Annotated in this window: 46 protein-coding genes (1 of these 46 running past the window's edge); 37 read left to right on the plus strand and 9 right to left on the minus strand. The window is 44.5% G+C overall.

Annotation, left to right across the window (positions count from 1 at the left end):
* Positions 1-366: 366 nt before the first annotated feature.
* Positions 367-1,752 (plus strand): MATE family efflux transporter, encoded by a 1,386-nt coding sequence (locus tag CA598_RS11535; protein ID WP_094876576.1) that lies wholly within the window; start codon positions 367-369, stop codon positions 1,750-1,752.
* A gap of 199 nt (positions 1,753-1,951) precedes the next feature.
* On the opposite strand, the gene CA598_RS33480 is transcribed toward CA598_RS11535, so the two are convergent.
* A complete protein-coding gene (locus CA598_RS33480; protein ID WP_094876577.1) occupies positions 1,952-2,275 on the minus strand; it encodes a CPBP family intramembrane glutamic endopeptidase in 324 nt (107 codons plus the stop codon).
* Positions 2,276-3,136: 861 nt separating this feature from the next.
* Here CA598_RS33480 and alaS point away from each other — a divergent pair.
* The 13 genes from alaS to CA598_RS11605 all read left to right on the plus strand — a co-directional run bounded on the left by alaS (position 3,137) and on the right by CA598_RS11605 (position 18,650).
* A complete protein-coding gene (gene alaS, locus CA598_RS11545; RefSeq protein WP_094876578.1) occupies positions 3,137-5,770 on the plus strand; it encodes an alanine--tRNA ligase in 2,634 nt (877 codons plus the stop codon).
* 316 nt (positions 5,771-6,086) lie between these two features.
* Complete coding sequence (locus tag CA598_RS11550; RefSeq protein WP_042125473.1) at positions 6,087-6,362, plus strand: IreB family regulatory phosphoprotein; 276 nt, start codon at positions 6,087-6,089, stop codon at positions 6,360-6,362.
* Positions 6,362-6,778: a Holliday junction resolvase RuvX gene (gene ruvX, locus CA598_RS11555; protein WP_094870613.1), complete on the plus strand. Its 417-nt coding sequence runs from the start codon at positions 6,362-6,364 to the stop codon at positions 6,776-6,778. The genes CA598_RS11550 and ruvX overlap by 1 nt, the downstream gene beginning before the upstream one ends.
* Before the next feature lie 13 nt (positions 6,779-6,791).
* Positions 6,792-7,100, plus strand: coding sequence for a DUF1292 domain-containing protein (locus CA598_RS11560; RefSeq protein ID WP_038569507.1), 309 nt, complete (start codon positions 6,792-6,794; stop codon positions 7,098-7,100).
* Complete coding sequence (locus CA598_RS11565; protein ID WP_094876579.1) at positions 7,093-7,401, plus strand: DUF1292 domain-containing protein; 309 nt, start codon at positions 7,093-7,095, stop codon at positions 7,399-7,401. Before CA598_RS11560 ends, CA598_RS11565 begins: the two co-directional genes overlap by 8 nt.
* 176 nt (positions 7,402-7,577) lie before the next feature.
* Complete coding sequence (gene mltG / locus CA598_RS11570; RefSeq protein ID WP_256990468.1) at positions 7,578-8,627, plus strand: endolytic transglycosylase MltG; 1,050 nt, start codon at positions 7,578-7,580, stop codon at positions 8,625-8,627.
* Positions 8,628-8,683: 56 nt separating this feature from the next.
* Positions 8,684-9,616 (plus strand): peptidase U32 family protein, encoded by a 933-nt coding sequence (locus tag CA598_RS11575; RefSeq protein ID WP_094876580.1) that lies wholly within the window; start codon positions 8,684-8,686, stop codon positions 9,614-9,616.
* 97 nt (positions 9,617-9,713) lie between these two features.
* The gene (locus tag CA598_RS11580) at positions 9,714-11,045 is read left to right on the plus strand and encodes a peptidase U32 family protein (protein WP_094876581.1); all 1,332 of its coding nucleotides are present in this window, start codon (positions 9,714-9,716) and stop codon (positions 11,043-11,045) included.
* 318 nt (positions 11,046-11,363) lie between these two features.
* Positions 11,364-13,541 carry a methyl-accepting chemotaxis protein gene (locus CA598_RS11585; protein ID WP_094876582.1) on the plus strand — a complete coding sequence of 726 codons (2,178 nt, stop codon included), beginning with the start codon at positions 11,364-11,366 and terminating at the stop codon, positions 13,539-13,541.
* 162 nt (positions 13,542-13,703) lie between these two features.
* The gene (locus CA598_RS11590) at positions 13,704-15,584 is read left to right on the plus strand and encodes a cache domain-containing sensor histidine kinase (protein ID WP_094876583.1); all 1,881 of its coding nucleotides are present in this window, start codon (positions 13,704-13,706) and stop codon (positions 15,582-15,584) included.
* 22 nt (positions 15,585-15,606) lie between these two features.
* The gene (locus CA598_RS11595) at positions 15,607-16,914 is read left to right on the plus strand and encodes an ABC transporter substrate-binding protein (protein ID WP_094870571.1); all 1,308 of its coding nucleotides are present in this window, start codon (positions 15,607-15,609) and stop codon (positions 16,912-16,914) included.
* 45 nt (positions 16,915-16,959) lie between these two features.
* Positions 16,960-18,024, plus strand: coding sequence for a LacI family DNA-binding transcriptional regulator (locus tag CA598_RS11600; protein ID WP_094876584.1), 1,065 nt, complete (start codon positions 16,960-16,962; stop codon positions 18,022-18,024).
* Positions 18,025-18,089: 65 nt separating this feature from the next.
* Positions 18,090-18,650 (plus strand): GNAT family N-acetyltransferase, encoded by a 561-nt coding sequence (locus tag CA598_RS11605; RefSeq protein ID WP_094870573.1) that lies wholly within the window; start codon positions 18,090-18,092, stop codon positions 18,648-18,650.
* Here the strand turns inward: CA598_RS11605 and CA598_RS33485 are convergent.
* The 4 genes from CA598_RS33485 to CA598_RS11625 all read right to left on the minus strand — a co-directional run bounded on the left by CA598_RS33485 (position 18,537) and on the right by CA598_RS11625 (position 22,343).
* A complete protein-coding gene (locus CA598_RS33485; protein ID WP_373455820.1) occupies positions 18,537-18,776 on the minus strand; it encodes a manganese catalase family protein in 240 nt (79 codons plus the stop codon). The genes CA598_RS11605 and CA598_RS33485 overlap by 114 nt on opposite strands.
* 207 nt (positions 18,777-18,983) lie before the next feature.
* Complete coding sequence (locus CA598_RS11615; protein WP_094870574.1) at positions 18,984-20,156, minus strand: glycoside hydrolase family 130 protein; 1,173 nt, start codon at positions 20,154-20,156, stop codon at positions 18,984-18,986.
* The gene (locus CA598_RS11620) at positions 20,156-21,370 is read right to left on the minus strand and encodes an AGE family epimerase/isomerase (RefSeq protein ID WP_094870575.1); all 1,215 of its coding nucleotides are present in this window, start codon (positions 21,368-21,370) and stop codon (positions 20,156-20,158) included. The genes CA598_RS11615 and CA598_RS11620 overlap by 1 nt, the downstream gene beginning before the upstream one ends.
* Before the next feature lie 22 nt (positions 21,371-21,392).
* Complete coding sequence (locus CA598_RS11625; RefSeq protein ID WP_094876585.1) at positions 21,393-22,343, minus strand: glycoside hydrolase family 113; 951 nt, start codon at positions 22,341-22,343, stop codon at positions 21,393-21,395.
* 296 nt (positions 22,344-22,639) lie between these two features.
* Between CA598_RS11625 and CA598_RS11630 the strand changes: the two genes are divergently transcribed.
* The 8 genes from CA598_RS11630 (at position 22,640) to CA598_RS11665 (ending at position 33,835) form a co-directional block, all read left to right on the plus strand.
* Positions 22,640-23,419, plus strand: a complete 780-nt coding sequence (locus tag CA598_RS11630) for a response regulator transcription factor (RefSeq protein WP_094870577.1) — start codon at positions 22,640-22,642, stop codon at positions 23,417-23,419.
* Positions 23,420-23,738: 319 nt separating this feature from the next.
* Positions 23,739-25,109 (plus strand): ABC transporter substrate-binding protein, encoded by a 1,371-nt coding sequence (locus tag CA598_RS11635; RefSeq protein WP_094876586.1) that lies wholly within the window; start codon positions 23,739-23,741, stop codon positions 25,107-25,109.
* Positions 25,110-25,237: 128 nt separating this feature from the next.
* Positions 25,238-26,119, plus strand: coding sequence for a carbohydrate ABC transporter permease (locus tag CA598_RS11640; protein WP_042186108.1), 882 nt, complete (start codon positions 25,238-25,240; stop codon positions 26,117-26,119).
* 3 nt (positions 26,120-26,122) lie between these two features.
* Positions 26,123-26,956, plus strand: a complete 834-nt coding sequence (locus CA598_RS11645; protein ID WP_042186110.1) for a carbohydrate ABC transporter permease — start codon at positions 26,123-26,125, stop codon at positions 26,954-26,956.
* Between the two features lie 76 nt (positions 26,957-27,032).
* Positions 27,033-28,064, plus strand: a complete 1,032-nt coding sequence (locus CA598_RS11650) for a glycoside hydrolase family 130 protein (protein ID WP_094870579.1) — start codon at positions 27,033-27,035, stop codon at positions 28,062-28,064.
* A gap of 705 nt (positions 28,065-28,769) precedes the next feature.
* The gene (locus tag CA598_RS11655) at positions 28,770-29,732 is read left to right on the plus strand and encodes an acetylxylan esterase (RefSeq protein ID WP_094876587.1); all 963 of its coding nucleotides are present in this window, start codon (positions 28,770-28,772) and stop codon (positions 29,730-29,732) included.
* A 48-nt stretch (positions 29,733-29,780) separates the two neighbouring features.
* Entirely contained in the window at positions 29,781-31,853 is a 2,073-nt protein-coding gene (locus CA598_RS11660; RefSeq protein WP_094876588.1) for a methyl-accepting chemotaxis protein, read from the plus strand.
* Positions 31,854-32,035: 182 nt separating this feature from the next.
* The gene (locus CA598_RS11665) at positions 32,036-33,835 is read left to right on the plus strand and encodes a peptidoglycan D,D-transpeptidase FtsI family protein (protein ID WP_094876589.1); all 1,800 of its coding nucleotides are present in this window, start codon (positions 32,036-32,038) and stop codon (positions 33,833-33,835) included.
* Here the strand turns inward: CA598_RS11665 and CA598_RS11670 are convergent.
* On the minus strand, positions 33,796-34,986 hold the full coding sequence (locus CA598_RS11670; protein WP_094870583.1) for an AI-2E family transporter: 1,191 nt from the start codon (positions 34,984-34,986) through the stop codon (positions 33,796-33,798). The two genes, CA598_RS11665 and CA598_RS11670, sit on opposite strands and share 40 nt — an antisense overlap.
* A gap of 209 nt (positions 34,987-35,195) precedes the next feature.
* On the opposite strand from CA598_RS11670, the gene CA598_RS11675 reads away from it, so the two are divergent.
* A complete protein-coding gene (locus CA598_RS11675) occupies positions 35,196-36,596 on the plus strand; it encodes a polysaccharide deacetylase family protein (protein WP_094870584.1) in 1,401 nt (466 codons plus the stop codon).
* A gap of 172 nt (positions 36,597-36,768) precedes the next feature.
* Here the strand turns inward: CA598_RS11675 and ilvD are convergent, their stop codons facing one another.
* Positions 36,769-38,454 carry a dihydroxy-acid dehydratase gene (gene ilvD / locus CA598_RS11680; protein ID WP_094870585.1) on the minus strand — a complete coding sequence of 562 codons (1,686 nt, stop codon included), beginning with the start codon at positions 38,452-38,454 and terminating at the stop codon, positions 36,769-36,771.
* Positions 38,455-38,947: 493 nt separating this feature from the next.
* On the opposite strand from ilvD, the gene CA598_RS11685 reads away from it, so the two are divergent.
* The 8 genes from CA598_RS11685 (at position 38,948) to CA598_RS11720 (ending at position 50,129) form a co-directional block, all read left to right on the plus strand.
* On the plus strand, positions 38,948-39,901 hold the full coding sequence (locus CA598_RS11685) for a glycoside hydrolase family 43 protein (protein ID WP_094876590.1): 954 nt from the start codon (positions 38,948-38,950) through the stop codon (positions 39,899-39,901).
* 404 nt (positions 39,902-40,305) lie between these two features.
* Positions 40,306-42,051, plus strand: a complete 1,746-nt coding sequence (locus tag CA598_RS11690) for an extracellular solute-binding protein (RefSeq protein ID WP_094876591.1) — start codon at positions 40,306-40,308, stop codon at positions 42,049-42,051.
* A gap of 11 nt (positions 42,052-42,062) precedes the next feature.
* Positions 42,063-43,034 (plus strand): ABC transporter permease, encoded by a 972-nt coding sequence (locus CA598_RS11695; protein ID WP_094870588.1) that lies wholly within the window; start codon positions 42,063-42,065, stop codon positions 43,032-43,034.
* A gap of 15 nt (positions 43,035-43,049) precedes the next feature.
* Positions 43,050-43,985 (plus strand): carbohydrate ABC transporter permease, encoded by a 936-nt coding sequence (locus CA598_RS11700; RefSeq protein WP_094870589.1) that lies wholly within the window; start codon positions 43,050-43,052, stop codon positions 43,983-43,985.
* A gap of 57 nt (positions 43,986-44,042) precedes the next feature.
* Positions 44,043-45,824, plus strand: coding sequence for a glycoside hydrolase family 2 protein (locus CA598_RS11705; RefSeq protein WP_094870590.1), 1,782 nt, complete (start codon positions 44,043-44,045; stop codon positions 45,822-45,824).
* A 27-nt stretch (positions 45,825-45,851) separates the two neighbouring features.
* Positions 45,852-47,600, plus strand: coding sequence for a glycoside hydrolase family 2 protein (locus tag CA598_RS11710; protein ID WP_094870591.1), 1,749 nt, complete (start codon positions 45,852-45,854; stop codon positions 47,598-47,600).
* Positions 47,601-47,642: 42 nt separating this feature from the next.
* Complete coding sequence (locus CA598_RS11715) at positions 47,643-49,037, plus strand: family 43 glycosylhydrolase (protein ID WP_094876592.1); 1,395 nt, start codon at positions 47,643-47,645, stop codon at positions 49,035-49,037.
* Positions 49,038-49,181: 144 nt separating this feature from the next.
* Positions 49,182-50,129: an ArsR/SmtB family transcription factor gene (locus tag CA598_RS11720; RefSeq protein ID WP_094870592.1), complete on the plus strand. Its 948-nt coding sequence runs from the start codon at positions 49,182-49,184 to the stop codon at positions 50,127-50,129.
* 88 nt (positions 50,130-50,217) lie between these two features.
* On the opposite strand, the gene CA598_RS11725 is transcribed toward CA598_RS11720, so the two are convergent.
* Positions 50,218-51,258 (minus strand): acyltransferase family protein, encoded by a 1,041-nt coding sequence (locus CA598_RS11725; protein WP_094876593.1) that lies wholly within the window; start codon positions 51,256-51,258, stop codon positions 50,218-50,220.
* 199 nt (positions 51,259-51,457) lie between these two features.
* On the opposite strand from CA598_RS11725, the gene CA598_RS11730 reads away from it, so the two are divergent.
* The 5 genes from CA598_RS11730 (at position 51,458) to CA598_RS11750 (ending at position 55,910) form a co-directional block, all read left to right on the plus strand.
* A complete protein-coding gene (locus tag CA598_RS11730) occupies positions 51,458-52,201 on the plus strand; it encodes an alpha/beta hydrolase (RefSeq protein ID WP_094870594.1) in 744 nt (247 codons plus the stop codon).
* A gap of 34 nt (positions 52,202-52,235) precedes the next feature.
* On the plus strand, positions 52,236-53,000 hold the full coding sequence (locus CA598_RS11735) for an HAD family hydrolase (RefSeq protein ID WP_094870595.1): 765 nt from the start codon (positions 52,236-52,238) through the stop codon (positions 52,998-53,000).
* Between the two features lie 34 nt (positions 53,001-53,034).
* The gene (locus tag CA598_RS11740; RefSeq protein WP_094870596.1) at positions 53,035-53,775 is read left to right on the plus strand and encodes an NAD-dependent protein deacylase; all 741 of its coding nucleotides are present in this window, start codon (positions 53,035-53,037) and stop codon (positions 53,773-53,775) included.
* 99 nt (positions 53,776-53,874) lie between these two features.
* Positions 53,875-54,879 carry an L-glyceraldehyde 3-phosphate reductase gene (mgrA, locus tag CA598_RS11745; RefSeq protein ID WP_094876594.1) on the plus strand — a complete coding sequence of 335 codons (1,005 nt, stop codon included), beginning with the start codon at positions 53,875-53,877 and terminating at the stop codon, positions 54,877-54,879.
* 32 nt (positions 54,880-54,911) lie between these two features.
* Entirely contained in the window at positions 54,912-55,910 is a 999-nt protein-coding gene (locus CA598_RS11750; protein WP_094870598.1) for an aminoglycoside phosphotransferase family protein, read from the plus strand.
* An 86-nt stretch (positions 55,911-55,996) separates the two neighbouring features.
* On the opposite strand, the gene CA598_RS11755 is transcribed toward CA598_RS11750, so the two are convergent.
* Positions 55,997-56,863, minus strand: a complete 867-nt coding sequence (locus CA598_RS11755) for an AraC family transcriptional regulator (RefSeq protein WP_094870599.1) — start codon at positions 56,861-56,863, stop codon at positions 55,997-55,999.
* A gap of 218 nt (positions 56,864-57,081) precedes the next feature.
* Between CA598_RS11755 and CA598_RS11760 the strand changes: the two genes are divergently transcribed.
* A protein-coding gene (locus CA598_RS11760) for a galactokinase (RefSeq protein ID WP_094876595.1) crosses the window boundary here: on the plus strand, positions 57,082-57,671 show its 5' portion. 586 nt of this gene lie beyond the right edge of the window; only the first 590 of its 1,176 coding nucleotides appear in the window; its start codon is at positions 57,082-57,084; the stop codon falls past the right edge of the window.

Genomic DNA, 57,671 nt, shown 5'->3' on the forward strand with positions numbered 1-57,671 from the left:
AATGTATGCGAAAAACCAAATACAATGTGCGTAACTCTACCTCCAAGAAAGCCGTCAGGCGTTTTTCTTGCGTAAATGCAAAGATCGATCATAATCATCAAGCATAACGCAATCCGCTTAAAGACTTTTACAACTACTTTTGATGAACGAATGATTCTATGGTCTGAAGCTATATAATTCTGATGAAGTTTATGTTCTCCAAATATGTGAAGGACAGTTGCTGTTTTTTGACTCCCGCTTAAAGACTTAAAAGTGTATCTATAGTAAACTGAATGTAAAGTGCCCACGGTATAATGGGTATAATTTGTTGAAAAGCTCTTCGGATGAAGAGTTTTTTCCATTTTACAGAAAAGAATGTGATAAGTTATGCAGCTTCGGGCTAGTCTTCAGAAGAAAAGATTGCTGGAGAAATATCTTTCTGGGGAGGGGATGGATTATCGGCAAATTATAGCTTTATTTATTCCAATTCTGATTGACCAGGCCTTCATTATTGGACTTAATCTGGTAAATACCGCAATGATCAGCTCGTCCGGGATGGCGGCGGTCAGTGCAGTGAATATGGTGGATTCGCTGAATATTTTTCTGATCAATGTGTTCGTGGCGGTTGCAACCGGGGGGACAGTGGTAGTCGCGCAGTATAAAGGGAGCGGAAATGACCGGATGGTGTCCCAGGCTACGGCGGCTTCGGTCGCCTCGGTGTCGCTGATCGCTTTGGGAATTGGTCTGCTGCTGATGGGCTTACATACTCCTATATTGAACCTTTTATTCGGAACCGCCTCACCCGAAGTGCTGGACAATGCCCGCATCTACCTGATCGGCAGCAGCATCTCATATCTGGGCATCGCGGTGGTTCAGGCGGTATGCGGGGCTCTGCGAGGAGTGGGCAAGACTCGGGCTTCTTTGATGCTGTCGCTCATCATGAACCTGCTGTATGTTATCCTGAACGTGGTCTTCATTAACCTGTTGCACATGGGTGTGCTGGGGATGACGCTTGCGATTAATATCGCGCGGTATGCAGGTATGGTTTGTGCCTTGGTGTATCTGTTCAAAGTGGATACGGCCCTGCGGGTGCGTTTTCGTGACCTATTCAGAATCCCTCTGACCATGCTGCGGAGAATCATGTTTATCGGCGTGCCGTTCGCGGCGGAGCAGATGTTCTTCAACGGGGGTAAACTGCTCACCCAGGTGTTTATTGTCAGCCTAGGCACTTATGCCATTGCGACCAATGCGATTGCCGGCTCGCTGGCTCTGGTGTTTCAAATTCCAGCCAGCGCGCTGTCGCTAACTATTGTAACGGTGGTCGGCCAATGTATCGGGCGAGGGAATGTCTCTGAAGCCAGAAAGTTCATCAAGTCCTTTCTCTGGATCGGGTCCGGCTCTTTGGCGTTGATCGCCTTGATTCTGATGCCGCTATTCCACCCGCTGGTATCGATCTTTTCCCCACCTTCCGAGATCATTGATGATCTGTTTGTGGTGCTGCTGGTGAATTCCATTGCCCAAGTTCCGCTGTGGGCCGTCAGCTTTATTTTGCCGTCCGCACTGCGGGCAGCGGGAGATTCCCGCTTCACCTCAATTACCTCGATGCTGACGATGTGGCTGTTTCGGGTGATTTTTGGATACATCCTTGGGATCCAGCTGGGCTACGGCGTCATGGGTGTCTGGCTGGCAATGAACTGCGAGTGGGCCGTTCGGGGGGGCATTTTTCTGTGGCGCTTCAAGGGCAAAAAGTGGTTTGCGCATAAGCTGATTTAGAATTGTTGATAAGGATACGTACTGCCAACGCCTGTTGCCGGAAACGTAGCTATTAAAAACGTGAAAATACAGCACAGGGCAGCGATTCTCATATTTACTTGAGAATCGCTGCCCTACGTTTTGGTTATCGACTGCTTGCATTAGCTGATTATGATTAGGACTGGGTCAGTCACCACTCTAGAAAATTCTCCGACTCCATCTATTCAGCTTGGCACTGCCCCTCTGATTTCTGCGCTCGGAATTCCTTTCTTTTGTAACAAATTAAAAGACAAGTCAGTAACAACACACAGATTAAAGTAGCTGTATAAGTGAAACTACTATCCCAAAACATAATCTGAACATTCATTAAGGCATGGACGCCTATCACGAAAAATAGATTCTTGGTTAGGACATAGAGTAATGAGAATATGACCCCTAGAATTAATAGTGCGATAAAATCATAAACAAAATCCTTTCTGACTAATCCTGAATAGATCCGATTTGGGATATGTATAGCGACATAGATAGATTGTGAGATAAGCATTTCTTATCCAATTCGTGAAGTATTGTTATCGCCTTTTTTATAAGAGATAGCATTTCCGAAAATCTGTCCCAGGAATTCACCAAAAACGACGTTTGAATTCGTAAAGATATCATTATTGAATGTTAAACTTGAGTGAGTCAGTAATGTCATACCTAAATCAACAATGTTTATAGCGAGCCAAAATAATAAACTACCGAAAAGTGCTGCTAATAAAAATGAGACTGACCATAAAGCGTATTGATGTAGGCTTAACTTTATCCATCGATAGCTCCTCAGTTACTTTATTGCGCAGCATGATTTGTAATCCTCCTTAGGTTTTACCCGAGAATTGAGTATTATAGAGCACTATTTATAATACATAATTTCCTAAGTAATATCTGAGATTTACTATGTTCTTTAAGTGCTTGAGTTCACCATTACAAAAATCATATATTCTCACGTATCCTTAACTCCTCCCCAGATTGACAGATGAAGGGGCACTGGCTATACTTGAAATGTTAAAATGCAAATCGGATAAAACGTTGATGAAAATGAAGTACACCGGAGGATGGCTTGATCAGAGAACAGGTTCCTTTACGAAAGCGTTTCGTAATGGCTGGGAGAACCTTGAAGACAGGCCGGTGGAAAGCTAATTTCGGAGTGTGAGATCACAAGCTCACCGGGGGCACCCGTTATCAGCCGCGACAAGGCGATCGCCCTTTAACTTTCCCGTAAATTGGGTCAAGGCGATAACCAGGGTGGTACCGCGATATTAATCGTCCCTGAATTATTCAGGGGCGTTTTTTTGTTTTTATTTTTTAGAAAATTTGTAAAATCTGGCGCATGCGCCGAATTAAAAAAATGAGACGGGAGCTGTAAACAATGAAAGCAAGTGAAATTCGTTCCAAATGGCTTAAGTTTTTTGAAAGTAAAGGTCACAAAATTGAACCTAGTGCATCTCTCGTACCGCATAACGATCCTTCGCTGTTGTGGATCAACGCAGGTATGGCGCCGCTGAAAGCATACTTCGATGGCCGTGAGATTCCTGAGAATCCGCGCCTGACGAACTCGCAGAAATGTATTCGTACCAATGATATCGAGAATGTAGGGAAGACACGCCGTCACCATACGTTCTTCGAAATGTTAGGTAACTTCTCTATCGGCGATTATTTTAAAGAAGAGGCGATCACATGGGCTTGGGAATTCTTGACCGGCAAGGAGTGGATCGGCTTCGATCCAGAACGTATCTCCGTAACTGTGTATGCTGAGGATGAGGAAGCTTTCAAGCTGTGGAATGAAAAAGTAGGCTTGCCAGCAGAACGCATCATTAAGCTGGGAGATGAGAACTTCTGGGATATCGGCGAAGGTCCCTGTGGTCCTTGCTCGGAAATCTTTTATGACCGCGGCGAAGCTTACGGCAGCGACATGAGTGATCCAGAAATGTATCCAGGTGGAGAAAACGAACGTTGGCTCGAAGTATGGAACCTTGTGTTCTCACAATTCAACCATAATAAGGATGGCAGCTATACGCCGCTTCCGAACAAGAACATTGATACCGGTGCTGGACTGGAGCGTTTTGCATCCATTCTTCAAGATGTAGATTCCAACTTCGATACCGATTTGTTCCAACCGATTATTCAAAAAACAGCTGAGCTTGCTGGTGTAACTTACAAGGATAATGTTGAACAGGATATCGCGCTAAAAGTTATCGCAGATCATGTGCGTACCGTTACTTTTGCCGTAGGGGATGGAGTACTTCCTTCTAATGAAGGTCGTGGTTATATTATCCGCCGTTTGCTGCGCCGTGCTGTTCGCTACGGAAAGACCCTGGGTCTGGATCGTCCGTTCCTGCATGAACTGACAGAAACAGTTGGTGAGATTATGGGTGTGTATTATCCATCCGTTGTCGAGAATCGGGAATATATCGCCAAGATTATCCGTACAGAAGAAGAACGTTTCCATGAGACATTGTCTGATGGATTGGCTATCTTGGGTGAGATCAGTGCTAAAGCAAAAGCAGATGGACTCAGCACAATTCCTGGATCCGATGCATTTAAGCTATATGACACTTACGGATTCCCATTTGACCTGACGGAAGATTTCGCAGCAGAGCAAGGATTAACTGTAGACCGTGAAGGCTTCGATGTCGCTATGCAAGAACAGCGTGATCGTGCAAGAGCTGCACGTCATGACGGTGGCAGCATGAAGATCCAAGGTGGCGCATTAGCGGACCTGACGGTTAAAAGTGAATTTGTTGGATATAATGACTCGGTAACAGAGTCGAAAATCACGGCTATTGTTGTGGGTGATGAATTGGTCGATACCGCTGGTGAAGGCGTAGAGTGCCAAGTAATTCTTGAGGCAACACCGTTCTATGCTGAAAGTGGTGGACAAGTGAGTGACACAGGACTGCTTACTGGCGGTTCAGTTACAGCTAAGGTAAAAGGATTGTTCAAGGCTCCACATGGTCAACATGTACATTTGGTAACTGTGGAAGCTGGAGAATTGAAAGTAGGCGAATCGGTTCGCGCTGAAGTAGATCGTGCACAGCGTGAAGATATCGTGAAGAACCATACAGCTACTCACCTACTGCATAAAGCGCTCAAAGAGGTTCTGGGCGGTCATGTCAACCAAGCAGGATCTTTAGTGGAAGGTGCACGTTTACGGTTTGACTTCTCCCATTTCGGAGCGATTACACCGGAAGAACTAAGCGACATCGAGCATCGCGTGAATGCACAAATCTGGCGTGGTCTTGATGTAGTCATTGAGAACAAGCCAATTGATGAAGCTAAGGCTATGGGAGCCATGGCACTATTTGGTGAAAAATATGGTAATATCGTCCGTGTCGTTCAAGTCGGCGATTACAGCCTTGAGCTTTGTGGTGGATGCCATGTATCCAACACATCTCAAATTGGAATTTTCAAGCTGCTTAGCGAAAGCGGCATTGGTTCCGGAGTGCGCCGTATCGAGGCAGTAACTGGACGTTTCGCTTACCAGTTCACTGAGAGCCAACTGGATCTGCTCAAGCAATCTGCGGGTCTGCTGAAGTCTTCTCTGAACGACGTTCCAAAACGGATTGAAGCATTGCATAACCAAGTGCGTGAGCTTTCGCGTGAGAATGAATCCTTGCAATCTAAGCTTAGCGCAACCTTTGCCGCTGAACTAACAAGCAGTGTGAAGACGGTTGGTGCAGGTACACAGCTTCTTGCTGTTGCTGTTCAAGCAGGAAATATGGACGCTCTGCGTTCTACTGCAGATGAATTGAAATCCAAGCTCCCGGATGCTGTGCTTGTTCTGGGTGCAGCCATGGACGACAAGGTGAACTTTGTTGTTGCTGTACCACAGGATCTGGTGAAGAAGGGCTTCCACGCTGGTAAGATTGTTAAAGAAGTCGCAGCAGTATGCGGTGGCGGCGGTGGAGGACGTCCAGATATGGCACAAGCTGGTGGTAAAGATGCCTCCAAGCTTGGCGAGGCACTGGCTAAAGCAGAAGAATTAGTGGCTTCCCTAGCATAAATAAAAATTACGAAACTATTTCTTAATTTAAACGTATTACGAAAAAACATAGCGGTACTGAGAGTTTGACATCAGTACCGCTACTCTTTATTAACAGGTGGTTAGATTTTCATGAATAGTTGTGCTTGACAATAGCTTAAAAGCCAAAAATATCATTATTTTTGTAGAGGAAATGCCAAAAAAAGCGTGATTCCACGCGCAGGATTTCCTCGTTGGGCTATGAATATGTTATGATAAAGGAAGCAAGTGAGCTGCACAGTAGCAACTTTGCGAAGCCGCCCTTTTAGGGTGATTTTGCAGAAGGAAGGTGTCACAAATGGACTCCATGGACAAAACGGTCAAATTCAATGTGAAGGGCGACGAAAAGGAAGCTTCTCCCCAGGAAATATTGCTCGCTGTATACGATGCACTGGTGGAGAAAGAGTATCATCCGATCAATCAGATCGTAGGGTATCTACTTTCCGGAGACCCAGCTTACATTCCGCGTCATAACAATGCGAGAAGTTTGGTCCGGAGAAAAGAACGTGATGAGCTGATTGAAGAGCTGGTTAGATTCTACCTCGTCAATCACAAGGTGGATAATCCCAGATGATGAAGAAGTTAGGATTGGATTACGGCGACCGTAGAATCGGTGTAGCCACAAGCGATGTTTTTGGATGGACGGCACAAGCTCTTGAAACGATTGAGCGCCGCGGTACTGGTAATGAGTTCGAACGTATTCGTGAACTTATTACGGAGCACGAAATTGGAGAGATTGTCGTTGGTCTACCGAAGAATATGAACGGCTCAGTAGGACCCCGGGGCGAAATCTGCATAGAGTTCGCTGACAAGCTACGGGAGCAATTTGCAATGCCCGTACACCTTTGGGATGAGCGTCTGACGACGGTATCCGCAGAGCGGGTGCTGATTGAAGGGGACGTCAGCCGGAAGAAACGCAAAGGGATTGTGGACAAAATGGCTGCAGCCCTGATTTTGCAAAATTTTTTGGATGCTAACAGTAAAAGGTGAGGGGTGCGAGGATATGACAAACGAACAGATTGGCCAAGAGGAAGAACCGGAAATTATCTATATTCCTGATGAGGAAGGTAATGAAGAGGAATTCGAGGTCATTATGAAGTTTGAGGTTGATGGCTCGGACGCTAAGTACATGATGGTGGTTCCGCTTGATTCCGAGGACGAGGAAACCGATGAGGTTTATGCGTTCCGTTATGTGGAAGAAGGCGATGATCTTCAATTGTTCATGATCGATAATGACGAGGAGTGGGCGATTGTCGAAGAGACTTTCAACACACTGGTTGACGAGTTGGACGGAGGATCAGAGAATGACTGATGTATCCGCTGATCAAGCGGTATGGACCTCGCGGCTTAAGGAAGCCTATGGAGAAACAGTAGAACTGGAAGATGAGCAGGGCAAGTCTTCCATTTACGATATTATCGCCGAATTTGAAGTCGGTGGTATTGGCTATGCGGTGCTGAAAGGCGCTGGTAAAGACGTGGAATATGAAATTCTGCGTATCGTTGTCTCTCCTAACGGACTTCCGGAACTAGAGAACATCGTGGACGATGAAGAGTGGGAAGACATCTCTGAGCTATATGATGAGATAACGTTTCCAGTGGACGATGCAGAATAAACTTTAAACATGTACGTTACATTTATGATGAGTACGGAAGAGGGCGGAGAATTCCGCGCTCTTTTTGCTTGGAATACGATCAATATAATTAAAACAACAATCATGATCATGAAATATGTATTGAATTTTAAGTAGTACACTTTTATACTTTATAGTCGGAAAGTGAGGAACCTGACTTGAAATCCGCAATCCGTACGGTGCTTATCGTTATTCTTTTGCTGGTAGCAGCAGGAGGCGGAGGCGCTTGGTACATTTGGAACGGGATGCAGCCGGTAGAACCTGCAGGTCCTGCCGTAACATTTACGATAGAAAAGGGCATGGGCAGCGCGGAAATTGCTGATCTGCTCGAACAAAACGGCATTATTCGGAACAGTCTTTTTTTTAAGGGATATTTGAAATGGACTAAAGAAGGCTCCAGCTTTAAAGCTGGTACTTATGTTGCTAGTCCAGGAGACACCTATGACGAGCTCATCGAGAGGTTAAATGCTGGTGATGTTGTTAAAGAAGAGACCGTGACTTTCACGATTCCGGAAGGATATACTGCTGAGCAGATTGCCAAGAAGCTTGCTGAGGCTTGGAATCAGGATGCTGCTATTTTTCTTGAAATCATGGATACCGGTACAGGCTTGAAGGGAATTGATGCTCTAGGTATCCCACAGGATAAGAACCTTCGTCATCGTCTTGAAGGATATTTGTTCCCTGAAACATATGAACTGGCCAAGGATAGTACGCCGCAGGAAGTTGTAGAAGCATTATTGGATCAGTTCCAGCAGAAACTGGATACGATCCCGAACTGGAAGCAAAAGCTTGAAGCACGTGGAATGACACTTCATGGGCTGTTGACAGTGGCCTCGTTAGTCGAACGTGAGGTTGTTGTAGATAGTGAACGACCACTAGTTGCTGGCGTGATTTATAACCGCTTAAAGAAAGAGCAGAAGCTTGAGATCGATGCTACGGTTCAATATTTGCTCGACAAACAGAAGGAAAGACTGTTATATAAAGATTTGGAAGTTGACAGTCCTTATAATACGTATAGAAATATTGGGCTTCCTCCGGGACCTATTAGTAATCCAGGGCTGGCTTCCATTCAGGCGGCACTCGAACCCGAGGCTTCTGAATACTACTTCTATGTGACTAAGAAAGATGGTACACAGGGCCATTTGTTTGCTAAGACCTACAAGGAACATTTAGCCAATATCGAAAAAAGTAAGCAAGAATCGAAATAAAATATTAAAATGAAGAGTGGTGCGGTTGAAATAACTGTACAAGTAGGAGGTACAACATGATTAACAAACCGGAATTGCTGGCGACAGCAGCATCTTTAGAGGAAGCTGCTGCTTTGCTGGATGCCGGAGCAGATGCATTGCTCATCGGGGATGACCGTTTCGGCATGCGTCTTGCCGGACATTTCTCTTTGGAGGATACAGCTGCTGTTGTAGAAATGGCACATGCGCGTGGCTGCAAAGTATATGCTGGACTAGGTGGACTCATGTCCAACCTTCTTCTGGAAGAGCTCCCTGCCTATGTGAAAGCTATAGGTGAACTTGGTGTTGACGGTGTTGAGTTCGGTGATCCTGCGGTGTTAACCACAGTGAAGAAGGAAGCACCGGGTATGAATCTGCATTGGAATGCGGAAATGACCTCTACCAATTACGCAACCGCGAATTATTGGGGGCGTAAAGGTGCTACTCGCGTCGTTCTTGCGCGTGAGCTGAATATGGATGAAATGACGGAAATGGTTCCGCTTTTAGAGGTAGAGGCACAGGTTCAGGTTCACGGCATGACCAATATATACCATTCCAAGCGTAAGCTTGTAGAAAGCTATATGTCACATCAAGGACGTCCAAGCGAGGGCGGCAGTCTTGGTAAGGAACGTGGTCTATTTTTGATCGAGGCAGAACGAGATGACCAAAAGTTCCCGATCTATGAAGACGAGAACGGTACACATATTATGAGTTCGGAAGATATTTGTATTTTGGAGGATCTTCATATTCTTATGGCTGCAGGCGTGCAGAGCTTTAAGATTGAAGGATTGTTGAAATCAACAGCGTATAATGTGGCGGTTGTTAAGACTTATCGCAAAGCTATTGATCTTTATGCAGCTGATCCAGAAGCTTATTCTTTCCAAGAGGATTGGATGGAAGCTATCAGAACGCTGCAGGATCCAGAACGGGAGCTAAGCTTCGGATTTTTCTATAAAGAGCAAGTATATTAAGTTTAATTTAATGAGAGTTTTTTAGATCCCCGCAAAGACTAGGTGCAGTAATCATGCATAGACATCACTTTGTGGGGCGATGGAGGGGAGAACAGGAATGGGAACCATGACAAAGCCGCAATACAAGGGCAAACGATACCGTCTGGATAAACCGGAGCTCCTAGCTCCGGCCGGTAATTTGGAAAAATTAAAATTCGCAGTACACTATGGTGCGGATGCTGTTTATATCGGAGGGCAGAAATACGGCTTGCGTTCAGGAGCAGACAATTTCAGCTTTGAGGAAATGCGTGAAGGTGTTGAATTCGCCAAGAAATACGGCGCTAAGGTATTTGTTGCAACGAACATCTATGCTCACAATGAAGATGTCGCAGGGATTGAAGAATATCTGCGTAACTTATATGAAGTTGGTATTGCTGCTATTATCGTTGCTGATCCGGTCATTGTAGATACAGCACGCCGTTTAGTACCTGGATTAGAGGTACATTTGAGTACTCAGCAGTCTACACTAAACTGGCAAGCGGTATCCTTCTGGAAAGAAGAGGGTCTGCCACGTGTCGTACTCGGACGTGAGACAAGCCTGGAAGAAATCGCTGAGATTAAGAAGCATGTTGATATTGAAATCGAAAGCTTCATCCATGGAGCGATGTGCTCTTCATACTCAGGAAGATGCGTATTATCCAATCACTTTACAGACCGTGACTCCAATCGGGGAGGCTGCTGCCAGTCTTGCCGCTGGAAATATGATCTGTTCGAGGATGCGCGGCCTGAGGACACTTGGGTGTCTGAAGAAGATCAAGCTGAAGCACAATCTCCGGCACCTATGCTTCCAGGTGTAACTCAGATTCCACTGCATCAGCAAGGAGATAATCCTTTCTCTATGGGATCTAAGGATTTGTGCATGCTGGAAAGTATCCCTGAACTTATTGAAGTAGGTATCGATAGCTTCAAGATCGAGGGACGGATGAAATCGATTCACTATGTAGCCACTGTCGTTAACGCTTATCGTAAAGCTATTGATGCCTACATGGCTGATCCTGAAGGATACGAGTTGAAGCAAGAGTGGTTGGATGAGCTGAACAAAGCGGCGAACCGTCCGCTTAACACAGGATTCTTCTACGATACTCCGGATCATGAAGATCATATCTATGAGCCTGAAGAAAAAGCGGCTCCTTATGATTTTGCCGGACTTGTACTGGAATACGATGATGAGAGTGGAATGGCGCTAATTCAACAACGTAATCACTTCAAGCCTGGTCAGGAAGTTGAATTCTTCGGACCCAATGATACATTCTTTAAGCAGACTGTAGCGGAATTGTGGGATGAAGCAGGCAACCCGCTTGACGCAGCCCGTCATCCTCTGCAGCGTGTTCGCATGAAGGTAGATCAGCCCGTAGCATACTTTGATATGATGCGTAAGAAAAAATCTTGATAAGATACAGGGATGTTCTTTGCAAAAAGGGCATCCCTGTTTTTCTTTTGACAAAGCTAACAATAAGTTATATATATTAGTAACTAACAAATAAATCCAAGCAGGAGGGTAGAACGAAGGGAGTTTTTTTGTCGAAACATACATAGGTTAAAAGTTATAAAAAAAGTATAGTAAAGCTAAGAAAAAAGGCCTAATAAACCGATATATAATATAGTTAGCGCTTTCATATGTCCTCTAATATTAGCGGGTAGATGATCATGATGGGGATCCTGATCAAGATAGTATTAGTGAATAGCATAAAGAGAGAAGGTTAGAGAGATGAAGAAGAACAATAAAAAATCTGTAAATGCACAGGGCAATGAAGTAGGCAAAGGAAAGACATCAAAGTTAGAGGCTAAGAAAATGATGTTGGGTTGGGGAAGCCAAATCAAGAGAGTTAATCCTATCCAATCCGTAGGAGTGAAGTTATTTCTAATATTCCTATGTTCCACTGTAATTGTAGTTATGTCACTTGGACTTATATCTTATTCGAAGGCGAAAACAACGATAAAGAATAATGTATCCGAAGCCTATCGTCAGACTATTATCCAGACTGCTGAGAAGCTGGATATTACCTTGAAACAGTATGAGAACTTGGCATTACAGCTTTATTTTGATGCGCAAATGCAAACAGATCTGAAGGCTTTGTCTACTGCACAAACAGCTTACGAGAAATTTGAAGCAACAAGTGCAATAAGTAAGAAATTGTCCAGTCAGACGACAACTGATTCTAATATTATCAGTGTCTCTTTGATTCCAGAGACACCTGAGCAGGATATCGTTACTAGTGGTAGTGCTGGCATTAGTCTTGACGGATTACGTGAACAAGAATGGTACAAGAAGATTGTAGCCGACACCAAAGAGTATAATTCATATTATTCGGACGGTGACAAAGGCGGCGCGAAGAATATTTGGTTCTCCACTTCTATTCAAGGAAATGAAGATACGGAGATTGCTATGGTAAGATCCCTTAAAAATTTGGGATCAGAAAAAGGATACATAATCATGCTTGTGTTGAAAAACACACTGCTGGAGGAATCTTTTGCAAGTGTAAAGCTGGGAGATGGCTCCCGTATTCAATTAGTATCTCCTGAAGGTACAGTTGTAGCTTCTTCTAATTCGGTAGACGATGGGAAGCCATCGGAGTTTTCTTTTATTAAAGAGAGTAAGAAAAATAACAGTAGCCTAGAAGCTAAAGATCCAAATGGAAAAGAAATTCTGGCAGTCTTTAATCCGATGATACGGGCGGATTGGAAGCTATCAGGCGTAGTGCCTACAGACGAGTTAGTGAAGGAAGCCCGTCCGATTCTGTTGACGACGTTCATTACGGCTGCTGGTGCGGCACTGCTTGCAATATTGATCGGGATTTGGATGGTTCGTATGATTGCTCAGCCTCTGGCACGATTGAAGAATCTTATGGTTCAAGGTGCAAGCGGGGATTTGAGTGTACGTACAGAATATGTGTCTAAGGATGAGATTGGACAACTTTCAGCCTCCTTTAACTTGATGATGGAGCGTATTACTGAGCTTGTATCGCAAACTAGAGAAACTGCTCGAGATGTGCTAGAGACCGCTGGCGAGCTTGGAGAAGCTTCGCGTAAGACGGCTATATCCGCGAAGGAGATAGCAGCCGCTACGGAAGAAATCGCTGGAGGAGCAGGCAGTCTGGCACTTGAAGCTGAACGTGGTAATGAGCTTACAGACGTGATAGCTACGCAAATGCAGACCGTGATTAATGCCAACAGTGAGATGGATGAGGCCGCACGCGGGGTTGGAGAAGCCAGCGCTCAAGGTGCCAAGCAATTAACGGATTTACTGGAACAGACTAGCCGTACTGGGGAAAAGACAGGTGCGCTTGTAGAACGTGTTAACAATTTGAAAGAAACAGTATTCTCTGTGATTAAGGTGCTGGATGTGATGAAGAGTATCACACAGCAGACGAATATTTTGTCATTAAATGCGACGATAGAAGCTGCACGTGCAGGCGAAGCTGGCAAGGGCTTTATGGTGGTAGCCGGTGAGGTAAGACAGCTTGCCGACCAATCGAAGCAGTCTATTGCTCTAGTAGCCGGAATCACCGACAAGATCATAACGGAAATGAACGAAACGGAAGCTGTATTATCTGAAGTGGCTCCTCTCTTTAAAGAGCAAATAAGCTCAGTGAAGAACACGAGCGATATCTTTGTATCGGTAAAAGGACAGATGGATGAGTTCATTACTAGTCTGGAATCGGTGACAACAGCGATCAGTAGCTTGAATCATTCACAGGTTGTATTGTCGGAAGCAATGGGTAACGTAAGTGCTGTAGCTGAGCAATCATCAGCGACTTCCGAAGAAGTGGCTTCACTCAGTAATGAACAGCAAAGTGTAAGTGATCAACTTGTTTCATTGTCAGGTAAGCTGGAAAGTGCTTCAGGACAGTTAAAGGATAAATTGTCATTATTCACGATAAAATAACTGGATCTAACTAATTTTTTTATGATTTACATAACAAAACCGCTTCTTCGTTATGAGGAAGCGGTTTTGTTATTGTGTAAAGAAGGACTTCCCCGTATAATAATTTTGTTAGGTAAATAATAATAACAAGTTAGGTAAAAAAGGGTTAAGGAGAAGGACCGTATGAAAGGTAAACGCATCTTTAGCTGGTGGTCCGTTATCGGGGACATGAGTATGGAACGCAAGCTGCTCCTCGTCTTTTTAATAATTATTACCCTTCCGCTTACCTTCATTAGTGTGTTTACTTATAAGAGTTATTCAGAATCTATACAGGGCAACACTATTGCTTATTCTGAGAAGTTAATCGATCAAATGATGGATGGAGTAGATGATTATATCGAAGATATGAAGCGTATTTCATCTATGCCAGCCTATGTGAACGATATTAAACAAAATTTAATTCGTTCAAACCAATACCATGAGCAGAAAGAGATCATGGGTGGCGAATCAGGCAGTGCTACATTGTTACCCGGAGATTTTGATTTACTTTTGTCCATTCAACGGGGCATAGAAGGCAACATTTCATTTATTAACAATATTAAACGAGGCGCGAACACGGTTTATATTTTTGACGCGTATGGAAATGGGTATTATTCTGCCAAAGATGGTGGAGTACGGCTCGACCTCGATCAAAGCTATAAGTATTGGAGTCAGCAGACGAAGGATTCCAGCGGAGAGGCACTTTTGTTTGGTACCCAATCATTTACGAGTAATTTGCAGAGCACTCGATATGCTTTTACCGTTGTTCGCAAAATCGTGGATGGTTTGTTAAATCCGATTGGGCTTATCGCGGTTGAAGCGAATATTAGCAATTTGGAGAATCGGGTTACGGAGCTGGATAAAGTAACGCATGGCAAATCTCTGATTGTTGATGAGATGGGGATGGTCGTGTACAACAGTGACAAAAAGCTTCTTGCCACGGATGTATCTGATTCAGAGCTATTCAAAAGGGCCGATGGGAAATCCGGAAGTTTCTATGATACAGTCAACGGAAAAGAATTTCTGAATATTTACTCAAGCTCTAGCAAGACCAATTGGAAGGCCATTATCTCTATTCCTGTGGATGTTCTGATGCGGGATGTGAAGGTAACCCGTAATGCAACGCTCGTTGCTACACTAAGTATCATTGTACTGGCGTTAATTATCTCCATTATCCTTTCCTTTGCACTCACTAAATCACTATCGCAGATGATTCAACTGATGAAAAAGGTTCAGGGCGGCGATCTAGAGGTGATGTTTAGGGTTAGACGGCGTGACGAGATTGGTCTGCTCGGGCATCAGTTTAATCGAATGCTGGCTCGGATCAGGCAGTTAATTCAGGATATCTACCGAATTGAAGAGCAGAAGAAGGAAGCGGAGCTTCATGCTCTGCAGAGTCAGATTAATCCTCATTTTATCTATAATACACTGGAGTCGATCCGAATGACCGCTGAGCTCAATGATGATATTGAAGCTGCGGATATGATCTCAATTTTAGGTAAACTGCTACGGTATAGTACAAGTGATTTGAGCGGCAAAACGACAATGAAGCAAGAGCTTGGATATGTACGGAATTATGTTGAGCTGCTGAACTGTCGTTACCCTAATCGTTTCGTACTCGAAATCGACGTGCCGAAGGAGCTAGATAATTACTCTATTATCAAGCTGGTCTTCCAGCCGATCATAGAGAATGCTGCTTATCATGGCTTGGATGATAATAAACCACAAATGAATTTAAGTATCCGTTGTGAGATGACTGAGCAAATGCTGTTCTTTCATATTAAAGACGATGGCTGTGGAATGGATAAGATCACTTTGGAGAGATTGAACGCTGGGCTGCAGAAAGAAAGTCCTCCTAAGAAAAGTATCAATGGGGGGATTGGTATGAAAAATATACAGCAGCGAGTGCGTCTTCATTATGGAGCGGCTTTTGGAATTGAGGTATTTAGTGAGCTTGGACAAGGGACGGATGTTATTTTGTCGCTGCCGTTGCTGGAACCGGAAATGATTAGATTATCTGACTGAAATAAGAGGAGGCTGTCCGTTGATGGGGATGAGATTACACTGGACTACGCGTACCATACTGCTGCTTCTCTTTTTGTTATCGATAAGTGGCTGTGAGAACAACACCAAGCAGACGGAATCAACAGTGCCTCCAGTTGGAGATGAGGGGAAGTCTGACTTATCCGGCACCATAGTCATGATGACCAATCGAATAGATCTGATTGAGAACGGAACCTTTCAAGGGTACGCGGATCAATTCAAGCAAAAGTACCCCGAAGCGAATGTTGAATTTGAAGGTTTATCCAATTACGCAACGGACATTCTGGTAAGACTATCCACCAAGGACGCCGGAGATGTACTTTTGCTTCCTGTGAATCTTCCATCAAAGGAACTGGATTATTTTTTTGAACCGTTGGATGAAGAAACTTCGGCTAGTGAGCGCTTCACTTCTTATGCTACTTATGATGGTAAGCGATATGGGCTATCTACGGGAACTACCACGGTAGGGATTGTCTATAATAAAAGATCCTTCGAAAAAGCAGGAATTACCGCGGTTCCACAGACACTGGATCAATTCTACGAAGCTTGCGCTAAATTAAAAGAGGCTGGAATTATCCCGCTGTATATGAATTATGGAGCCGTCTGGCCACTGCGTGAATGGGGAAATAGTCTGGTCAATTATATGACAGGTAACCCTGAGTATCTAAATAATATGGTAAATGAGGATAGTCCATGGCAGCTTGATAATGAGTGGGGGAAATCCATTTCCATTGCTCGAACCTTAATTGCTAAAGGTTATGTAGAGCATGAACTTTTCTCGAACAATTGGGAGATCTCTAAGACTAGACTCGCTAAAGGTCAAGCTGGCATGTATTTACTTGGAAATTGGGCGGTTGGTCAAGTGCTTGATATGGGGGCTTCACCAGATGATATCGGATTCTTCCCTTTTCCTTATGATAATAGTAGTACTCACTATGCGCCGATCAATCCAGACTGGTTCGTGGGTGTTAGCAAATACAGTAAGAATAAAGAGCTTGCTATGGCTTGGTTGAATTTTTTTGTAAAAGAGACTTCGTATTCAGATGATTGGGGATTCCTTCCTGCTGATGGTAGTCTGAACCCTTTTATGCCGCAGTACCGTGAATTTTTATCTTATGAACCAAAGCTGGTTTATGGCACGGTACAAAGTGATGCGTTCATCGATCTGGCGAATGGAGCTAAGCTATCCTTTTGGTCCGGGGATTATATTCAGGAGTTACTTGCTGCGCCTGATTTACAAAAGTCTTTTGACGAATTAAATGCAAAATGGACGGAAGCGCGGGCAGGTACACAGGTAACTTCTCAGCCTTAACTTTAGTTCAACATTAATTTTAATACAATCTCTGGAGGGTTTAATATGGCTAAAAAAGTCACCATGCAAAAAATAGCTGATCATCTCGGTGTATCCAAATTTGTTGTCTCTAAGTCACTTTCTGGTAAAGCTGGCGTTAATGAGATGACCAGAGAACGAGTGATTCAAGCGGCTTCGCAGTTAGGCTATTTTACGCAAAAGAATGCTTTTGTCCAAGGTGTCAAGCGTACTCCTCCGGTAGGGGCCAGTGATCGGAATAAGCAATCTGTGCTTGTATTAATGCCGAATATCCGCTCGCAAACTCAGGATTCTTTGTATTGGGGGAAAATTGTGGACGGTATTGCCCTTGCGCTGGATCAAGAAGGACTTGGAATGGTGATCATCTCTGAGAATCGTGCGGATAATTTCGTGAATATCTTGAACCCAAGCGGGATTCTTGGTTTGGTAGGTGTGGGCGAAATCTCCACTTCTTTACTACTTGAGGTGCATCGCATCGGTCTGCCGATGGTGTTGATTGACCATGAAGATCCATTAATTCCAAGTGATACTGTATTCGCGAACAATGTGGATTCCATGGCTCGACTTACTAATCATTTGATGGGGACAGGCCATACACAAATGCATTTTATCGGGAATATTGGATTTTCACGCAGTTTCCGGGATCGGTGGATCGGCTTTCGGAGTGCGCTGGAGGAGAGTGGGATAAGACTGCCTTTGGAAGATGATGCGAATCTCTTTTTGGAAGGGGTGGAGGAAGAGGTATTCCAAGAGGATTTTAAAAATTGGGTGATGAAACGGAAAAAAGCTAAGACACTCCCCACCGCCTTGGTCTGCGCCAATGACAAAACAGCACTTACGGTCAGTGATATCCTGAAGGCAGATGGTATTAATATTCCTGGGGATATCTCGGTCACGGGCTTTGATAATATTGAGGATGCCTCAAGAGGCGTTCCGCCGCTTACTACTGTGCATGTCCCTAAAGAAGCGATGGGCCGGGCGGCAGTGGAGAAACTGCTAAGTCGGATTGGGCACCCCTCTGCACCGCTGGAGAAAATCCTGATCGCAGCAGACATAGTGCATCGTGATTCTGTGGATATACCGCGAGATTAGAAATTAGCCGATTAAAAATAATTGAACGCCATGAAATTATGGTTATGGTTAGGGGGAATTCAGTTATGTCAGAAGCAGTTGCAATACCAAAGATTGAGGGCGAGAATATTCATCTGCGTGGTGTAGAAGAGTCCGATCTGGAGGCCTATTACAAATTTTTACTTGATGAAGAGATGGGACGTCTAACAGGGTCGCAAGGAGAAATCTCACGCGAGCAAACTGCAGCCTGGATTCGTAAGATTAGTGTTCCAGCTGAAGATCGTGTGGATCTTATGATTATCGTCAAGGAAACGGATGAGCTCATTGGAGAAGTGGTGCTGAACGAAATGGATCCAGACAACCGTAGCGCAAACATTCGAATTGGGATTCGTAGTCATAAACATAGAGGGAAGGGGTACGGTACTGAAGCTATGACTCTAATGCTGCGATATGGCTTTGAAGCCTTGAAGCTGCATCGTATCCATCTGGGTGTATATCCTTTTAATCCAAGAGCGATTCATGTCTATGAGAAGCTAGGTTTCAAGCGCGATGGTGTGGAGCGGGATGCTCTTTATGTAGACGGAGAATTTCATAACATGATTCTGATGTCTATACTGGAAGATGAATATCGGGCTTTGTACAATTAAAAATTTGCTCGTCGACATTTCTCCGAACTTTCCGCCTAGCAGTTCTTGTACAGCGGCAGCAGCATTGGGATCTGGCTTCTTTACTTCAGGAATTTCGATCATGATCTCATCCATACGTTTGAACATTTATATCTCATCCTCCTTCGAGTTAGGGGATTACTGAGCAATTTTGAGCTTCTTACCAAGCAATAGCGTCATCTGAGTCCGTAAGCTCCGGGGATGATGGATATACGATATAAGCAAGCCGCCAATGATCCCAAAAAACAGAACAGCGATCCTCCGATAACAGGAGAATCGCTGTTCTGTTGATTTTTATGGACTCTGAACTCTTACTTACAGCGCTAAATTACGATCAATGAGGGCGATGCGTTGCTGTACACAAGCATAAGAGCGAAGCGGGTCTTCTGGTGTGTTCAGTACATAATCTAACATTTGGTCAACGGTAGTTGTCGCTACATGGATGCGAGTGTCGGAGGAAGCGTAGTAGATATAAATCTCACCGTTATCGCGTGCAATCACACCATTACAGAATACGACGTTGGATACATCACCGACACGTTCCTCACCGTCTGGTGCGATGAAATGACCGCCTGGGGAATGGGTAACTTTGTTTGGCTCCTCCAAATCAGTTAAAAAGGCATAAAGCACGTATCTAAGCCCAGCAGCAGTGTTTCGCACACCATGAGCAATATGCAACCAGCCTTTTTCAGTTTTGATTGGAGCTGGACCTTGACCATTCTTAACTTCCTTGATGGTATGGTAATGGCGCTCATCCATGATGGTTTCACTCGTAATCACGGCAGCCTCAATTGAATCCGAGAGCCCCCAGCCAATTCCGCCACCGGAACCTGCATCAATAAAGCCATCCTGTGGGCGAGTGTAGAAGGCGTATTTTCCATCAACATATTCAGGATGGAGCACAACATTACGCTGCTGAGCTGACCCTGTTTGGAGATCGGCCAGACGTTCCCAGGTCTTCAGATCTTTTGTGCGAACAATACCACATTGGGCTACTGCGCTAGAAAGGTCACCGTGTGGGGCATCTGGATCTTTACGTTCTGTACAAAAAAGGCCATAAATCCAGCCATCTTCATGGCTTACAAGGCGCATGTCGTAAACGTTAATATCCGGAACATCTGTCTCGGGCAGCACGACTGGACGATCCCAGAAGCGGAAGCCATCCACACCATTATCACTTTCAGCTACAGCAAAAAAAGATTTACGGTCATTACCTTCCACGCGGGCAACAAGATAAAACTTACCGTTAAGTTCTATGGCACCAGGGTTGAAAACGCCGTTGACACCGATTCTTTCAGCGAAGTATGGATTGGTGTCAGGGTTGAAGTCGTAACGCCAGATTAGAGGAGCGTGCTCAGCGGTAAGCAGTGGATGAGTATAACGGTCATAAATACCGTTTCCATAAGGGAGCTTTTCATTGTTACGGGTGATCAGTGCCTCATAACGTTCTGTAAGTTGTTGTTTGCGTTCTTGAAATAATGATGACATTATACAGTCTCCTTTATAGTTGGTTTGATTCGTCCGATCATTTCAAAGCAGGCTCTGCTGTTATGATAAGGGCATTTCCAGGCACTAACCTTGGTTGCGTCAGGGAGAGGCAGATGCTTCTCGTCCACACCCCAGTACCATTCGCCTAATTTGTGATCCACCATATATTTATCAATAAAAGTCCAGGAGGCTTGGGCAGCCTCGTTAAATTTGCTGTTACCGGTCAGCTGATAAGCATTATAGAATCCGACAACCGCCTCCGCTTGCGGCCACCAATCTTTATCTTTGCTTAGCAATCCGCTCAGATCAGCTTCATTCCATATCCCGCCATCGGTATCTATACCTTCTGCAAGAACAGCTTCTGCCATGGAGATAGCGACAATTCGAACACGCTGTAGCAGCTTTTCTTCTCCAAGTATTTCTGCGGCTTCCACAAGCAGCCAGCTGCCTTCGATATCATGTCCATAGGAGATAATATCTGACTTAACATTCCAGGCCTCATCAAAGAAAAGATGAAAATGCTTGCCTTCGTTATCAATGATATGGTCCAGCATCGTTTCAATTAGCTCAGCCAGCGTGTTTTCCAGCTCCTCTGACTTCCATACTCGATAAAGTCCGGTATACGCTTCTAACACGTGTAGATGTGTGTTCATTGATTTTTTCTCATTCAAGTCCTTGCTGCTAAGGCTGAGGTTATCCGTGATTTGCCATTCCCGTGATAAAGCTTCAACATAACCTTTATAAATAGAATCATAGCCGTATTTCTCAACGAGCTGGAATATTTGAATGGCCTCATCTAATACCTCAGGCCGCCCAGTCGCGCGGTAGAATTCAGCCAATGCGTAGATAGCAAATGCTTGGCCATAGATCTGTTTTTTCTCCTGTGAAGGTCTGCCCTCAGCATCCACCATCCAGTATAAACCGCCATATTCTTTATCGATGAAATGATCCATTAGATAGATATAAGCACGTTCTGCCATAACCAGATATTCTGTCTTGCCGTAGATTCGGTAAGCGCTCGCAAAGGACCAAAGAATACGTGCATTAAGCACAAGACTTTTCTCCGCGTCAGGTGTTATGTTTAGCTGATTGTCGATTTCACCAACAAAACCGCCATTGATTTCGTCCTTCGTCTGTTTCATCCAAAAACTAAGAATATTACCCTGTAGCTCATCCTCAAGCTGGGTCAACCATAATTCTGGTGAATTAATCATTGGTAAGTAGTCACTCCTCACATTACTTATTGATTTTCGAGGTGAAGTATTCTTTAATGATCCCAGCGGCTTGTTTGCCATACATACAATAATCATCATTGTGTTCTGCTTCATGAATTGGATAAAGATGAGTAGGCCAATCCCAAAGCATAAAGCCCTGAACCCAATCTCTGCGCTCACAGCCTTGAAACATTGCCTGATAGAATTTGTTTTGTTCTGCTTGACTTGGTTCACCCTTTAAGGTCCAATCATTAGGAATTGCCGCGCTCCCACTTCGGCTTGGGCAACCCGCCTCCATAAAAAAGAATGGCTTATTCTGCGATCTAACCACACTTTCAATCCGGTCGAGCTGAGCTTCCCAATCATTAGCTGGATAATATCCACTTGAAGAAATCACATCGAGCGCATCCCACCAGGTCACGTTATCCTCCTGATATTTATCGCAATTATAAGTGAGAATTCCTGAGTAAACCTTCCGAACCTCGGCAATAAGCGTGCGCCATTCGGCATCGCGTCTATCCGCTTGGACAAGCTCGCAGCCGATACAGAACATCTCACAACCCGATTCTTCAGCGATAGCAGCATAATGCAGAATAAATTTAGTATAAGAGCGGAACCATTCCGACCATTTAGGCTCACAAGGGACATCCTTATCGAAAAAGTTAATGTGAGCACGCCAAGTTCCGTCCGCACAATTAACAATCGGCTTAAGGCATACCTTAAGCTGCAGTGACTTTGCTTTACTAATGGCCTGTTTCACTTCTTCGTCAGTAACGGTTGGAGCCTCCCAATAGGGGATTTCCGTAGAATGAGCGGTTGATTGAAGTGCACTAAGTGCAATGGCTGTCCAGTTCGCCCCGGTGACTGAAGACATGAGTTCCATCGAACGTTCCGCTTCTTCTGTTGTCCAAGAACCACGTGTACCCGAGAAGCCCCAGGTTATGCCTGCAATGTATTCGTTGTTAAATACCATCGAGAATCCCACCTTACATGAAAATAGAAAAGATAATTATTATGTTAATTTGTTATATAGTTATTATTAATTTGTTAGTTTATAATAACAACTTAATTCAGTTATATACTTTTTCGGAGATGATTTCAAGGACAATTTATAGTGGCGGCTGGGAAATTAGAATAACTTTCGTTATAGTAAATGCAAGACTATAAAAGAGCGAAATCGTACATTGACTTAAGACATAGGAAGAATTCTATTCGTGATGATGGTGCAATCATAATAACTGGCAGATACAGCTGGAGGGAAGTGCTCAAATGATAAATGTTATGATTGCGGACGACGAGGAGGTCATTCGCAGGGGGCTCGAAAAAATCACATCCAGGATGGAGCTGGACGTACATGTAATTGGATCCTACGGTAACGGGTTGGAGGCCTGGGAGCATATTGAAAAGTTATCCCGAGCGGAAATAGATCTGCTTATTACAGATATAAAAATGCCTAGAATGGACGGCTTTATGCTTATTGAACAGGTTAGAGGTTATATGGAGGATTTACCTATTGCCGTTCTTAGCGGTTTTAGTGAATTTGAATATGCCCGCCGAGCCATCCGTCATGGGGTGATAGATTATTTATTAAAACCTATTGATAAGACTCAGCTATATGAATTGCTCAAAAGAGTAGAGGATACAAAGAAAAAGAGCGTTAAAGACCAGGAGGAGATCATCTCCCAAGCGGCGGATGGTGGAGAGCATTACGTAGTTGAACAGACTAAAAGCATACTGGAGAGGGAGTATGATCAGAACTTCGAACTTGAGCGTTTGGCGGAGACCGTCGGTATGAATGCGAGCTACCTTAGCCGGTTATTCAAAATAAAGACGGGGCAAACCATCACCGAATATCTAATTCAAATTCGAATTACTAAGGCGAAAGAATTGCTGATCGAGCATCCCGACCTAAAAAATTATGAAATTGCCGATAAGGTTGGCTATAGTGATCCGGTTTATTTTAATAAATTGTTCAAGAAAATGTGTGGGATGACACCTAAGGATTACAAAAGTGGCTGTAAATTACCGAAAATGGAACGTGAGGTTTAGTCCTATATAGGAAGCTATTATTTAGGAGAGCGATAAGCTCTCTTTTTTTGGGGTTATTTTCAATAAATTAGATAATAAAAACATCATAACAAAAACAAAAATAACAAATACAAGACCAGAAAAAGCAATTCAAACCATCGTTTTGCGTGAAAAATAGATCTATAATGGGTTTGTAAGCGATATCATCACTTTTTTTCAAGAGTATTTCTGTTAGTTTGATAATGGTAATTACTCTGTTAAATTAATGGTGATGATATAAGTTATTATTTTTGTTATTAAACCAAATTAGAGTTGAATGGAAGAGAGGGGTCGTAAAAGCATGAAAAAAGGAAAAACAATGATGGGCTTGATGGCACTGACACTTATGGCAGGATTGTTTAGCGGTTGTTCCTCAAACAACAACACCAACAATGAAGGCACTAAAAACACAGGAAGCAATGGATCCTCAACAGAGGCGACGGCAGCTCCGGCTGATGATGCAGCAGCCAAGGATATTAAAGGGGATATCACGGTTATTACACAAAGAACGGATATTGTTGATACCGTATTCAAAGAGTATGCGGCTAAGTTCAATGAGAAATATCCTGATGTAAAGGTGAATTTTGAAGCGCTTGCTACTTATGAAGATCAAATTAAAATTCGCATGAGCACTAGTGACTATGGCGACGTTCTTTTGTTACCTACAAGCATAGCTATTAAAGATATTCCCGATTTCTTCGAACCACTGGGTACACTCGAAGATATGCAAAAACAATATACAGGGGTAGAAGAACGAGCAGTAGACGGAGTGGCTTACGGAATTCCAATGACCATCAACTTTAACGGTATTATTTACAACAAACAAGTCTTCAAGGATGCAGGGATTACAGAGGTTCCAAGAACTCCTGAACAATTCTTAACTGCTCTGCAATCTGTTAAAGACAAAACGAAAGCTGTGCCTCTGTATACAAACTACGCAGCTGGCTGGACATTGACCCAATGGGAAGCGGATCTGGCTACAGTAGCTGGTAACCGTGATTATGTGAACATTGGTCAAGTGGCTAGCGACGACAACTATGTTCCAGGTCAACCTCACTATGAGCTGTACAAAATCCTGTACGATGCAGCACAAAAAGGTTTGATTGAAGAAGATCCAACGACTACAGATTGGGAATCTTCTAAAGCGGATCTGGCTAACGGAAAAATCGGCACGATGGTTCTTGGATCTTGGGCAATCGGTCAAATCAAAGGTTTAGCAACGAATCCAGATGATGTTGGCTTCATGCCATTCCCTACGAATGCAGATAAAATCCTTGTACCGCTTGCTGGTGACTACAATCTGGGTGTCAGCGTTCATAGTAAAAACAAAGAAGCTGCTAGAGCTTGGGTGGATTGGTTCATTAACGAATCTGGCTACCCAACGACTGAAGGTGGCGGTATGAGCCCGGCTATCGGTGCTGAGCTTCCAGAAATTCTGAAACAATATGAAGGTACTGAAGTAACCTTTGATACACTTGCAGCTGCTAAAGCCGGTGAAGAAGGCTGGTCTGATGAAATCGACAAACAAGCCGAAATCGGTGCTTGGCAACCAGACTTCAAGAAACGTATTATTGAAGCCGCAATTGGCAACAGAAAAGAATCCTATGATGACATCATGAAGGACCTCAACGACAAGTGGAAAGCCGCTCGCGCGAAAGTCACAGCACAGTAACAACTATAAGCTTTCTTAAATGCTTTAGGCGGTAGTGGAAGTGGAAGGGGATATGCGATCGGGCATTTCCCCCTTCACATTTAAACGAGTCATAAATAAATGAGGATGCTTTTCTGGAGGTGTATCGGGTGTTCAAGTTTTCGAATTTGAGTTACAAAAATCAACGTATTGCCATCATATGCTTGTTCTCATTAGTACCGATCGTATTGCTACTCACGTTTGCTTATTATCCAGTCATCAGTATGTTTCGGTACAGCTTCACCAGCTGGAATGGCCTAAGTAAAAATATGGAGTACGTTGGGTTAGAGAACTACAAAACCATTTTTACGAAACCGGAGTATTTTTCCGTATTTAAGGTCAGCTTGTATTATTTCTTTACCACCTTTATTCAGATGGCGCTTGCTTTGTATTTTGCAACCATTCTGAGCTTTAGTGTTCGCATGAAAAATTTATTCAAAGGGATCTTGTTCTTCCCAACCTTGCTAAACGGTGTAGCGATCGGCTTTATCTTTTTGTTCTTTTTCAAACCAGATGGAACGCTAGATACGATTCTTAACCTGCTCGGACTCAGCGGTTTACAGCAGAAGTGGCTGCTCAATCCGAATTTGATTAACTTCTCACTTGCAGGTGCGTCACTGTGGAGATACATGGGGATGAATTTCCTGATCTTCCTTGGGGCTATTTCCTCGATCGGTTCGGATATTTATGAAGCTGCTGAGATTGATGGTGCAAACCGATGGCATCAGTTTATGCATATTATTTTGCCAAGTATTAAGCGAATTCTGCAGTTGAACTTGATCTTAGCGGTTAGTGGCGCCATTGGAGTATTTGAAATTCCATACGTCATGACAGGCGGATCTAACGGAAGTAGTACATTTGTTATTCAGACGGTCGATGTAGCTTTCAAATATAGCAAAGTTGGATTAGCGTCAGCGATGGCCGTAGTTTTGCTGGGTATCGTTATAGTAGTTACTATTTTGCAGCGCGTTCTGATCAAGGAGGAGAAATAAACTATGCATTCTGTAAAATATACCACTGCTAGTATATTCAAATATCTCACCTTGATTTTGGGAGCACTTGCAGCGTTGATACCCATCGTAGTTGTATTTTTTGCTTCATTAAAAACAGGGCCAGAATACGCTTCAACCGGACCGTTAACGCTGCCAGAGAATTGGCTGAATTTCTCCAACTACACTAAGGCTTTTGTTGATGGGAAAATGCTTCTGGGATTTAAAAACACGGTCATTATCGTTGTGATCTCTATCCTGGGTGCAACGCTGACGGGTTCAATGATGGCTTATATTTTATCCCGCTTCAAATTTAAAGGCAGTAAAGTTCTTATCAGTATGTTTCTGATTGCTACTCTGATTCCGGGTGTTACTACGCAAGTAGCAACTTTCCAAATCATCAATCACTTGGGCTTGTTTAATACCAGATGGGCACCCATCGTGATGTACCTCGGTACGGATATTATCGCTGTATATATTTTCATGCAGTTCTTGGATTCGATTTCCGAGTCACTGGATGAATCCGCGATGCTGGACGGGGCTTCGTATTGGACGATTTATTGGAGAATTATTTTGCCGCTGCTGAAACCGGCGATTGTAACAGTAATTATTGTGAAGGGCGTAAATATTTATAACGATTTTTACACTCCTTTCCTTTATATGCCGAAAACAGATCTCCAAACGATCTCCACAGCGCTCTTTAAGTTTAAAGGTCCGTACGGATCACAGTGGGAAGTTATATGTGCGGCGATTATGATCGCAATTATCCCGACCTTGGTTGTGTTTACCGCGTTGCAAAAGTATATCTACAATGGATTTTCGCAAGGTTCCGTGAAGTAAGCTTAGTAGTAGATTTCATAACAGTACTAGATAAAATAGCAATCTAAAAAGTTGCATACATTTGGAGGGAATACTAATGAGTGAAGTAAAATTGGTAGGAGCAAGTGCAGTGAACATCCCGAACATGCCTTGGCAGGATAAGCCTGCTGGCTACGAGAACCCGATTTGGAGACATAATGATAACCCGGTTATCAAAAGAAATCCCGCAAAAGGTGTAGCCCGTATTTTTAATAGTGCGGTTGCTGCGTATGAAGGGAGTTTTATTGGAGTATTTCGTGTAGAAGATAACACGACTCGTCCGCATTTGCGTATGGGACATAGTGTTGATGGTCTAGATTGGAAAATCGATGATGAGCCGATCCGATTTATAGATGAAGAAGGTAACCCTTATCAGCCGCGGTATGCTTACGATCCACGTCTGGTTAAGGTCGAAGATACATTTTATATTATCTGGTGTACAGATTTTTACGGCGCAGCCATTGGTGTTGCCAAAACACAAGATTTCAAAACATTTATCAGCTTGGAAAATCCATTCCTGCCCTTCAACCGGAACGGCGTATTGTTCCCTAGAAAAATTAACAATAACTTCGTGATGTTGTCCCGTCCAAGTGACAGCGGTCATACCCCATTCGGTGATGTATTCCTTAGCGAAAGCCCTGACTTTGTATATTGGGGTAAACACCGTCACGTGATGAGCAAAGGGGGGCAAGGCTGGTGGCAAAGTGTGAAGATTGGCGGCGGACCTGCACCGATTGAAACCTCTGAAGGCTGGTTGATGTTCTACCATGGCGTTACCGGAACTTGTAACGGTCTTGTATATAGCATGGGTGCAGTTATTTTGGATATTAACGAGCCTTCGAAAGTAAAATATCGCTCGAAAAATTTTGTTCTAACTCCTGAAGAGTGGTATGAGGAAAGAGGTTTCGTGAATAACGTTCTGTTCCCATGTGCCACTCTGCATGATGCAGAAACCGGCCGTATCGCCATCTATTATGGTGCTGCTGATACTTATGTAGGCGTTGCATATACAACTGTTGATGAAATCGTCAACTATGTCATCGATACCCATGAAGAGGTTGGCGATGATGCGGGTTTAGGCAAAATTTAATAGGGTGAACAAGCTTTGGGGAAGAACTTTAGATAGAGTGAAGTGGAGTAGATGCTGCTTGGTGGTCGTGTAGCGTTCGAAAGAACTTTACAGCGTGCAGTGCAATGTGTTTTGTGTGCTGGGTTCTGCACGTTGCGCGCTTTGTGTTATGTGTTATGTAGCTTCGGCTTTTCATTGCATTCTCTGCAATAGAAACTCTCGATTTCGTCTGAAAAAAAGAATCTATTGCACTCTCTGCAATGGATTTCCGCAAAAATCAATTTTATGCTCATTTTCGTTCGAACTGATTGCGCAAAGTGCAATAGAACAAAGACGGACACTCATATGGAGAGATTCTATTGCACAAAGTGCAGCGCAAGAGCCACGAGTGAGTACTATGAGCTCATTCATGAGACGCCAGTATGTCTAGGCTAAAGCCGCAGTTGCACAAAGTACACTTAAACTAACCTGTTTGGTGGTGTTTAGTGTAAATAGTTGCACATTGTACACTTATTTCAGGCGATTTTGCCCCGGAAACCCCGCTGTGAGCAATTTTAGTTGTATAGAGTGCAATTAAATGAACAACACGACATATTTAGTTGTAATAGTTGCACAAAGTGCAACTAGCGAATTCTTGTTATTAGTAGAAGCTAACGGAAAATCCACATATGCGGGTTTTCCGTTTCCATTGTTTTTAAGTGATAAAACCTTAAGGAGGACCTTAATATGGGAAACGACATGACATTGTCACAATTAAAAGAATATAACGGAAGCAGCCCAAAGCCGATAGAATTTGACGCGTTTTGGGAGCGGGCTTTGCGTGATCTGGACGCCCAGTCACTAGATTATGAACTAGAGCCTGCGGAGTTCGTCAGCGAGCTGGCGGAATGTTTTCATCTTTATTTTACCGGCGTTGGCGGAGCAAGAATTCATTGTAAATATGTAAGACCGAAGAAAAGGGGTTCAGAAAAAAGTTCTGGTGTCGTGATGTTTCATGGATATTCCTGTGACAGCGGGGATTGGATGGAGAAGGTGACTTATGCGGCCCATGGGATTAGTGTCCTTGCGATGGATTGCCGGGGACAAGGCGGACTTTCCGAGGATAATCTTACAGTAAAAGGCACAACCATTCGTGGACATATTATTCGCGGCATTGACGATCCTAATCCGCACAACCTTTACTATCGTAATGTGTTTCTGGATACAGCACAGACTGCTCGAATATTGATGTCTATGGAGGAAGTTGATCCTGCACGAGTAGGTGCTTTTGGTTTATCTCAAGGCGGAGCGCTTACTGTAGCTTGTGCAGCATTAGAGCCGCGTGTGAGCATGGCCGTTCCTGTGTATCCGTTTCTTTCAGATTATAGACGGGCTTGGGAGCTTGATATCACTACGTCAGCTTATGAGGAAATTAACTATTATTTCCGCTTTTTTGATCCCCATCATTTTCGTGAGGACGAGATTTTTAATAGACTGGGTTACATCGATATTCAGAATCTCGCGGAGCGAATTCAAGCTAAAATGTTGTGGGTTACAGGGTTATCCGATGTGATTTGTCCACCTTCAACGCAGTTTGCCGCATACAACAAAGTACTAGCGCCCAAAGAGCTTATGGTTTATTATGAGTACGGTCATGAGTATTTGCCATATCTTTCCGATCGGGTGTTACAAATGTTCATGACCTTGTAAACGATAAGCCAGTAGGCATAACAGACGACAACGGTGGTGAATGATTAGATGAAAGTACAAGTGAAAAAAGAAAAAAGACGATTCCAGCTGCATCCATCCAAATCCATTGGGGTGCGGCTTTTTCTCATCTTCTTTGTTTCGACGATGGTGCTCGTGCTCTCTCTCGGCTACACTTCCTATTCCGTAGCTGAGCATACGATCGAGACGAATGCGCTGTCAGCCAATCAACAGACAGTCGTTCAAACCGCTGAGAAGTTTGATGTGGAATTGTTACGTTATGAGGATGGTCTAGGAAGAATCTTGTATGACAATGAAATTCAAAATGCACTCAATCAAGGGGATAATCCCACTACAAGTAATGAGGAACGTAAGGTACTATCTAACCAGATTAGTGCGCAGCTAAATAATTGGCTCACGGCATCAAACGGTGTGGAGGCCGTATACCTTATTCCGATGAATGAAGGTTTTCCAATTTCTTCGGCAGGGACAAAAGATAGCGCTTTTATTGAGAGTTTCAGAGAATCCTCATGGTTTAAGCAGCTACAGGAGAAGCCACAGAGTGTATGGATTCCACGTGAATTACAGGGCCAGGAAGGAAATACGTCAGGTGTTTTCCATTTGGTCAAATCGATTGCCGGTGATTCTAAAAGCAAGGGATACATAGTTATTAACGATATTAGAATTAGCGAATTAGAAAATCAGCTTCGTAAAGTGGATCTTGGAACAAGCTCCTACATGCAATTGCTGACGAATAAGGATGAATTGATTGCCTCCTCCCAGCAAGTGGGGACAGATACATATCTGAATTTGGGAGGGACGCTTCTGGGTGGTCTGCAGAATACAGCAGGCTCATTGCCAACAAAGGATGAAAAGGGAAAATCTATATTAGCTGTATACGGAACACTAGAAACCTCGGGATGGAGATTACTTGGTGTTGTACCGGCTGAGAACTTGACGAAAGACGCGCTGCGTATTCTCAAGACTACTTATATTATTGTTGCTGTAGCTGCTGTTATCGCCATTCTGATTGGATATTGGATGTTCAGAATGGTATCTCGGCCCCTGACCAGACTTAAGAATTTGATGTCAGAGGGAGCTGAAGGGAATCTAGGGGTGCGTACGAATATCACCTCACGTGATGAGATCGGTCAGTTATCCAGCTCTTTTAACATGATGATGGAACGGATAACAGAGCTGGTTATTCATACGAATGAAACCGCCCGGAAGGTACTGGAAACCGCCGATGAGCTTAGCGGTGTTTCGCGTAAGACTGCTGATGCAGCTATGGATATTGCTGCGGCCACGGAAGAAATTGCGGGTGGTGCAGGTAGTCTGGCCTTGGAAGCTGATCGTGGCAATGAGTTGACAGGACAAATTTCGGTACAGATGGATTTAGTTAATTCAGCTACTCACGAGATGGATCACACCGCACACAGCATCGGCGAACTCAGTGAGGAAGGCTTCAATAGATTAAAAGAACTGCTTAATGAGACAAATAGGACGGGCCTGAAGACGAATCAGCTTGTGATGAAGGTTAACGAGCTGACAGAAACGGCATCTTCCGTTATAAAGGTTCTTAATGTCATGCAAAATATTACACAGCAGACGAATATCTTGTCACTGAATGCCACCATTGAAGCAGCAAGAGCAGGCGAGGCTGGACGCGGATTCATGGTGGTAGCCGATGAAATACGCCAGCTTGCAGATCAATCGAAAGAGTCTATTGCTGTTGTGGCTGAAATAACAGATACCGTTATGAGAGATATGAACGAGACGGTTGTGGTCCTTTCAGAAGTTGCACCGCTCTTTAATCAGCAAATGACTTCCGTGCAGAGCACTAGCGATATTTTCGTATCTGTGCAGGATCAAATGCAGCATTTTATCGCCCGTCTGAATGCTGTAACTGTGTCGATGGACAGCCTGAGTCAATCGCAAAAGGTTCTATCCGATTCGATGAGCAACGTAAGCTCAATAGCTGAGGAATCATCAGCTGCCTCTCAAGAAGTTGCTTCACTTAGTGGTGAGCAACAAAGTGTAAGTGATCATTTGGTAGAGCTTTCTTTGAAGCTGGAGGATGCATCCTTGCAGTTAAAGGAGAAGTTATCGAAGTTCAGCGTGTAGGGTAGCCGTAACAGAATACTAAATTAAAGAACCGCTTATTCCTTTAGGAGAAGCGGTTCTTTGATTTTTACTTTTAATTTAAATATTTTTTTGATTTTGATGTTGTAATGAACATTTTATGGCGATTCTAATGGATGTAGATAGGACATAATAGGTGTGGATTCTGCTCAGGAGGGAAGACATTGCGTAATAACAAACATCGGCGTGTATTCAGCGGTCTTCTTATTTTATCTGCGGCTGTAGCCGTGTTGATCCTTAGGCTGGCGTGGGTTCAACTAATTATGAAGGAACAGAAGGTTCCTGGAACAAAATATACACTTGCGAAGATGGCGGAAATTCAAAGTGAACGGGAAACTGTACTGGACAGCGGTCGGGGACGTCTGTATGACCGCAAGAATGAGCCTCTTGCGGGGGAAACCATTTGGACGGCGGCTTTTTTTCCACAAGAGGAGAGGGCTAAGAAATCAGTGACGAAGGTTGTTTACGAAGAAGCTAAACCCATGCACCGACTGGCGGAGATTCTGGGTGTCAGCTATGAACAACTGTTGAATAAGCGGTCGTCACTTAAAGAACCTTTGCTATGGCCATCTTCAGTGGGAAAAGGGCCACTCGCGTTGTCTCAGGCACAGGCAGAAGAAGTGAGTGCACTGGGGATCGACGGAGTAGGCGTGCTCCCTTTCGCACGCAGATATGATGGAATTTCTTCAGGTCGGCAATGGCTAGGCTATTTATCGGAAGCCATCATGCATAAAGCTTCTCCTACGGGTCTTAGAGTTCCTATGACGGGAACGGACGGTTTAGAAAAGACATTAGAGCCTTTGCTTCAAGGGGTAGGTCACACGGAAGCATTTGTTCAAGTGGATGCGCGTGGGAATCGCCTTCCAGGCAGTCCCATTCAAGTTAAAGCTCCGGGCAATCCATATTTCCCTCTTTCTTTATATACAACGGTTGATAAGAAGCTTCAGGAGGGAATTGAGGAGCTTGCGCTCAAATCCGGAATGAAGGAAGGAGCTATAGTGGTGTTAGATACCGGGACGGGCGATATTGAAGCCATGGTATCTTTACCCTTCTATAATCCAGAGAAGGTATCTCCGCAAGGAGGGGAGTGGAACAATCGGGCACTCCAGGCTGCCGTTCCTGGATCGATCTTCAAAATCGTTACAGCCGCCGCGGCGTTAGAAGCAGGTATAACCTCCGCTGATGAGCTTTTTTATTGTTCAGGGCAATACGAGAAATATGGTTTGTCTTGTATGACAGGAAAAGGACACGGCCCCCTTACGCTGGCGCAAGGATTCGCCGTGTCCTGTAATACTGTATTTGCTGCTCTGGCAGAGCGCTTAAGCGGTATCCAGCTTCAATCGACTGCACTGGCGCTAGGACTCGGTAGAGATATCAGCTGGCAAGCCGAGAAGACGCTTGGGTTTCCAATTCTAAAACCACTATCCGGAGAGCAAAAGGGAACCATCTTTACTACCTTACTGCCGGATGACAAGGGAGCCAGGGTGCAGACTGCAATTGGACAGCGAGATGTACAAGTAACCCCTCTACAAGCAGCTAATCTTATTGTAACGCTACTGCATGGAGGTGAAGTAAGGGCGCCAAGGATTCTGCAGCGAGTCACATTTGCCAACGGGCAGAAGCTGGAGGATCTGCCGGGACATCTGTCCCCTTCTTCTGCAGGGAGGATTTCTGAGTCTACAGCCCGCCAGTTACTGTCTATGATGCGCAAAGTTGTGACTGATGGAACGGGAGCCCGTCTACAAAGCACACACTGGCCTCTTGCAGGTAAATCAGGGACAGCACAGACGCTGGTTAAGGGCGTAGCACGCAATAATCAATGGTTTATCGGCTACGGTCCGGTGGATCACCCAAGATATGCTGTATCAGTTGCTGTAGAGAATGTCGCTCCCGATAGTCCGCATCTTGCCATTAAGCTGTTCGGTCAGATATTTGATTTATTATCATCTTCTACAGAAGCTTGAGGCTCCGGAGGAGTAGCAGTGGCCTTGCCCTTAGATGAAGGGCCATTTGCAGCAAAGGGCGAAACGATAAACTCCTCTTGAGGCAAATAGATCCAGCTCTGAAGATATCCTTGTTGAATTAGTTCTTTGATCAGAATAAGCAGAATCGGCGACAGGATCAGACCGGCCATACCGAAAGCGGATGTGGACAGAATGACGAAGGACAGCATCAGAAAAGCAGATGATACGCCGATCGAATTCCCGGTAATCTTCGGTTCAAGCAGTTGTCTTACAATCAATACAATCGCCAGGAGTACGATTAAACCGATGGCTAAAGAGGTATTACCAACAATAAACAGGTAGATGATCCAAGGGACTAAAATCGTCGTTACACCAAGGAGCGGTAAGACATCAAATACAGCACAGATAAGCGCCATAGTGATTTCGTTACCGGTCCTTAGTATGAATAAGCCAACCAGTACGATAACAAAGGTAATGCTAATCAGAATAAGCTGGGCTTTTAAATAAGAGCCGATGGCTTTGAAGACGTTGCCCTGCAAAAAGGCATAAGCGGTTTTAAATGTTTTTGGCATTTTGTCATGGGCAACCTTGCGCCAATCTTTAATCTCCATACTAAGGAAAAATGCTAAAATAATGGCGATCCCAAAATTAGCCATGAAGGAGGAGAAGGATCCGAGCACACCGACCATATACTTTAGAAAAGTAACAAGCCAATGTGTAAGGACATTCGTGGCATCTTTAAAGTATCCATTTACTTTGTCGGTAATATCCGGCGGCAAATTATTGATTTTTTGCTGAAGATAGGTTGTGGATTCTACGAAATGTTGTTGTACCACATATGTATATTTAGGAAGGTTTTCTTGAAAGTGAAGAGCTTGGATGGTGACCAATAGTCCAGCGCCAAATAACGTACCTAGAAGAATGATTAGGAATAGCAGCACTGAGATCGCCGAAGCGAAGGGTTTGGCAAGTCCGCGCCGGTTCAAGAAACGGGCAAGTGGTTCAATAAGCAAAAATACAAAAAAAGATAGGAATACAGGTGCAGCTAACTGATACAATTTACTGAAGGCGAACATAACCAGATAGACCGTGAGGACAATTAATCCAATGTCGAAGAACGTGCGCCAATATTTTTTGTACAACGGCAGCATAGATATAAACAACTCCCTTTTTAATTAAGTTGATAGGTTAGCTTGAATACATTGTACATGATTTTACGTAAAAACCGTCTATTTCTTTGATACATGTGTTAAAATAGGGGGTAACGTATTTTTTAACTAACTTCACTTGGCCGTATCACAGGTTCTGCTTGCAGACGTAAGGCGAGCCAAAGTCAACTCTGGAAAAGCGAGGAATTCATATGCAGACTTTGCTGCTCTGGTTATTTTATATCTCCACTTTTTATGCTTTTATCCCTGGTATGATTAGTCGCATTTTTGGTTTTCGTGTCTTTCGTAAAGGAACTGGGCAAAATGAGTTTGCGTTGACCTTTGATGATGGGCCTGACCCTCGGTTTACGCCGTTACTTCTGGATTTATTGAAGAAGTACGATGCAAAAGCTACCTTTTTTGTAGTAGGATCTAACGCTGAACGTTATCCGGATCTTATTAGGCGGATACATGGAGAGGGACATCTTATTGGAATTCATAATTATGTTCACAAGACGAACTGGCTCATGCGGCCCGCAACCGTTCGTCGGCAGATTCAGCGCACGAATGATATTATCTACAACATAATAGGCGAGCGTAGTACTTATTACCGTCCACCTTGGGGGATTGTTAATTTATTCGATATTTCCAAACGTCGCCAAGTTGAAATTGTTCTATGGTCGGTAATGTTTGGAGATTGGCGTGAGAAGCTTGGTGCGCAGCGTCTCACTGAGAAGATGCTGGCGCGATTGAACCCCGGTGAAGTGATGCTGCTGCATGATAGTGGCACAACATTAGGTGCCGATCCGGGCGCACCCGAGAATATGCTTATAGCTCTTGAACTGACGCTGCAGGAGGCCCAAAAAAGAGGATTGCGCAGTATTCGAGTGGACGACATGATCAAAATGGCGGAGAAATCACCGATTCGGCGGTTATCCTTTAGTAAAAGAGTACTGGTCGGACTCTGGTTGGCTTGGGAGCAGGTATTCCAAGTATTGTTCCAGCTCAAGACGATTAACCCGGCCGATCCGTTCATGCATTATCGAATGCGTAAATATCAGGGAGAGCCTGTTGAACTTGGTGATGGAACCTTGCTGAGTAAAGGTGATAAAGTCATTGAGCTGCATATTGATAACAGGCAATTATTCGAGTTAGGTATTCATTCTCGTTCTTCTGCTCAACTTGCGATTCGAATGATCCGCAGAATGGAGAAAGGGTTGCCAATGCTAGCAGAAGTTATTGCCGATGATGTAAACCTCGCGCAAGCCAAAGCACTTTATGGTGTTAGTATGATTAACCGTGGGCCAGAGAAATTCGGTTTTAGCGTACATGATTTGCCCGATGGCATATTCGCACGCTCCACCAAGTTTTACTTAAAGATCCTGTTAAGTGTAATTCATCCAGATGGTGGTGCTAGGCTCAAGGAGCGTAGTGAGGTACTTGTACCGAAGCTAATCCTGATGCCTGTCTCAGAATTATTCAAGAAGATGAATAAGCAACTGCCTCATGATGAAAGGTCGGTAAGGAAACGTAAACCACAGCAAGAGGAAGCATTGTCGCTTAACGATTCACTCACAGAAGTGGAATTACCAGGAGCAACAGTAACGAATTGATTCATGATATTATTTAGACTTATAATGAGCCGTAATATAGATGCCTCACAAACCAGCAATGGATTGTGGGGCATTTTTTCTTGTGTCCAATAAAAAAGAGCAGTCCGACCATAGATTATCTAAGGTAGACTGCTCTTGTATGCAAGGAACAACTAGAATTCGGGTTTGCTAATTAAATCTTCAGGACTGCACCGTTACTTGCGTTGGTAACCATTTTGGAATAGCGAGCCAGGTAACCAGTCTTAACTTTAGGCTCAAACTCTTTCCAGCCGGTACGGCGAACCGCCAAAACTTCTTCTTCAACCAGCAATTCAATCTTACGGTTGTTGAGATCCAGTTCAATGATGTCTCCATCCTCAACAAAAGCGATTGGACCGCCTTCTGCAGCTTCTGGAGAGATATGACCGATGCTAATTCCGCGGGAAGCCCCCGAGAAACGTCCGTCTGTAATCAGACCGACCTTAGCACCAAGACCCATCCCCACGATTAGCGAAGTAGGAGCTAGCATTTCCGGCATACCCGGTCCACCCTTTGGACCCTCATAACGAATAACGACTACATGACCTTCTTTAACCTTACCGTTAGCGATACCTTCGAGTGCGGATTCTTGGGAATCAAAGCAGATCGCAGGACCTTTGTGATATCCACCAACAGAAGCATCAACTGCACCTACTTTAATGATGGAACCTTCTGGAGCCAGGTTGCCGTATAGGACGGCGAGACCGCCTCTTTCGGAGTAAGGATTATCGATCTTATGAATGACGGAAGTATCTTGGATTTCATGACCGATTACGTTCTCGGCTAATGTTTTGCCGGTAACTGTCATGCAGTCTCCGTAAAGAGCACCTGGTTTCTTCAGCAATTCATTCAAGACGGCACTAACGCCGCCTGCGCGGTCCACATCTTCAATGAAAATATCGGATGCTGGAGCCAGCTTCGCCAAATAAGGAACCCGGTTAGCCACTTCGTTAATGCGTTCAAGCGGATAATCGATACCAGCTTCTTGAGCCAGGGCAAGGGTGTGCAGTACTGTGTTAGTAGAACCGCCCATTGCCATATCCAGTGCAAACGCGTTATCGAGTGATTCTTTAGTTACGATATCTCTTGGTTTAAGGTCCAACTTAATCAATTCCATCAGTTGAGTAGCAGATCTGCGTACAAATTCTCTGCGCTCATCGGCTACAGCTAGGATGGTACCATTACCTGGCAATGCCAGTCCAAGTGCCTCTGCAAGGCAGTTCATGGAGTTGGCAGTGAACATTCCTGAACAAGATCCGCAGGTAGGACAACCGAATTGTTCTAATTCAAGTAACTCAGCATCATTGATTTTTCCAACTTGATGAGCACCTACGCCCTCGAATACGGAGGTAAGGGAGAGTTTTTTACCTTTACTGTCTACGCCGGCTTTCATTGGACCGCCACTTACGAACATGGTCGGGATGTTGACACGCAATGCGCCCATCATCATGCCTGGTGTGATTTTATCGCAGTTAGGGATGCAGACCATGCCATCGAACCAATGCGCGGAAACGACAGTTTCCAAGGAGTCAGCGATGATCTCACGGCTTGGCAGGGAATAACGCATACCGATGTGTCCCATTGCGATACCGTCATCAACACCGATCGTATTGAATTCGAAAGGAACGCCGCCAGCTTCACGAATCGCTTCCTTAACAATCTTACCGAACTCTTGAAGATGCACATGACCTGGAACAATATCAATATAGGAATTGCAGACCGCAATAAACGGCTTTCCGAAATCTTCTTCTTTTACTCCGGCTGCACGCAGGAGACTACGGTGTGGAGCACGGTCAAAGCCTTTTTTAATCATGTCTGAACGCATTTTCTTGGCTGCCATAATGACATTCCCCCCTAAATGAATTTCAATCAAATATAGTGTCGCATTAACGCAATGAACTCCAAAGACCTGCGTATATACGGTTTATAGAAAGAACGGGGACCTGCTTCCTGAATAAGAAAAGCGATGCCGTTTCTATAAAAAAAGCCGCTGTTTTGGTATAAACAGTTACCGCCTAAAATGAACGGAGAAGTCATTGTTATTAGTGAGTCTATCACAAAGAGCACGTTTTTTCTACCGGACAATGTGAGATTTGTCGATTGACGAAGAGCGTGGGAAGTGAAGGAAAAGCCCATTTTCGTAAGGAAAGTGCTTTATTTGGAAATAGATCAGGGTTCTGATGGATCTATTTGCCACTCTAGACAACTTTAGGAGAGCTGAGTATGATGGGAATTATTATTTTATGGGAGGTGCTGGAAAATCGGGATTCGTCTACAATTACCGCCGTGGTAGATTGTTTGTACGGGGATGAATAGCTAAGGAGGAAAAGAGAATGTCACAGCGTACAACTTTTTTAAATCCAATTGTAGCAAGCTCGGGAGACCCGTGGGTATTCAAACATACCGATGGCTATTATTACTTTATGGCAACGAAAGGTAAATGTCTGGAGCTGACGAGATCTAGAACATTGACCGGTCTTGCAGAGGGTGACAAGAAAGTGATCTGGTCTCCCGAACCTGGGGGCAGCTACAGTTACAATCTGTGGGCGCCGGAAATTCATCATTTGGATAACAAATGGTACATTTACTACACTGCGAATGACGGAGGAGGCGACGAGTCTCGGCGGATTTGCGTGCTGGAAAATGAAACGGCTAATCCGCTGGAAGGACTGTGGGTATGGAGAGGTGCACTGCAGACACCTGTCTCAGGGTTGGATGGAACAGTAATGACTTTGCGGGAACAGCTGTACTTTCTGTATGCGGGATATGGTCATTTCCCTGATTATGGGTCAGCCATATACATTATGCGAATGAGTAATCCATGGACCTTGGAAGGTGAGCAACATCTGCTCACAGCTCCAACTCTGTCATGGGAGAAGCAAGGTGGCATGGCGATTAACGAAGGTCCGGTTATTTTGCAGCGAAACAATCGTATTTTCATGGTTTATTCGGCTAGTACGACGTGGTCTGAGGATTACGCACTAGGTATGCTCACCATGAGCGAAGCAGCAGATCCTTTGCAACCGCTCTCATGGGAGAAATCAATGTCACCTGTATTCTGCAAAAGTGTTGAGAACGGGATTTTTGCTACGGGACACAATAGTTTCACCCGATCTCCTGACGGCGAGGAAGATTGGATAGTCTATCATGCGCTTCCTTCCGCTGGAGCGGATGTGTCTTTACGCGCAACCCGTATCCAGAAATTTGGCTGGAATGTGGATGGAACACCGGATTTTGGGGTACCTTGTAGTGATACGCTTGCTCAGACTGCGCCATCGGGAGAGTAACATTAAAACATAAAATCAAGATTGAAAAGGCCGTTTATTACAGGAAAACTGTAATGAATGGCCTTTTCATTTAATGTGGATATTTTTAATCGTCGTCCATAATAATTGACGGAAAACGCCTGATTAATAAGGGTTATTTCATAAATGTGTAGATTTGTTGGTATGTTTTTTAATAGATTTGTAGCGTGATATAGTCATATATTTATTTGAGGAAAGTTCATAAGGTTACAAAAATATTGTATGAAAGCGTTGACATTTTGATTTTGGATGCTTATAATTCGATCTGAGATACAGAAAAACTGTATTAATCAAGGGGAGCTATCTACGTGGCAAAAAGGGCGTGGTTCCAAGCTTTGGATTTGCTTAAGGCGTTGTGGCAAATATTTTATAGTGGGAGGTTAAGTATGAAGAACAATGCAAAGCGTTATTTTAGTCTTTTATTTGTGTTAATACTGATCATTTCGACTGTAACAGCATGTAGTGGCAACAGTGCAAACAATGGGGCGGATAAAGGTGTCTCCAACAACAAAGAGAAAGAGAGCACAGCCAAAGACCCGGTTGATTTTACAGATATCAGCGCGGACATACGCGGCAATACAGCCCCAACCCAAGAGCAAATCGACGAAGTTAATCATTCCTTGAATGATACATACCTCGGCGACGTCTTCGATGAAGTCATTCCAAATGATTACTCAGCTTACCCTGTTAAAGGTGATGTGGTTCTGGATGTATGGATGCCTGCGAATTCTAATATTCCGGATATGAACAATCATGCCGTCCAGAAGCAGGTCGAGCAATTGACGGGCATCAAAGTAAACTTCATCACGCCGCCAATCGGCCAGGAAGCGGATGCCTTTACGTTGATGATTTCCTCCGGTGATCTGCCAGATATTATCATTGAGCCGGGACGCTACCCAGGGGGACTTGAAGCAGGTGTAAATGACGGTGCTTATATTGATCTGACTGATCAGATGGAAAAAAATGCTCCGAACTATACGAAGTGGCGCAATTCGGATGAATCAAGAAGAAAAACCACGGTCACGGATGACGGCAAGCTGCTCGGTTTTTATGGGATTGCCCCATACTCGGAGTGGACTTGGTTTGGGACGTTGATTAAGCAGGAGGCGCTGGATAAAACTGGGCTTGAGGTTCCAAATACGATTGACGAATGGCATACCTTCCTGACAAAAGCAAAGGAAGTTGGATACAAAGCTCCACTCAATTACGGATCGACTTATGGGCAGATCTTCACCGGCATCATAAATGGTGCTTATGGAGTTTGGGATTGGACCTTCCTTGATAAGAACGGCAAAGTAGCCTGGGGGCCGGCGCAGCCGAAAGCTAAGGAATATTTGACCACTATGCAGCAATGGAACAAAGAAGGATTGTTGAACCCGGACTGGGCGACGGCAGATTTTAACCAAAGAATGGCCAGCGCTATTTCGGGGGACACCGCTGTGATGATGGATTCTCCGGATACGATGTGGAGTTATTGGAAAGAGCAAAGCGGAATCGACTTTGTGGGGGCGCTGAACCCGGTTCTGAATAAAGGGGATAAATCTGCTACCACATACAAGAATTTTAAAAGAGCAGGGACCGAAGCTGCGATCACTACCCAAAGTGAGAATGTGGAAGCGGCAATGGCCTGGCTTGATTTTAATTACAGTAAAAAGGGCTGGGAATTGATTAACTTTGGCGAGTATGGAACGGTACATCTAATTGATGAGGCGGGAATGCCTTATTATCCGGAGAACAGCTATATCTATAAGGATCCTGAAGGTCAGCCGGTATCGACTACGTTATTCAAATACCGTATGCATAATTGGCCGAATATCCGTGACGAGCATCATGCCAATCCGCTGATTGCTACCAAAGGAAGCTACTCCGGAGATATCCGGAAATACTGGACTGAGAATATGGATACCAGCATGGCCATGCCGCCGATTTCCTTTACCAAAGAGGAGGCCTCACGGGAAGCTGAACTTGGTAACCAATTGTCAACTCTACGTGGAGAGTATTTTGCAAAGATTGTAATGGGAGAATTGTCGGTTGATGCCTATGATAAGTTCTTGAAAGAAGCTCAGAATATGGGACTGGATGAATTCTTAAATATCCATCAGGCAGCCTTAGATCGATATAACAAACGATAGGTGGTTGTTTTATGGAGATATTAAGAAAAAATAGAGAAATAAAGCCGATTCCTGAGTTCGCTAAACCTAAAAATACCAAGCTAGTGATTAAGAAAGATTTGAAAAAAAACTGGTTTGTATATCTGTTGGCCGTTCCTGTAGTGGCGTGGTTCCTGATTTTCTGCTACGGGCCGATGTGGGGGGTTATGATCGCTTTTAAGGATTTTAAACCCCTGCTGGGGTTTGGCCAGAGCGAGTGGGTAGGGTTCAAGCACTTTATTGATTTCTTCCAAGGTCCGTATTTTTGGAGAGTTGTTAAGAATACCTTGCTGCTTAATGTTTGGGGAATCGTCTTCGGATTTACAGCGCCGATTATTTTAGCTTTAATGCTGAATGAAATTCGTGGGGCTAAGTTTAAGAAAACCGTTCAAACCATTACCTATATGCCTCACTTTATTTCACTCGTGGTTGTCTGCGGGATCATCCATATTTTTGCTGCGGATGAAGGGATTATTACGCAAATCCTGCAATTTATTACCGGAAAAGAATATTCTTCACTGCTCGGATATTCTTCTTTCTTCCGGCCGCTTTATACATTCTCTGGCATTTGGCAGAGCATTGGTTGGGACAGTATCATTTACCTCGCTGCGATGAGCTCAATTGATACTTCTTTATATGAAGCAGCTGAAATCGATGGCGTAGGAAGAATAAAGAAAATGTGGCATATTACATTGCCGCAGATTAGCCCGGTGATCATCATCTTGTTCATTTTTGCAATTGGAGGGTTAATGTCATCCGGCTACGAGAAAATTATTCTGCTATACAATCCTCTGATTTACGATACTGCTGATGTCATTGCATCTTATGTTTACCGTCGCGGCTTAAGAGAAGCCAGTCTCAGTTATTCTACGGCGGTGGGGTTAATCAGTTCGATTGTTAACTTCGGGCTACTGTGGATGACCAATAGTATAGCCAAACGCAGATCCGAGGCCAGCTTATGGTAAGAAAGAGGGACAGCCATGAAAGATAATCTGCAGCCTAAATCGAAAAAAATCAGAAAGCATAGATCCACAGGGGACAGAATATTCGACTATTCACTGTATGCCTTATTAACCGCATTAACGCTGGTGTGCTTTTATCCTATCCTGCATATATTGTTTGCTTCCGTCAGTGATCCTAGCTCATTAGTTGCCCATAAAGGAATCTTGCTAAGACCGCTGGGGTTCACTTTGGATGGCTATAAGCTGGTGTTTAAAGATAACAGTCTGATCAACGGCTATAAAAACACGATTATATATGTAGGGTTAGGCACATTAGTCAACATGATCATGACCATTCTGGGAGCTTATGTATTGTCCAGACGAGGTTTGTATTTCAAAAACTTCATCATGATCCTGATTACAATCACCATGTTCTTTGGTGGCGGGTTGATTCCCTGGTTCCTATTAATGAAGGATATTGGTTTGTACAATAATTTGTGGGCTATGATTTTGCCAAGTGCTTTAAGTACATGGAACATTATTATTTTACGAACAAGCTTTCAAGCCATTCCGCAGGAATTGGAAGAAGCGGCTACCATTGACGGGGCAAGTCAGGCCCATATTTTAACGAAAGTGATTCTGCCGCTGTCCAAAGCTACGCTGGCTGTAATCTTTTTATACTATTTAGTTGGGAATTGGAACTCATGGTTTAATGCGATGGTGTTGTTGAAGGACAGACAGCTGTTCCCGCTGCAGCTATTAATGAAGGAAATATTAGTAGCTAATGATGCAACCGCAACCTCGATCGGCAGTGCAGGCGGGGTAGTCATCGATAGTGCCCAGAGCCAGACAGCTTTCCGCGAGCTGGTTAAGTATTGTGCGATCGTCGTTTCTACGCTTCCTATATTAATGGTATATCCTTTCTTGCAAAAATATTTTGTTAAAGGTGTTTACGTAGGTTCGATCAAAGGATAGCGGGCAAAACCCCCAAGTTCATCTTATATAGAATTATTAATAGGAGTGAAGTACACCATGTTGACAGAAGCGAGCAGCACATCCGTTCCACGTCCAGAATATCCAAGACCCCAATTTGCCCGTAAGGATTGGCTTAGCCTAAATGGAGAATGGGATTTTACGTTTGATGATGAAGATGTCGGTGAGGAAGAACAATGGTATCGGGCGGACATTAAGGGTCTATTTTCACGGGCTATTCAAGTGCCCTTTGCATTTCAGAGCAAGCTGAGCGGAATTGAAGATCCTTCCTTTCATGATGTTGTGTGGTATAGAAGAGCTTTCGAAGTTCCTGAGGGTTGGAACGGGAAAAGGATTGTCCTCCATTTCGGCGCCGTTGATTATTTGGCAAAAGTCTGGGTGAATGGTCAGCTGGTGGCCATGCATGAAGGCGGACATACGCCATTTCAGGCTGATATCACTCCTTCGCTAATTAAAGGAAGTAATACTATTATACTGCGCGCAGAGGATTTCAGCCGGGATGTCACTTTGCCGCGGGGCAAGCAATATTGGCTGGAACAGTCTGCTGCCATCTTCTATACCCGCACAACCGGAATCTGGCAGAGTGTCTGGCTTGAACCGCTGTCTGCAGTGCATCTGAGCAAAGCTATGATGACACCTGATATTGACCGCAATGAAATCCGGCTTCGGACATTTCTGCAAGGATTTAAGTCTGCTGAGCAGCTCAAGCTGCGCATAACGGTATCGTATGACGGTGAAGTGATTGCAGAAGATCAATATTTGGTCCTGAATGCTGAACAGCTGCGGACTATCGGCTTGGGTGATTTTGCGGATCATGGTCTTGGACGTTTATGGAGCCCTGAGCATCCGAATTTGTATGATATTCAATTCCAATTGCTTCGAAATGAGGAAGTAATTGATGAAGCAGTGAGTTATTTCGGCATGCGCAAGGTGTCGATTGAAAATGGCAAGCTATGCTTGAATAACCGTCCATATTTCCAGAGACTGGTGCTGGATCAGGGGTACTTCCCTGACGGGATATTAACTGCACCTACAGACGAAGAGCTGAAACGTGATGCCCAGCTGACAAAGGAAATGGGTTTTAACGGGGTGAGAAAACATCAGAAGACAGAGGACCCCCGGTTCCTGTATTGGTGTGATAAACTCGGCCTGTTGGTATGGAGTGAGGCGGCTAATGCTTATGAATATTCCGAGGCGTATGTGCGCCGCTACACGAAGGAATGGCAGGAGATCATAGAGCGCGACTATAACCATCCTTGTATCGTGACCTGGGTTCCGCTTAATGAGAGCTGGGGTGTTCCCAATGTCCAGATTGATACACGCCAGCAGCAGCACGGATTGGCAATGTATCATTTAACGAAATCCTTGGATGGGATGAGACCTGTTGTGTATAACGATGGGTGGGAGCATATGACTACAGATCTGGTGACTATTCATGACTATGAGAGCCATCAGGAAGTGCTGGAGGAGAGATATGCCACGGCAGAATCTTCTGTAAATGCGATGCCGGCCAACCGCAAAATATTCGTCGGTGGAGCTTCGTATCAAGGCCAGCCGATTCTCGTATCCGAGTTTGGTGGAATTGCCTTCAAGAAAAGCGAGTGGGAGGGCTGGGGTTATTCTGGGGCAGAGAACGAAGAGGATTTCCTGATGAAGCTCAAGGCTGTGGTTGACCCGATGTTCACTTCCCCGGTGATCCAAGGTTATTGCTATACACAGCTGACGGATGTCGAGCAGGAAATCAACGGACTGCTCACCTATGATAGACAGTCCAAAGCTCCGCTTGAAGCGATCCGCAATATCATGATGCATATCCAATAAATAACGATTACTAAAAGGAGTTACACCATGACACAACAAGTAACGCTTCCACGTCCTGAATATCCCCGCCCTGACTTTGTTCGACCAGAGTGGATCAATCTGAACGGCCAGTGGCAATTTGAAATTGATCATGGCAAAAGTGGGAAGGAACGCGGATACCCTGTTAACGAACATAATCTCTCAGGGACAATTACTGTGCCCTTCTGTCCGGAAAGCAAGCTGTCCGGTGTAGAATACAAAGATTTTATGGCTGCCGTATGGTATAAAAGGGAGTTTAATATGCCGGAGAACTGGATAAATGGCAGAGTTATCCTTCATTTTGGCGCCGTTGATTATATGGCAGAGGTCTGGGTGAATGGAGTATCCGTAGGTACGCATCGCGGAGGATATACTCCGTTTAGCTTTGATATTACTTCTAATCTTTTACCGGGCAGTAATGTGATTACTGTATATGCTGAAGACGACGTTCGATCGGGACGACAGCCGCGGGGCAAGCAGAGTGAACAGTTCCATTCGCATGGCTGTGATTATACACGCACAACCGGAATCTGGCAGACGGTATGGCTTGAGCAAGTGCCTGAAACCTATCTGTCTACTATGAAAGTTATCGCTGATCCCGACAATAGCTGCGTACATCTGGAAATGAAGGTACAAGGGAACGCAGCGGGAGATATACTTAGCGCTACTGCTCTTTATGGCGGCAAATCCGTTGGGGACAGCAGTGTGATTGTTTCCGGGCTCTCTATAAAACTTACGATTCCACTGACAGAGATTCACTTATGGGAAGTTGGAAACGCCAGATTGTATGACCTGAAGCTGTCTTTGCATAGTCAGGGACGGGAGAGTGATGTCGTCCATTCTTATTTTGGACTCCGCACTGTACGACTGGATGGGATGAAATTCCGGATCAATGGAAAATCCGTATTTCAGCGGTTAGTGTTGGATCAAGGTTTCTATCCGGAGGGAATCTATACCGCTCCTACTGATGAAGATCTGCGCAGAGACATCGAAATCTCGATGGGGCTTGGTTTTAATGGTGCGAGACTTCACGAGAAGATTTTTGAGCCGCGTTATCTTTATTGGGCTGACCAATTAGGTTATCTTGTCTGGGGAGAACATGCCAATTGGGGGTTGGATATTACTGGAGCGGATAGTCTATCGCACTTCCTGCCGGAATGGCTTGAAGGTATGCAGCGTGATTTCAATCATCCTGCGCTGATCGGCTGGTGTCCTTTTAATGAGACCTGGGACCGGGACGGTGTGAAACAGCATAACGCTGTGCTCCAGATTGTTTATGACGTATCAAAATGTATGGATCCAACTCGTCCGGTAATTGATACGAGCGGTAACTTCCATGTGGCTACAGATATCTTTGATCTTCATGACTATGACCAGAATCCGCAGACGTTCCGGGAAAGATATGAACCGATGAAGCATGGCGGTGAAGTATTTAATACCTTCCCGGCTCGCCAAACGTATGAAGGTCAACCTTACTTCATCAGCGAATATGGCGGAATTTGGTGGAACCCACAGCAGAAAGATGAGAAATCATGGGGGTATGGGGACAGACCGACCTCAGAGCAAATGTTTATCGAACGCTACGAGGGGCTGACGAATGTACTATTGGATCATCCGCTGATGTTTGGATTCTGCTATACCCAGCTGTACGATGTGGAGCAGGAAGTCAATGGACTGTACACTTATGACAGACAGCCGAAGTTCGATCCGGAGCGTATCCGCCGCATCAATGCGCGCAAGGCTGCAATTGAAGATTAGAGGCGCTACGTAACTATTCATTCGAAAGGAATGTGATAGATTATGAAAGTGAATTTCCGGAAAAAATGTCTGGTCGCCTTAAGTGTCCTTCTTATTCTTCCAATGGGGAAGGCGACCCTTGCAGTCTCTGATCATAATGACTTTTACAACGTGGTTATGCAGGACGGGGCGGACCCATGGGTATATAAACATACAGACGGCTTCTATTATTTCACCAAAACAACTGGCGGTAATGTTACCCTCTGGAAGTCAGCCCAGTTGACCACTATTGATGCAGCGCCTACAAAAGTTGTCAACACGGGCGGAAGCGGTATCTGGGCGCCTGAGCTGCATTATATAAACGGAGCTTGGTATATTTACTATGCGATGGACGATGGAGATAACGTCAACCACCGCATGCATGTAATGGAGAACACAGCGGCAGATCCGATGCAGGGAACTTGGCAGTATAAAGGCCAGATTACAGATTCAAGTAATATGTGGGCTATAGACGGTACTGTACTGCAAGTGAACGGCGAGCTGTATTTTATCTGGTCCGGCTGGGAGGAGAATGTCAATGTGCGGCAGAATCTCTATATCGCGCATATGAGTAATCCCTGGACTATTGATTCCGAACGCGTAGAGATTTCAAGACCAACGTATAGCTGGGAAACGAATCATTCCCCATATGTGAATGAAGGACCGCAGGTGATTATAAATGGAGAAGTCATTAGTTTGGTCTATTCGGCAAGTGGAAGCTGGACCAATGATTATTGTCTGGGACTGATCACCGCAGACATCTCCAGTAATCTGTTAAATCCGGCATCATGGCATAAACGCATTCAGCCTATCTTTTACTCAGGCAATGGACTTTACGGACCTGGACACCATTCGTTTACTAAGTCTCCTGACGGCCAAGAGGATTGGATTATGTACCATGTCGCCAAATACAATAACGCAGGCTGGAACCGCGAGGTGCGGATGCAGCAATTCAGCTGGAATGCTGATCATACCCCTAATCTGGGTATTCCTGTTAACCCTAATCTTCCGATAGCTTTACCTTCAGGTGAAACCATGCATACCCGCTACGAAGCGGAAAAAGGGGCGTTTGGCGGTATTGCCTATGCTTCTTCTAGTCCCAAGGGCTCGGGTGGACTGAAGGCTGGCCATATTGATACGCCGGACAGTTACGTGGAATTTTCAGTTGATGCGGCAGCCGCAGGCGAATATATTCTTTTGGCTCGAACGGCGAATGGAACGGCTGGCGGGAATTGGTCGGATTTTCAGCTGAGTGTCAATGCAGGACCATCCAGCCCATTTTATATCACCAATAAAGGGTGGGAGAATTGGGGGCTGTCCACAGCACGGATTCAACTGAAGGCAGGCATGAACAAGCTTCGTTTTACCAAAGGCGATGGTTACGGAGAAATTGATTTCATTGATATTAAGCCATTGTGAATCGAACAAACCAAAGAGACCTATGAAATGGCTTCCGGTTTTCCGGAGGTCATTTTAGGTGAAAGGACCTGTTGGTGTAATTGTTTTTCATCTCATTAAGAAGTAAGATTAGGATAATTATTAGGATACAAGGAGAGCTGATTTGTGCTGGAACTTAGCTTAAACGACCCGGAAAAATTAGTCAAAGTAACGCATGCATTATCAACTCGTTCTAGGGTTGATATTCTTCGGCTCTTAAACTCCAAAAACTTAAACATTATTGAAATCGCTGAGAAGCTGAAGCTTCCAGTGTCGACAGTAGCCAGCAACATCAAAGTATTAGAAGCAGCAGAGTTAATTCATACAGAATTGCTTCCGGCTTCACGCGGGGCGATGAAAGTCTGCAGCCGGAATTATGATGATCTTCATATTGCCTTGAATCTGAAAGAACCAATGTCAAAGGGATTAACACATGTCTATGAAGTAGAGATGCCAATCGGTCATTATAGCGACTGTGAGGTATCTCCTACTTGCGGGATGGCTAATAGCGAGGGTCTTATTATCAAAGAAGATGAACCGTCGAGCTTCTATCACCCAAAACATGTCAACGCTCAGCTGATCTGGCTCCGCAAAGGATTTCTGGAATATTTGCTGCCTATGGATATCCCCTCCGGAGCACAAATTGAATCGCTTGAATTATCAATGGAGATCTGTTCCGAAGCTCCGAATTATGACCAGAATTGGCCTTCGAACATTTCCGTATGGGTGAATGGTTCCGAGATCGGCATGTGGACCAGTCCTGGTGATTTCGGTGACCGGCGGGGTAAGCTGAATCCTAATTGGTGGTGGGATGGATCCACACAATACGGGTTTCTCAAGACCTGGCGTGTTGACAATGAAAAGACGACGCTTGATATGGAGAAGGTGTCGAATGTTTCCTTAAATGATCTTCTGATAAACCGGAGCCCCAAATTGCGGCTGCGCATCGGAATCAATCCTGATGCAGTTCATCAGGGCGGACTGAACCTGTTCGGGCGCCAGTTTGGTGATTATGAACAACATATTATGATGAAAGTAAAATATACAATGGATCAGGATGAAGTAGAGCTTTAGCTTAGGAGATGAACAAATCAAGGGGGGCCTCGGAAACGAATCTTCGTATCCAAGGAACCGCCTTGTTTTGTTCGTTCTGGATGTAAAGTCAGAGTGTGCGCCTTAGGGCGGCACGCTGAAGGGTGATCATCCAGTCAATGGACGGCTCAACCAGCGGGTGAAAGAGACGTTTAACTGACGGCTGAGCCAGCAATATGGTGAATAATACGGCGGTGAGCAGCAGAACCACTGCCCCAGCAGCATTGCCAATATAGGTGTAAATATCGGAAACAGCGGCCAGACGAACGATAAAACCATGAAGCAGGAAGACATACAATGTGCGGCGCCCGCAGTCGGTCATGCGGCTCGCTCCGTAAGGTACAAGGCCGAGGAAAGCGAGCGAAGCGACAATTTGTAGTCCGTACAGTCCCAGGCGGTATACGCCTGCATACCATACATTGGCATCAAGCTGCATATAGGTCATGTTGCCATATAACCAGCCTAAGGGGAATCCCGCACCCCATCCTGCCATGACGGCAAAGAGTATAATAGAGGCAGCAGCTGCAATGATTTTGATATATTTCTGATAGAGCTTGACGAAGGTTTCGAACGAAAAATGATAGCCGATAACGAAAAAAGGCAAATATACAAAGGTACGGCTGATGCTGAACCATACACCGTCCAGCTGGAGATATCCGACAGCCACCCCCGCTGTTACAGTGAAGAGGAGCTTAGCGGTTACGGACCATTTGCTCATTCCGAGCATCAGGAGGCGCCAGCAGGCATGACTGGCCAGAAACCACAGGAGCAGATAGGGTGCGAAAATGGAATGCTGGATGTTACTTACGTGAAAGAGAGAAACGTCGAGTGCAGAATATAAGCTTTGAAAAATGAGGTATTGCAATCCAATTTGCAGCAGCATTTTGCGGCCGGTAGTTCCGGCAAGGCTTTTTCTGGCGAAATAGCCGGTCACCAGTACGAACAGCGGCATGTGAAAGCTGAAAATCCACATATATAATCCGTGTATTCCGCCTATTTTGTTAATCAGAGGTTCAATTGCATTACCGGCAAAAACAGTGATCATAAGCATAAAACGCAGGTTGAGAAAAAAGATTCCTCCGCGCGCTTCCAGCGAGTTTCCCCCTACCATGATTTAGCCTCCAAGTTGTGCTGTATGCAAATTGATTAATTTAATTTTAAAATACAAGATTTTCTTCAATTGAATTGTGAATTAACTCACTTTTGAAAGCGTTATCATAAGTATCAAATGTGGCGATGTGTTGAAGGTTGTTAGAATAGTGGGTTTCTACTATAATTTTCTTATATGCAGTAACATCCGGGAGTGGAGCATGTTGAAGAAAAGAATAACTAAGCGTCGTATTGGTTTAATTGTAATAATCATTCTTGTTGTAGCCGGATTGCTGTTGTGGAGATATTTAACGCCGTATGCACCGGCTCAAGAAGCCGAAACTGCACTGATTTCAAGTGGTGGAGTTACCGTCGAACAGAATGATAATTGGATCTCGTTCGAACCTTCCATCACTAAAGGCGCCTCGATTATATTTTATCCTGGGGCTTTGGTTAAACCGGAAGCTTATTCCCCTCTTGCGAAGAGCGTCGCTGCTGAAGGGCATCCCTTCTACATCGCCAAAATGCCGTTTAATTTAGCCGTAACCAAGGGTGATGCCGCAGAAGAGATCATTCGTGTGCATCCGAAGCAGTCATTTGTGCTGGGTGGACATTCACTTGGGGGTGTTATGGCCTCACGTTACGCAATTCAGCATGCGGACCAGCTGGAAGGTGTGTTTTTCTTAGCCTCTTATCCAGATGACAAAGGAAGTCTGCGAGAGACTACTTTGTCAGTGTTGTCGGTTGTGGGTACTGAGGATCAAGTGATTGACAGAGACAGTTACAACAAAGGCCGTTCCTATCTGCCAGATAACACAGTTTATAGTTCAATTATAGGTGGGAATCACGCGCAATTTGGCAGCTACGGGCCTCAGAAGGGGGACGGTGAAGCCACAATATCTGAGGAAGAGCAGCAGAGTCGCACAGTAAGTGCCCTGTTGGATTGGCTGGGAAATCTGAGGTAGCTATGGCTCATTCAACAGAGGGAGGAAACAATTCATGCCAGTATTACACATTAAAGATGAATGCGTTCCCTGCACCGGAATATTGTTCGATAAAGACGGGACGTTATTGGATCTATTAGCCACTTGGGGGAATTGGGCCGAGCTTGTACTGTGTGGAATGGAAAATCAGCTTGCGATTATGGAAACCGATTTTATCGTGGATCGGAGTAAAGTGCTGGGTACCCAGCATGATGCTGCAGGAAAGCTGATTGGTTATGATCCGGCAGGGCCGCTCACCATGGCTACAGAAGAAGAAAGTTATGGTGTGCTTGCATGGCAGCTGTATGCTGCGGGTGTTCCTTGGAATGAAGCGTTGACCCGTGTAAAGAGTATAGCTAAGGACGCTATGTATGAATTACGCAAACGCCGCACGGCACAACCCCTGGAAGGGCTTCTTCCTTTTCTGGAACAGTGCGCGGCTGCATCACTCAAGCTAGGGGTGGTTACCTCAGATGGCGCAAAGACCACTCAGGAGCATCTGGATTGGCTTGGTATTGCTCATTACTTCCATTCGGTAGTTACAAGAGACAGAGTATTAAACGGAAAACCCGCACCTGAAATGGCTGAATTAGCCTGCCGGGAGCTTGGGCTGTCTCCTGAAGTGACGATTATAATTGGTGACAGTAATGCAGATATGCAATTGGGTAAAGGTGCAGGCTTACGCCTCGCCGTTGGAATCTCCAACATGGGTGATGGGAATCACTTGATTGACGCAGATGTGATTATTTCTAGCTTTAATGAGCTAAGGATCACCTACTGATCAGCATACTAATGGAAAGGATGTGCTACAACAAATGGATCAATTGCAGACACTTGCTTCTTGGATTAAAGACTGTGACAACATCGTTTTTTTCGGAGGGGCAGGTACATCAACCGAGAGTGGGATTCCGGATTTCCGCTCGGCAGCAGGATTATACCAGACTCAGCACAATTCACCTTATCCGCCTGAAGTGATGCTGAGCCGTACTTTTTTTATGTCCTCACCGGACATTTTTTTTGATTTTTACCGTAGTAAAATGCTTCATCCTGATGCTCGTCCAAATGGTGCGCATCAGCTGCTTGCAGAATTGGAACGGCAGGGCAAGCTTAAGGCAGTGATTACGCAAAATATTGATGGCTTACACCAGCTGGCGGGTAGCCAAAAGGTACTTGAGCTGCATGGTTCCATTCATCGTAACTATTGCATGGACTGCTCACGTTATTACGGGCTGGATCAGCTTCTGGGTACCACTGAGATCGTCCCTCACTGCCCCGACTGTGGTGGCATTATCAAACCAGACGTTGTGCTTTATGAAGAAGAACTGGACCATTCGTTGCTGATTAGTTCTGTCGAAGCGATAGCCGCTGCAGATATGCTAATTATTGGTGGAACTTCTCTTACAGTTCAGCCTGCGGCTAGTCTGGTCACTTATTTTCGGGGCAAACGCACGGTGCTGCTGAATGGGGACCCCACCCCTTTTGATGATCAAGCTGATCTTTTGATTACAGACCGGATTGGGAAAGTACTTGGAAGTGTAAAGGATATGCTTGGTTAGAGGTTCTCATGGCTTGTCTTTTGTCAGATTATTATTGCGCTCAGAAGTTTAAAGATAAGGAAGAACGAAGTAGCGCGCAATGAGAGGCAGGGATAAGCAATGGTATATGTAGCAAGTGATGAACGGTATGTAGAGATGTGTTATAACCGTTGCGGGAACTCAGGTCTTAAGCTTCCGGCAATCTCATTAGGACTATGGCAGAATTTTGGTGGAATTGATCCTTACGAGAATGGCCGAGAAATGATCACCCGTGCCTTTGATCTTGGAATTACTCATTTTGATCTGGCCAACAACTATGGACCACCAGCAGGTTCAGCAGAAGAACTGTTTGGAAAAGTGCTTGCTAGTGATATGGCTCCATATCGAGATGAAATGGTAATTTCAACGAAAGCAGGGTATAACATGTGGCCCGGCCCTTATGGAGAATGGGGTTCGCGTAAATATATGCTGGCCAGTCTGGATCAGAGTCTGAAGCGGCTGGGCCTAGATTATGTTGATATCTATTATTCGCACCGGCCGGACCCGGAAACACCTCTTGAAGAAACCATGCAGGCGCTTGACCATGCTGTCCGTTCCGGCAAAGCTCTGTATATAGGATTATCTAACTATACCGCGGAGCAGACGCTCGAATCGATTAGAATTCTGAATAGTTTAGGAACACCGCTCTTAATTCATCAGCCTAGTTATTCTATGCTCGATCGCTGGATTGAGGGTAGTTTACAGGATGTGCTGGAACAGAGCGGAGTTGGCAGTATCGCTTTTACACCTTTGGCTCAAGGATTGTTAACCAATAAGTATTTAAATGGAATCCCAGAAGGATCAAGAGCGGCCAAACCCTCTGCTGCGTTAAATGAAAGCCGGATAACACCGGATGTGAAGCGCAAGATCCACGCGTTAAATCAGCTTGCTGTTTCAAGAGGCCAGAGTTTGGCGCAGCTTGCACTAGCTTGGACACTACGTGATGGGAGGATTACTTCTGCATTGATAGGGGCTAGCAGAATTAGTCAGATTGAAGAGAATATAGCTGCACTTCAGCATTTGGAGTTCTCGCAGGCAGAATTGGATCGCATTGAGACTATTCTTCAAACAGGGAATGGAACTTGATGAAGACGCGGGTGAAGGGATGAGCGACATCAATGGAGTTGCTTCAAGATGAGAACAAGGTGAAAGAGTGGGCCGAAGCCAACTCGGGATCTATGGGCTTAAACAGGTCGAAGATTGAGGCTAAGTATATTTGGAATCCTGGAGGGTTTGTAAACCAATCTTATCGCATAACGGATGGTCAATCCTCTCGTCATTTAAAACTCTCGCAAGTACAAAAAGCAGCAGGACTTAAACAGTGGGTTAAGATCAGTGAACATTTGACTTATAATTACAAAGCACCACGGTTGATTAGGGAGATTACACAAGAAATAACCTCTGGTTATTCTTATGGTTTAGTATTTGATTTTATCGAAGGTAAACCATTAAGCTCCATTTCCGATCCACTGCCAGTGATTGAAAAGGTTCTGAGGTCACTTCATCAATTACATGGGGATAAAGAGATTAGGCTGGCAGTTGCAAGTGAAGATAAGAACTACAACTATGCCGCCGCATTTACTGACGAATACATCAATCGATTTGAAGAAGATCTGCAAATTATTAGAGCGGAGAAGCATTTGCTAGACTTCGTAACGGCGGACACTTTAGAATGGTTCGATACAGAAGTGGAAGCTTTGAGAATAATGGTTAGTCAGCACCCTTCTTTTCAGAGAAAGGCGTCCGACATCGTACACAATGATGTGAATTGGCAGAATATCTTAGTCAATGATCCTAATGAATTTTGGATCATTGATTGGGATGACCTAACGGTATTTGGAGACGCTGCCATGGATTATTCCGTACTACTTTGGCCGCTCTATAAATCAAAAGATTGGACTTACTGTAGAGATCTGGTTATTGATTTAGCAGGCATTGCAATAATGGAACGGATTGAGTTTTATTTTAGAGCGAAGCTTCTTGATGATGTGATTGATGTTCTCGCTGACTATGTGGATGCGGAGCATGTGCCAGAACTGAAAGAAATGGCTCAGAAAAGGGCGAAAGAGATACATCTACGAGCTTACCCTGAATATCTGAATCAATATGCAAAATAACCGCAGCAAACTGAAAGATCAGCTTAAAAAAGGGATTCACATATTGGACTTGCCTAATATGTGAATCCCTTTTTTTAAGGCCTCCCTTACTCATTTGTCTTTTTTACATGTCTAGTCGTTGTGAGACGGTAAGCGGTGGGTGACTGAGCACAAAACCGTTTGAATTGGCGTGAGAAGTATAAAGCATCGGTGAGCCCTACGGATGCTGCTACCTGTTCCACGGACAGCTCGGGCCGTTCACGCAGCAGCTGTCTGGATTTTTCAATGCGCAGCTTCAGCAGGTAGGTCACCGGAGATAATCCGGTCTCTTGCTTAAATACACGGGATAGATAAGCCCGGTTATAGCCAAGAGTATCACACATTTGTTCAATGGATACTGGATGAGCATATTGGGAGGCCATGTAGTGGATCATTTGCTTCACAGTACGCTTAACCTGTGATTCAGCTCCAGGAAGACGGGAGAAGGAAGAGAGTAAATCTGCAGCTTCACCTACAATGAGATAAAGATACCCTAGAGAAGTCAGGTGGGCACTTTCTTTGTTTGCTTTGAAGGCTTGCATGATACTGGAAAGGGCACCTGGGATGACGCTATCACCTGTTGTAGTCACCACAGGTTTTTGAGGTGTAAAGCCTGTCTGCAGCACAAGGCTATCAGCCTCACTCCCTGTAAAAGCTGCCCAGCGATAGCACCAGGGCTGATCTTTATCCGATATATAACTGACCAGCTGTCCTGGATGAATAAGGAAGAAGTCACCTTTTTCCAGTGCATATTGATGATGTTCAGTACGGAAAACCCCTGAGCCAGACTCAATAAAGTGAAGCAAATAATAATCGTAAATCTTAGGGCCAGCTTGATGCATAGGAATCGTCTGACTCTGACCAGCAAACAGTACATGGAGATTTTGTTTATCGTAATACACGGGATTAGATCCTACGGAATAAGTATGCTCCATTTGAGACAGCCTTTCTTGTGTTATTGTAATTTTATGGCTTATAGTTTAAGGTGTGTTAATTATTTGTGTAATTATTATATTATGGGAAGTCACATTTATCCATACATTACACACATGATTGCATTATCAGAGGATGACTGATTCTATTATAATGAATACATAAAGAACGCTTTACTAATTCCCACTGGCTGAAGCAGCGAAAGGATGGAGTGGCATTAATGAGCACACAGGAACTTAACAAGAAATTCATCGAAAAGTACGGGGTAAGCGAGCAAGAAGCTCAAGTATTTTATGCACCAGGCCGTGTTAATCTCATTGGAGAGCACTTGGATTATAACGGTGGATACGTGCTGCCGGCAGCTTTGGAATTCGGAACAACTTTGATTGTGCGTCCACGCAGTGACAGCAAAGTGAATTTTGCATCTACTAATTTTCCTTATGAAGCATCAATTGATTATAGTGAAATTGGCAAGGCCAAAACCGGAGAATGGATCGACTATCCGGTTGGAGTAATGGTTGAATTGGAGAAGAAAAACACTCCGGTATCTAAAGGTTACGATCTGCTGTTCCATGGTGATATTCCGAATGGCGCAGGCTTGTCCTCATCGGCTTCTCTTGAAGTCGTGACTGCTTATGCTTTCCTGACGCTCGAAGGCGGCGACATGGATACCGTTGAGATTGCACTCTTGTCTCAGCGTGCTGAGAACCAGTATGTAGGTGTAAACTCCGGAATTATGGATCAGTTCGCAGTTGCTAATGGCAAACAAGATCATGCAATCCTGTTAATGTGCGATACGCTTGAATATAA

It is taken from the genome of Paenibacillus sp. VTT E-133291 (assembly GCF_002264395.1).
Taxonomy (GTDB): domain Bacteria; phylum Bacillota; class Bacilli; order Paenibacillales; family Paenibacillaceae; genus Paenibacillus_AQ; species Paenibacillus_AQ nitricinens.

Bases quoted from the DNA above. Each gene is read 5' to 3' on its own strand.
- CA598_RS11705 (WP_094870590.1), top strand. From the start codon at position 44,043: ATGTTGACAGAAGCGAGCAGCACATCCGTTCCACGTCCAGAATATCCA.
- CA598_RS11750 (WP_094870598.1), top strand. From the start codon at position 54,912: ATGGAGTTGCTTCAAGATGAGAACAAGGTGAAAGAGTGGGCCGAAGCC.
- CA598_RS11685 (WP_094876590.1), top strand. From the start codon at position 38,948: ATGTCACAGCGTACAACTTTTTTAAATCCAATTGTAGCAAGCTCGGGA.
- CA598_RS11735 (WP_094870595.1), top strand. From the start codon at position 52,236: ATGCCAGTATTACACATTAAAGATGAATGCGTTCCCTGCACCGGAATA.
- mgrA (WP_094876594.1), top strand. From the start codon at position 53,875: ATGGTATATGTAGCAAGTGATGAACGGTATGTAGAGATGTGTTATAAC.
- CA598_RS11715 (WP_094876592.1), top strand. From the start codon at position 47,643: ATGAAAGTGAATTTCCGGAAAAAATGTCTGGTCGCCTTAAGTGTCCTT.
- CA598_RS11585 (WP_094876582.1), top strand. From the start codon at position 11,364: ATGAAGAAGAACAATAAAAAATCTGTAAATGCACAGGGCAATGAAGTA.
- CA598_RS11600 (WP_094876584.1), top strand. From the start codon at position 16,960: ATGGCTAAAAAAGTCACCATGCAAAAAATAGCTGATCATCTCGGTGTA.
- CA598_RS11675 (WP_094870584.1), top strand. From the start codon at position 35,196: ATGCAGACTTTGCTGCTCTGGTTATTTTATATCTCCACTTTTTATGCT.
- CA598_RS11560 (WP_038569507.1), top strand. From the start codon at position 6,792: ATGACAAACGAACAGATTGGCCAAGAGGAAGAACCGGAAATTATCTAT.
- CA598_RS11590 (WP_094876583.1), top strand. From the start codon at position 13,704: ATGAAAGGTAAACGCATCTTTAGCTGGTGGTCCGTTATCGGGGACATG.
- CA598_RS11690 (WP_094876591.1), top strand. From the start codon at position 40,306: ATGAAGAACAATGCAAAGCGTTATTTTAGTCTTTTATTTGTGTTAATA.
- CA598_RS11535 (WP_094876576.1), top strand. From the start codon at position 367: ATGCAGCTTCGGGCTAGTCTTCAGAAGAAAAGATTGCTGGAGAAATAT.
- CA598_RS11550 (WP_042125473.1), top strand. From the start codon at position 6,087: ATGGACTCCATGGACAAAACGGTCAAATTCAATGTGAAGGGCGACGAA.
- CA598_RS11605 (WP_094870573.1), top strand. From the start codon at position 18,090: ATGTCAGAAGCAGTTGCAATACCAAAGATTGAGGGCGAGAATATTCAT.
- CA598_RS33485 (WP_373455820.1), bottom strand. From the start codon at position 18,776: ATGTTCAAACGTATGGATGAGATCATGATCGAAATTCCTGAAGTAAAG.
- CA598_RS11620 (WP_094870575.1), bottom strand. From the start codon at position 21,370: ATGATTAATTCACCAGAATTATGGTTGACCCAGCTTGAGGATGAGCTA.
- CA598_RS11595 (WP_094870571.1), top strand. From the start codon at position 15,607: ATGGGGATGAGATTACACTGGACTACGCGTACCATACTGCTGCTTCTC.
- CA598_RS11710 (WP_094870591.1), top strand. From the start codon at position 45,852: ATGACACAACAAGTAACGCTTCCACGTCCTGAATATCCCCGCCCTGAC.
- CA598_RS11630 (WP_094870577.1), top strand. From the start codon at position 22,640: ATGATAAATGTTATGATTGCGGACGACGAGGAGGTCATTCGCAGGGGG.
- CA598_RS11755 (WP_094870599.1), bottom strand. From the start codon at position 56,863: ATGGAGCATACTTATTCCGTAGGATCTAATCCCGTGTATTACGATAAA.
- CA598_RS11575 (WP_094876580.1), top strand. From the start codon at position 8,684: ATGATTAACAAACCGGAATTGCTGGCGACAGCAGCATCTTTAGAGGAA.
- CA598_RS11700 (WP_094870589.1), top strand. From the start codon at position 43,050: ATGAAAGATAATCTGCAGCCTAAATCGAAAAAAATCAGAAAGCATAGA.
- CA598_RS11670 (WP_094870583.1), bottom strand. From the start codon at position 34,986: ATGCTGCCGTTGTACAAAAAATATTGGCGCACGTTCTTCGACATTGGA.
- ruvX (WP_094870613.1), top strand. From the start codon at position 6,362: ATGAAGAAGTTAGGATTGGATTACGGCGACCGTAGAATCGGTGTAGCC.
- CA598_RS11645 (WP_042186110.1), top strand. From the start codon at position 26,123: ATGCATTCTGTAAAATATACCACTGCTAGTATATTCAAATATCTCACC.
- CA598_RS11580 (WP_094876581.1), top strand. From the start codon at position 9,714: ATGGGAACCATGACAAAGCCGCAATACAAGGGCAAACGATACCGTCTG.
- CA598_RS11730 (WP_094870594.1), top strand. From the start codon at position 51,458: ATGTTGAAGAAAAGAATAACTAAGCGTCGTATTGGTTTAATTGTAATA.
- CA598_RS11615 (WP_094870574.1), bottom strand. From the start codon at position 20,156: ATGTCATCATTATTTCAAGAACGCAAACAACAACTTACAGAACGTTAT.
- CA598_RS33480 (WP_094876577.1), bottom strand. From the start codon at position 2,275: ATGCTTATCTCACAATCTATCTATGTCGCTATACATATCCCAAATCGG.
- CA598_RS11740 (WP_094870596.1), top strand. From the start codon at position 53,035: ATGGATCAATTGCAGACACTTGCTTCTTGGATTAAAGACTGTGACAAC.
- CA598_RS11660 (WP_094876588.1), top strand. From the start codon at position 29,781: ATGAAAGTACAAGTGAAAAAAGAAAAAAGACGATTCCAGCTGCATCCA.
- CA598_RS11725 (WP_094876593.1), bottom strand. From the start codon at position 51,258: ATGGTAGGGGGAAACTCGCTGGAAGCGCGCGGAGGAATCTTTTTTCTC.
- CA598_RS11625 (WP_094876585.1), bottom strand. From the start codon at position 22,343: ATGGTATTTAACAACGAATACATTGCAGGCATAACCTGGGGCTTCTCG.
- CA598_RS11565 (WP_094876579.1), top strand. From the start codon at position 7,093: ATGACTGATGTATCCGCTGATCAAGCGGTATGGACCTCGCGGCTTAAG.
- CA598_RS11695 (WP_094870588.1), top strand. From the start codon at position 42,063: ATGGAGATATTAAGAAAAAATAGAGAAATAAAGCCGATTCCTGAGTTC.
- CA598_RS11635 (WP_094876586.1), top strand. From the start codon at position 23,739: ATGAAAAAAGGAAAAACAATGATGGGCTTGATGGCACTGACACTTATG.
- CA598_RS11650 (WP_094870579.1), top strand. From the start codon at position 27,033: ATGAGTGAAGTAAAATTGGTAGGAGCAAGTGCAGTGAACATCCCGAAC.
- CA598_RS11655 (WP_094876587.1), top strand. From the start codon at position 28,770: ATGGGAAACGACATGACATTGTCACAATTAAAAGAATATAACGGAAGC.
- alaS (WP_094876578.1), top strand. From the start codon at position 3,137: ATGAAAGCAAGTGAAATTCGTTCCAAATGGCTTAAGTTTTTTGAAAGT.
- ilvD (WP_094870585.1), bottom strand. From the start codon at position 38,454: ATGGCAGCCAAGAAAATGCGTTCAGACATGATTAAAAAAGGCTTTGAC.